Origin of the sequence: Actinoplanes sp. NPDC051470 (assembly GCF_040682035.1) — a bacterium.
GTDB lineage: Bacteria > Actinomycetota > Actinomycetes > Mycobacteriales > Micromonosporaceae > Actinoplanes.
This window is the reverse complement of record NZ_JBFBAA010000006.1, coordinates 172,042-227,478: the sequence shown is the minus strand read 5'-3', so window position 1 is coordinate 227,478 and position 55,437 is coordinate 172,042. Positions and strand designations below refer to the sequence as shown.

The window sequence follows — 55,437 nt, the reverse complement described above, 5'->3', positions numbered from 1 at the left end:
AGGTCTTGTGCTCGGGCATGAGATCACCGGGGAGATCGTCGACGTCGGGCCGGACGTCGAGTTCGCGAAGGTCGGCGACATCTGCTCGGTGCCGTTCAACATCGCGTGTGGACGGTGCCGCAACTGCAAGGAGGGCAAGACCGGGATCTGCCTGAACGTGAACCCGGACCGGCCGGGCTCGGCGTACGGCTACGTCGACATGGGCGGCTGGGTCGGCGGCCAGGCCGAGTACGTGCTGGTCCCGTACGCGGACTGGAACCTGCTCCGGTTCCCCGACCGCGACCAGGCCCTGGAGAAGATCCTCGACCTGGCCATGCTGACCGACATCTTCCCGACCGGCTACCACGGTTGTGTGAGCGCCGGCGTGACCACCGGCTCCACGGTGTACGTGGCCGGCGCGGGCCCGGTGGGCCTGGCCGCGGCGAGCTCGGCCTGGCTGCTCGGCGCGGCGGTGGTGATCGTCGGCGACCTCAACGAGGAGCGGCTGGCGCAGGCCCGGAGCTTCGGGTGCGAGACGGTCGACGTGTCCAAGGGCGACCCGGTCGATCAGGTGCGCCAGATCCTCGGCAAGGCGAGGCCGGCGATCGGCGAGCCGCTGGTCGACTCCGCGGTCGACGCGGTCGGCTTCGAGGCGCGCGGGCACGGCGAGGACGCGGCGACCGAGCAGCCCGCGACGGTGCTGAACTCGCTGATGGAGGTCACCCGGGCCGGCGGCGCGGTCGGCATCCCGGGGCTGTACGTCACCGGCGACCCGGGCGGGGTGGACGACGCGGCCAAGGTCGGCTCGCTGTCGCTGCGGCTGGGCCTGGGCTGGGCCAAGTCGCTGTCGTTCGTCACCGGCCAGTGCCCGGTGATGCGCTACAACCGGAACCTGATGATGGCGATCCTGCACGACCGGGTGCAGATCGCGAAGAACGTCAACGCGACGGCCATCCCCCTGGACCAGGCCCCGCAGGGCTACCAGGACTTCGATCAGGGCGCCGCGAAGAAGTACGTGCTCGACCCGCACGGCATGGTCCGAACCTAGGGCGCGGGCGCGGCGACCCGGGTGCGGTGGCGGCCGTCCCCGGAACGGCGGTCCCGGTTCGAGGTCTTCTCCGCGTACATCTCGCCGACGGCAGCCCGCACAGCGCGGCGAAAGCCGGTACGAGCGGGGCGGGCACGCGTCTCATGTAATGCTGTTCGCCCGCCGCGCGGTAGACCTAAGAACTTTGGGCGCAACAGGCGTCCCGCCCCGAGACAACCCAGTGCGGGTCATGCCACCAGTGCGGGTCGTCGGCTCGCCGCACGGGCGCCGGAACGGATTTTTCGGTCAAAGGGGCGGAAGCGAAGGGCTCGATGAGCGACGGCACGTCGTGCAGCACGCCGTTCGCCACCACCGCGCGAACGTCGGCGGCCGCCTCGATGTCGGTGAGCGGATCACCGTTGAGAATCGTCAGGTCGGCGTAGTAGCCGGGCGCGATCCGGCCGAGCGGCTCGGCCAGGAACTCCCCCGCGGCCCGGGTCGCGGTGGTCAGCGCCTCGTGCGTGGTCATCCCGTAGCGGACCATCGCGCGGAGGTTGAGGTGGGTGCTGATCCCGTTGGACGCGATCGGCGAGTCGGTCCCGTTGACCACGTGACCTCCCGCCCGGATCAGCTCGGTCAGGTGGGCGACCTGGCGGGCCAGGTTCTGCCGGGCCGGCGTCTGGTCGGTGACCCGGCCGGCCGCGATCTGGGCCTGCAGGGCGGCGTACTCCCACGGCGGGTAGAGCGCCCGCACCCGCGGGTCGGTGGCCAGCGCGTCGTCCTCGATCAGCAGGACGGCCGCGTTGAACAGGGTCGGGGTGAGCCGGGCGCCGGCCGCCACGAACAGCTGCCGCACCTCGGGGTAGGCCGCGCCCAGCGTGGTGACGGTCCGCGAGTAGCCGAAGCGGCTCGTCGCGCCCACGTGCTCCATCTGGTCGCCGCCGAAGTTCAGCGCCGGGTAGTGGTAGTGCGAGGTGGCGGGGACGCCGTGCCGGTGGGCCCAGTCGATCACCCGCTTCTGCCAGACCGGTGGGAGCCGTACGTACGCCTTCATCAGGTCGTAGTCCAGGGCGCCGGCGCGTTCCAGCTCGAGCGCGAGCTGCGCCGGGTCGAACGTCGGCCGCATGAAGTTGTAGTAGATGCGGGGCCCGTCGACCGCCTCGCCGGTGCCGAAGTACCGTGGCCCGAGCCGCGCGCCGGACTGGATCGATTCCCGCTCCTCGACCATGTGGTAGGCCGGGCTGCCCGGCGACCGCGTGGTGGTGACGCCCAGCGACAGCCAGAGCCGGCCCTGCCGGGCGCCGTACGAGTAGCCCTGCATCTCCCGGTGGTGGTGCATGTCGATCAGCCCGGGGATGACCACCGCGTCACGGCCGTCGATCAGCCGGCCGTCGAGCCCCTCCCGCCAGGGCGTCACCTCGACGACGCGGTGCCCCTCGACGACCACGGCCACGTCCTGGTCCAGCCGGCGTGACGTACCGTCCCAGAGGCGGCCGGCGCGGATCACCGTACGGCCCCGGGATTGTGAATTGGTCCAGGTCAGCGGCATCGGCACGGGAGCGGGGCGGCCGCCCGACGCGGACACCCGCCGGAACGTGCCGTTGTGCAGGTAGATCAGCCCGCGTGAGTCGGCCGTCCACACCGGCGCGTCGGTGACCTCGCTGGTGATTTGCCGCGCCGGCCCGGCGAAGGTGCCGTCCGGCCGCACCGGTACCACCCAGAGGACGCTGGCCACCACGAACGCCAGATGGGTTCCGTCCGGCGACCACACCGGCCCGTCGTCGCCGCGGGTCTGGATCGACCGGGCGGGCAGCGGGTCGACGTACCGCCCGGCGCCGGTGGCCACGTCGACCAGCAGGATCTTGCTCAGCCCCTCGCGGTACCGGGCCGAGTACGGCACGATCGCGGCCAGCGCGATGGTCCGGCCGTCGGCCGACCAGGTCGGCTTGCCCGGCTCGAAGGTCGCGGTGAACAGCGGCCGCGTCGTGCCGGTGGCCACCTCGACCGTCCACAGCGCGCCGGTCTGGTCGAGGAACGCGAGCCACCGGCTGTCCCGTGACCAGGTGCCGGAGACCGCGGCCGCGTTCGGCCGGCGGGTGAGCTGCCGGTCCTCCCCCGTGGCCAGGTCACGCAGCCAGATGTCGAGCTTGCCGCCGCGGTCGGTGGAGTACGACAGGTATCTCCCGTCCGGCGAGAACGCCGGGTCGCTCTTCCACCACTGGTCGCGGGTCAGCGGCCGGGGCGGCCGGCCGATCGGCATCAGGTAGATGTCGTTCAGCGCGCGGAACGCCAGCGTGGTCCCGTCGGCCGAGAGCGCGGGGCTGCCGATGCCGCGGACGGGCCGGGGCCGGGGCGAGTCGAAGTCGCGCTGCCGGCGGCGGTAGCTGGGCCGGGTGACGCTCAGCGGCGCCACGAAGCCGATGCGGCCACCCGCGGAACGCCGGATCTCGCCGTCGGCCGTGTAGAGGAACTCGGTCGCGGATCTCCAGGACACCCGGAACGGGAAGACGTCCCGCCCGGTCACCACGGGCGTGGTGCCGCGCCACAGCTCGCTGACGCCGAGGCCGCTGACGTTGTGGGTCAGGTCGCGGCCGTCCGGGGTCCATTCCGGGGCGTGGATGATGCGGCCGGTCGGCACGGTCACGGCGGTTTCGCGTACGCCGGAAGCGAGGGTCACCACGTCGATGCGGGTGTTGTCCACCACGAACGCGACCTTCGAGCCGTCCGGCGACCAGGCCGGCTCGTACTCCTGCCCCGGCCCCTCGACCAGTGGCGTGAGCGTGCCGTCGCCCGGGTCGAGCAGGTGCAGCCCGTAGCTGCCGCCGCGGTCGCTGGAGACGACCAGCCGGCGCCCGTCCGGGGCCCAGCGGGGCTCGCGGTAGTCGTACGGCCCCTCGGTGAGCCGGCGCAGCCCACCGCCGTCCGGCCGGATGATCCAGATGCCGAAGGACCCCTCGCGGTACGACTGGAAGGCGATCGTGCGGCTGTCCGGCGACCAGTCGGGCTGTGCGATGTCGAAGAGGTCACCGGTGAGCCGGCGGGCCGGGCCGCCCGACGACGGCAGCACCCAGAGCACCCCGACCAGGTCGATCGCGATCAACCGCCGGTCCGGCGAGAGTCGCGCGCTGAAGTCGGTCCCGGTGCCCGCTTCGATCCGCCGTCCGGCGGAGACGGCCGCGGCCGGATCGGCGACCACCACCCCGGCGGCGGTCGTGGCGGCCACACCGGCCAGAAGGTTCCGTCGGCTGATCGGCATGTATCCGACATTAGTGTGAGCGGGCGGTCTCGGCGGCAGATCGTCGCTTCCACTTTGGATGTTCTCCCGCCTCCGGCCCGCCGCGGCGGCGGCGAGTGAACGCTTGACGACACGAACCAACAACAGCAAACATCGTTGAATGTCGATACTTGGAGGAACCGCGCGGAAGGTCGCCGCCGTCGCGGGAGTGCTCGCCGCCACCATGGCGAGCGCCCCGGCGTCCGCGGCGCTGCCCGACTACACCACCGCCGAGGCGGGCAACCCGTTCGTCGCCGGGTGGTACGCCGACCCGGACGTGGCCATCTACAACAACCGCTACTACGTGTTCCCGACGTCTTCCCGCCCGTACGCGGAACAGACCTATCTCGACGCCTTCTCCTCGACCGACCTGATCACCTGGACCAAGCACCCGAACGTCCTGACCACCGCGAACGTGAGCTGGGCCCGCCGCGCGGTCTGGGCGCCCGCCCCGATCACCCGCAACGGCAAGTACTACCTGTACTTCGGGGCCAACGACATCCAGAGCAACAGCGAGCTCGGCGGCATCGGGGTGGCCGTGGCCGACCGGCCCGAGGGCCCCTACACCGACGCGATCGGGCGGCCGCTGATCGCGCAGTTCGTGAACGGCGCCCAGCCGATCGACCAGGACGTGTTCATCGACGACGACGGGCAGGCGTACATCTACTACGGCGGCTGGGGGCACGCCAACGTGGCCAAGCTGAACGCGGACATGACCAGCCTCGGTACGTTCGCCGACGGCTCCACGTTCAAGGAGATCACGCCGAGCGGGTACGTCGAGGGCCCGCAGATGTTCAAGAAGAACGGCAAGTACTACCTGATGTGGTCGGAGGGCGGCTGGACCGGCCCGAACTACTCGGTGGCGTACGCGATCGCCGACTCACCGACCGGGCCCTTCACCCGCCTGGACCGGGTCCTCGCGCAGGACTCCGCGGTGGCGCGTGGCGCCGGGCACAACTCGGTGCTGAACATCCCGGGCACCGACACCTGGTACATCTTCTACCACCGCCGACCGCTGTCGGAGACCGACGGCAACGCGCGGCAGCTCGCCTACGACCGGATGAACTTCAACCCGGACGGCACCATCCAGCGGGTGACGATGCTGGTCAAGGACAACTTCGCGGACGGCAACGCGGTCGGCTGGCGAACCTTCGGCGGCGCCTGGTCGGTCAGCGGCGGGCAGTACCGCACCACCGCCTCGTACGGCGGGAAGTCCCTGCTCGACGACAACCACGTGAACGCGACCTACGACCTCGACGTCACGGTCACCTCGGGCGTGGGCGACGCCGGGCTGGTGTTCCGGGCGACCGGCCTGGGGACCGGCACCGACGCCTACCGCGGCTACTACGCCGGCATCACCCCGGCCGGCCGGGTCGTGCTGGGCCGGGCCGACAACAACTGGACCCAGCTCGGCGCGGCGGCGCTGCCGGTCGTCGCCGGGCAGCGCTACCACCTGCGCGTGACGGCCACCGGTTCGACGATCAAGGTGTACGTGGACAACCTGACCACGCCCAGGATCACCGTCACCGACGCCACCTTCGCCGCCGGGGCGTCCGGGGTCCGGGTGTTCAACGCGGCCGCCGCCTTCGACAACGTGGCGATCACGAACCAGTAGAACTGGCCCGGGGCCCGGCCGCCGGCGAGGCGGCCGGGCCCGGTCCGGCTCAGATGTTGAGTTCGCTGCCGGCCACCCACATGCCGTCGTACTCGCCGCCGAAGACCTGGTAGTACTGCGTGCCCTTGATCACGCCGTACATGCCGATCTGCACCGGTTCGCCCGTGCCCGGCTCGGCGGTGATGGTGGCGCCCGCGTTGCCATCCTTGTCGAAGGTGCGGTACTTGACCGACGCCGCCTTCGTGGTCGGCTTGAACGGGATGCGGAAGACGAACAGGTCGGACGGCTTGTTGACGTACGCGGTGAAGGCCTTCTGCTGCACGTACAGGCCCTTGAGGACGCCCGCGCCGGCCAGCTGGTAGAAGCCGCTGTAGCCCTTGACCCGGCCACGCCAGCTCATCACGGTCAGCTGGTTGCTCGGCACGGCGACGTTCTTGTGGAACACCGGCTTGCCGTTGACCAGCTTGTACGTCGCCACGGTGCCCTTGGCGATGTACATCGCGTTGTTGGTGATCTCTTCCGGGTAGTCGAGCCACAGCATCAGGGCGGCCCGGTTGAAGCGCTGGTCACCGGTCATCTCGGCCAGGTAGCGCAGCTGCGACGTGTGGGTGAAGTGGTAACCCCGCGAGTCGCCGCGCCGGTAGTCGTCGTAGTACGACCGCCAGTTCACGTTCCGCAACCGGCCGCCGTACGTCAGGGCCGTCGCCAGCGAGGCCTTGAGCAGCTCACGCGCCCGCCGGTCCTGGGTGAGGACCCAGTAGTCGTAGACGCCGAAGGCCGCGAACATGTGCCCGTTGAGGATCCGGTCGCCGGTGGCCGAGGTGAACGTCGTCTCCTCGAACCACATGTAGTCGTACCAGGTCCAGGTGGCCCATGGCTTGCCCGCCTTGGGCGCGATGATCAGCGAGTTCAGCGTCATGTCGGCGGCCTGCTTGAACTCCGCCTGCTTGGTGGTCTCGTACAGCCGGACGAACAGGCTCAGCGACTCACCCTGCGCCATCGCCGAGTACCACGGCTTCTTCAGCACGACGGTCGGCTTGGTCGACGAGGCGGGCAGCGTGTGGTCCCACAGGTAGGGGTAGAACCAGGCCCCGGAATACACCTGCTTGAAGTTGATCAGCCACCGGGCCTGCAGCTTCGCCTTGGTCAGCCAGGCCGGATCATTGGTCAGCCGGTAGTTGTTCCACATCATCTGGCCGCAGTGCGCGGCGGCGACCGGGTGGGGCCGGGGCGGGTTGGTGCGCTTGTCCATGCACACGCCGCCGCTGGTCTCGTTCGGGAACGAGGTGATCACGCTCGCCGACACGTACCGCCGGTTCCACGGCAGGGTGGTCAGGTTGAACGGCTCCTTGACCGTACGGAGCAGGTTCATCTCGTCGGCCGTGCCCGGGCGCTGTTCCTCGGTCGGGATCTGCGGCGCCTTGAGCAGCGGGTCGCTGTCGGACGGGCCGAGGTCGGCGCCGGGCGCGTTCGGCCAGGCCGGGTCCTGGGGCTCCTGGTACTCCTTCGGCTTGAACACCGGTCTCGGCGCCGCGTCGCCCGGGATCACCGGGATCGCGTCGGCGTCCTGGGACACGACGGTCAGATAGCCGCCCCCGCCCAGGACGAGCAGGCCCGCGAACGCGCCCACCACCCATCGCCGAACTCTCTTACCGGTCCATGAACCGACGGCCACGCCGCCACCACCCGATCTACATAGGACACTACGAAATGGATCATCGACGCAGGTGCAAGCCTGCCGAATGGTTATATACGAGACAGTGGAGGTCGTGCTGCCCCGTTCGGTCAGAATTCGATGCCAACCGGATGGGTTCCCGATCTCGTCCAGGTCGCGACGGCTGCCGGAGGGATGGGCGATGCGGGATGGTTCGGACGACGAGTATGTCGAATACGTCACGGCGCGGGTGCCCGCGCTGCGGCGGCTGGCGTACGTCCTGACCGGCGACGGACACCGCGCCGACGACCTGGTCCAGCAGACCATCACCACGCTGTACGTGAAGTGGCAGCGTGCCCGGCGCGCGGACAACCTCGACGCGTACGTGCGCACCATGCTGATCCGCACCTTCATCGACGAGAAGCGGCTGGCCTGGGCGAAGGTCCGGCTGTTCCGGGAGGCGCCGGAACCGGGGCCGGCGCCGGTGAGCGAGAGCGGCACCGAGGACCGCGAGGTGATCCGGGCCGCGCTGCGCCGGCTGCCCCGCCGGCAGCGGGCCGTGCTGGTCCTCCGCTTCTTCTACGACCTGCCCGTCGAGGAGGTCGGCCGGATCCTCGACTGCTCCGCCGGAACCGTCAAGAGCCACACCTCCCGCGGGCTGACCACGCTGCGGGGCCAGCTCGGACTCCGCGAGCTCGCCGGCCGTACCCCGATCATCTAGGAGCAGACAGATGCCTTCCGAAGTGGACCTGCTGCGGTCGCTGAGCGACGAGCCGGACACCCCCTCGACCGTGAACATCCGCAAGGCGATGGACGTCGGTCGCCGGCGCCGGGTACGCCGGAGCGCCGGGTACGCGGGCGCCGCCGCGCTGACCGCGATCGCGGTGACCGGCACCTCGGTCGCGATCAACCTGGCCGCCGGCGACCAGGCGGCACCCCCGGCGCCCGAGGCCGCGGCCGGCGGAAAGCCCAAGCCGTCCGCGTCGGCGCCCGCGGTGGCGCCGACCGCGAAGGCACCCGCCGGCTGCGTGATCCACCGGCTCAAGCCGCCCGACAACGCGCCGATGGCCCTGGTCAGCGGGGCCGACCCGACCGGGAAGTACGTCGTCGGGCGCTCCTACCCGAAGGCCGGCGGCTACCAGGCGGTGATCTGGAACGACGGCAAGGGCAAGAAGGTCATGCTGCCCGGCGACTCGGAGGAGTCGCTCCAGGACGTCAACTCGGCCGGCGACGCGGTCGGCTGGAGCTACCAGGGCGAGGGCGAGGCCGTCGGGCCGGTCCCGTACGCGTACGCGGGTGGCAAGGTGATCAAGATGCGCGGCCCGAAGTACGCGGAACCGCGCGCGATCAACAACGCCGGCGTGGTCGTCGGCGTCGCGAACGGCGCGAACCTGTCGGCCGGCGCCGGGCTGAGGTGGCCGTCGCCGACCGCCGAGCCGGTGCCGCTGCCGGTGCCGGCGGGCACGACGTCGACCCGGCCGATGGACATCGCCGAGGACGGGACGATCGTCGGTGGCCTGAACTTCGAGACGCCGGTGATGTGGACGGCGGACGGCGAGATGCGCGAACTGCCGATGCCCGAGATCGACGGCCGGCCGGCCGCGGTCGCGCAGGCGTTCGACGTCAGTGACGGCTGGGCGACCGGCATGGCGAGCACGGAGAAGATCGCGCCCGGCTCCGGTGGCGGCGCCAAGAGCGCGAGCGCCCCGATCTTCGCCGTGCGGTGGAACCTGCGCACCGGTGAGGCCCAGGTCGTCAAGCAGCTCAAGGATCCCGCCGACGAGGTCAACGCGCTGGGCTGGATGGTCGGCACCGACGCCAAGGGGTACGCCACGCTGGTCGCCGGCGGCACGGCGGTCCGGCTGCCCGACCTCGGCAAGAACCCCGGCGACGGGGTGACCACCATCGCCACCACGATCAGTGACGACGGGCGGTTCATCGCCGGCCAGTCCGGCAACAAGGACGAGGTCATCCAGGCGGTGGTGTGGCGCTGCGAGTGAGCCTCCGGCCCGCTCCTCAAAGCTTTTAAGGCGGGACTGAACAGTCTTGTGGCGCCGGGAACGGAGCAGGGATCGTCCGGCGGATGGAATTCGCCATCATTCCCCGCTCCGTCTGGGCGGAGTTCGTCGTGGAGGGCAAGCGGGCCCACGCGGCGGCGCCGCCGGCGCCGAGCGACAACCCGGCCTGGGATCCGGTCGGTGGGGTGTTCATCCACTACCGTGGCGCGGACTTCCCCCTGCCCGGATCCAACGAGTATTTCGATGAGACCGACTGCAAGCGCGACATCGCCGAGGTCTACGACCGGCACACCCGCAACGACGACTACAACTGGGACATCGGCTACAACTTCCTGATCTGCCCGCACGGCAACATCTACCAGGGCCGCGGCTACGAGCGGGGCGAGGCCAACGCGCCCGGCTACATCCCGGGCAGCGGTTACGGCCGCAACGCCGCCTTCTACTCGATCTGCGGCCTGCTCCGGGCGGGCAACCTCCCCACCGAGGCGATGCTGCGGTCGTACCGGTCGCTCATCGCCCATCTGCGGGACGAGGCGCCGAGGCGGACCGGTGGTCTGATCTTTCCGCACTCGCACGGCTACGCCACCGACTGCCCGGGCCACCTGCACATGTACGCCCAGCCCGGCTCGACCATCGATCCGGCCGTGCCGTGGAGCGGCCCGGCCGACATCTACGTCTACGCCGCGCAGAAGTGGGTCAACGCCACCTACGCCGGCTACGCACCGGGCTATCTCAGCTGCCCCGAGAACGGCCGCACCGGCTGGTCCACCGTGTACGCCCTGACCCAGGGCCTGCAGTACGAGCACGGCATCTCGCCCACTGTGCAGAGTTTCGGGCCGGCCACGTTCACCGCGGTGAAGAACCGCGGCAAGCTGCCCGACGACGAGACCAACACCAATCTGATCCGACTCTACAACGCGGCTCTGTGGTGCAAGGGCTACTGGACGGCGACCGACCTGTCCGAGTGGAACATCGACTCGCGGACCGCACTCGTACGGCTCTACAGTGACGCCGGCTTCGACTACGGGGTCGTCGCCCGGCGGATGTGGCCGCACATCTGCCGCGGCCTGATGCGGATGGACCAGTTCAAGATGGTGCCGGGCGGCGACACCACCATCCGGCGGGTGCAGCAGCACCTCAACCAGCGCTGGGTGGGCGAGGTCGGCGTGCCCGCCATGAGCCTGGTGCCGTGCGACGGCTACTACTCGCGCGACGTCCAGCAGGGCTTCATGATGGCCCTGCAGTACGAGCTCGGCCTGGACCCGGGCGTCATCAACGGCAACTTCGGCCCGGGCACCCAAGCGGCGCTCAGGGGCCGTGGCTCGCAGGCGCTCAGCGGCGAGTTGCGGTTCCTGTTCCGGTCGGCCTGCTATTTCAACTCGCCGACGCTGATGGCGGGCAGCCCCAGCCCGGTCTCGATCTCGTACGCGGCCGGTGACATCGACACCGACGCGCCGACCCCCTCCCACACCGCCTGGCTGCGCGCGTTCCAGGGCTTCTCGCAGATCCCGCCGACCGTGACCAACGACTTCACCACCTGGGCGCAGCTGCTGGTCTCGTGCGGCGACACGGCCAGGCCGGCCGCCGGCTGCGACGGCATCACCGAGATCACGGCGGCTCGCGGTCAGGCGCTGTACGCGGCCGGTTACCGGATCGTGGGGCGCTACCTCGACGAGCACATCGCGCCGGGCGACCCCTCCTACCTCGGCAAGGCGCTGAAGCCCGGGGAACCGCGGACGATCCTGAACGCCGGGCTCCGGCTCCTGCCGATCTTCCAGTGGAACGGCACCCAGCTCGCCAACTTCACCTACGACAAGGGCTACCAGCAGGCGCTGAAGGCCCACGAGAAGTCCGTCGAGCACGGCATCCCGCCCAACACCTGCATCTACTTCGCGGTCGACTACGACGCGCTGGACGTCGACATCGACAGCAGTGTCAAGCCCTACTTCCGGGGCGTGGCCGACGGCCTGGCGGCATCGGGCAACCGGTACGCGTACGGCGTCTACGGCTCGCGCAACGTGTGCACGCGGGTGAGCCGGGAGGTCGGCGCCCGCTGGTCGCTGGTCTCGGGCATGTCCTGGGGCTTCTCCGGCAACCTCGGGTTCCCGCTGCCGGAGAACTGGTCGCTCAATCAGATCCGCGAGTTCGACTTCCAGCCGGGATGGGGCCTCGACCACAACGTGTGGCGCGACGGTGGCGACCCCGGCGTCTCGTTCCTGGTCAGCTGAGGAGATCACCATGGTTACCCGACGTACTCTGCTCGGCGCCGTGGCCGGCGCCGGTGCGGTCAGCCTCGTGCCCTTCACCGGTGCGGAAGCGGCGACCCGCACCTCGGGCAACGGCTGGCCGATCGACCCGGACGCCGTGGCCACGTTCCGCGTGGCCGGCTCGGCCGCCTCCGTCGTGCTGCGCACCGGGGCGGCCGCCGCGGTCCTGCTGCACATCGCCCGCCGCTGGCACTACGAGATCGCCCCGCTCGACACCGGCGAGGGCGGCATCACCGGGCACCGGACCGACCGCGCGTCGGCCGCCGCATTCGAGTCCAACCACCTGTCCGGCACGGCCATCGCGCTGTACCCGCGGGCCTATCCGCTGGGCGGCATCGAGCCCCTCGCACCGCACCACGAGACGGTCGTCCGGGACATCCTGCTCAACTGCGAGGGCACCGTGTCCTGGGGCGGAGATCTCCAGCCGGTCAAGGCGTCGCACTTCCACCTGGCCGTGCCGGCCCACGACGCGACGCTGGCCCGGGTGGCGGCCCGCCTCGACACCAGCCGGCCCACCCGGACCGGGCGGCGCAGGCCGACCGCCGGCGTGGTGGCCGGCCCGGAAGGGGTCCGGCGGCGCTGAGGTCCGCTATCGCTGAGGCCCGGTATCCAGGAAAGCAGGGGCCCCTCCGCTTCGGAGGGGCCCCTGTCATCGGTTCGGTCAGCAGATGCCGTACGGGTCACACGGCAGGCCGGACGGCATGGGCCGGACCTTGAACAGGGTGTTGCCGTTGAGCCCGACCGCGCCGGCGCCGATCCAGCTGTCGGTCTGGCCGGTCACCCAGCCGTAGACCAACGGCGACCACAGGGTCTGCCAGTTGCCGTCGTACTGGCGGATGCGCAGCAGATTTCCGGTCCCGCTGATCGACGTGGCGTCGCCGTACAGCACATCGCCCCAGCCGACCCGCAGGTAGTGACCGGTGGCGTTGAAGTAGATGGCGTAGTCGCCCGCGCTCCAGGCGTTGTCCCGGCACAACAACACCCACGTGTTCCAGGGCTCGGTCTGCGGGTTGCCGTTGGTCCAGACCGGATACGAGTTGGTTTCCGGGTAGTGGCGCGGCACCATCATGCGGCCGGTGTCGCCCCACTGGATCGTGCCCCAGCTCGGGGTGCACTCGGTGCCCGCCGCCCGGGCCGAGGCGGGGGCGCGGGACCGGTCCGCCGCCTTGATCACCGCATCGATCGGCGCCACGCCGTCCGGGCCGGGCCGGGGCGCGACGTAGCCGGGATGGTTGCGGTGGAACAGCGCGATGCCGCGGGCAACCTGCTCGGCCGGCGCGTCACCCGACTTCCGGCGCTCGGCCGCGGCCCGCTGGGCGATGGCTCGTTCGGCATCGGTGTCGCGGGACGCCACGGTGGGGGCCGGCTTGTCCTGGGCCAGCGCCGCGCCCGGTGCGGTGAGCGCCACGGCGACGAAGGCGGCAGCCGCGAGGGCCCGCGAGGCCGTCGCTCGGAGAGTGGTACGTCGAATGGTCATGGATCTCTGTCTAACGGCGTACCGAATGGACCAACAAGACCTTTCAGGCACACCTGAAACGACGGCCCCTAGAGTGACGGTCATCATTGGGACGTCAACGGGGGTCGGCGTGTTGCGGATTCATTTCACACCGGACGACATGGGCCGGGTACGGATGGCCGGTGCGCCCGATCCGATGTGGGAGACCGTGTTCAGCGTGTTCCGGCTGCGTCAGCCGGGACCGGGACTGATCTTCGGGCAGTGGCGGGAGCACGCGCTCCGGGCGGTCCGGCGACCCGATCTCGACCTGTTGCTGCCGCTCGTGCAGCCGAGGTACTACCCCGACTTCCTCACACCGGCCGAGGCCGGCCAGGGCCTGTCGCAGGCCCTCGAGGCGCTGATGACCACGCCGGTGACCCGCCTGCGGGCCGAGATGACCGAACTCGCCGGGCTCGGGAAGCCGACCCCGTCCTGGATGCGAGGCCTCGCCGACGGCGACCCGGAGACCCTGGGCCGGGTCGCGGCGGCGGTCCGTTCGCAGTACGAGGCGGTGGTCGCGCCGTTCTGGCCGAAGGCGCAGGCGCAGATCGATGCCGAACGGGCCCGGCGCGCCCGCATTCTGCTGGACCGGGGCACCGAAGCGCTGCTGGACAGTTTCCGGCCGATGATGCGATGGAGCCGGCCGGTGCTCGAGGTGGACATCCCCTTCGATCAGTCGGTGTGGCTCGACGGCCGTGGGCTGCGGCTGATCCCGTCCTACCTGTCCTGGGGCACGCCCGATGTGCTGCACGACACGACGCTGCCGCCGGTGCTCGTCTATCCGATCGAGCACGACCTGAGCCAGAGCCCGTGGTCCGGCCCGGGCGGCCCGACGGAGGCGCTCATCGGCCGCACCCGGACGGCGGTGCTGGAATCCATCGGTGACGGGCGGACCACGACGGAACTGGCCCGGCGGATCGGGGTGAGCGCGGCCTCCGTCAGTCAGCACACCGCGGTGCTGCGCGAGGCCCGGCTGATCCACACCAGCCGGGCCGGCAAGGCGGTTCTGCACACGATGACCCCACTCGGGTCGGCTCTGCTGACCGGCGGGACACCCGGCTGAACGAGCTGATCCGCTGATCGACATCGATTCAGCAGATCGTGTCGGCGGCTTTTACGATGGGGCCGGCCCGGCCGGGGATAATTTCGGTATCCCCGGCCGGATCTTGACACCTTCGTCGGCGGTGACCAGCGCGAGCACGACGATGCCGGCCATGATCACGGCGGCGCAGAGGGCGGCCGGGACCGGGTGGGCGATGGTCTGGCCGAGCAGGGTCGTGCCGATCACCGCCGCCGTCACCGGGTTGGCCACCGTGTGCAGGGCCAGCGGCGCGGCCAGGCCGCGGCGGTAGCCGAGCTGGGTGAACCAGATGCCGAGCGGCTGGAGCACGGCCAGCGCCGCGATGGCCGGGACCGTGACGTCGAGCACGATCGTCTGGGTGACCGCCGACGTGTGGTTCATCATCATGCTGCTCGGCATCGTCGCGGTCGGCCTGACCGGCCAGGCGGTCCGATGTGCCGGCCACTGGCTGGTGCTGCGCCGGCTGCCGATCGTGACACCGGCGGAGTTCGCCCTCGCCGAGCCCGGAACCGACGTCATCCTGACCGGCCGCACCGCCGCCGGGCCGCTGCTCCGATCGCCGGAGACCCGCCGGGACTGCGTGGCCTACCTGTACGTCAACGTGCGCGTCTACCACTACTCCGGCGAGGGGACGGACACCACCGAGACGATCGGGGCCGGCGGAGGCGACGCCCGGATCCACGGCGACGCCGGGCCCGCGGTGACGATCGACCCGGAGCCCGGGCGACGGAAGCTCTTCGACACGCGCGACCCGATGATGCGTTTCACGGTGACCCTCAACCACGTCAACCAGGAATCCGCCCAGCGCTACGGCGGCGACGAATACTACGACCGCGAGTACATCACCGAGGCGGACCTCCCGATCACGGCCGCGGGCCGGGTCGGCCCCGGCCGCGACCGGCTCGAACCGGGCCGCTGGGTGACCGGCACCGCCACCGCCGAGGTGGCCGCCCTGGGCCGGCACACCCTGATCGAGGTGCTCGCCTTCCTGGGCGGCGCGGCCGCCCTGTCCGGCCTGATCATCCTGCTGCTGTGGCTGCGCTGATCCCGCGGCACGGTTCCGCGGCCGGGCGGTGGCCGGCCGCGAAGGCGCCGCGACGCCACCGCGAGGCGTTCAGCCATTGGTGAGCGGCCGCGAAGCTGAAGATTTCCTGTGAGCCAGCTCACTAGAAGCTGAAACGGGGCAGCGGAGCCCGTACCCCCGGCCCTAAGGTCTGCCGCCTATCCACCGCGTATCCACCTTGGAGTTCTCGTGTCCGACGGCACCTTCTTCGCCTATATCGCCCTTCTCTTCGTCAGCGGCGCGATCCTCGCCGTGCTCGGCCTCGGCGGCTTCGGCCAGTCGAAGGGCGCCCGCATCCTCGACGGCGTGTTCGCGGCCGCGTTCGTGGTCTACGCCGGTTACCTGCTGTTCGTGTTCGACGGCGGCACCGTGATCATCTCGTACTACGCCTTCATCGTGCCGATCCTCGCGATCGTCCAGGTCTTCCGGGCGCGCAAGGCCCAGCGTGAGGCGGCGGCCGCCGAGGCCGTTCCCGCCGCTCAGGCCCCGCCTGCCGGCCAGGCGTGACCGACGCTCCTCGACGCGACCGCGGGCCCCGGCCCGCGGTCGCGTTTTTTGTTGCCCGGCGGCACAACAGATCGGCGCGGCACCGCGTTTGAATAGGGTCGGGACATACGGGGAAGGGGTCCTATTCGATGCGGTTCGAGGAGTTCGCCGCTGCTCGATTGCCCGCGCTGATGCGGTGTGCCACGCTGCTGTGCACCGACCGGGAGGAGGCCCAGGACCTGGTCCAGGAGTCGCTCACGCGGGCCCTCGTCAAGTGGGACCGGATCGTCAAGGTCGAAGAGCCGTACGCGTACGTCCGCAAGATCCTGACGAACCAGTTCCTCAGCTGGCGGCGCCGCCGGAAGTTCCAGACCGTCCCGCTCGGACCGGGCCACGAGCCGGCCCCGCCGCCGGACCCCGACCCCGAGCACGGTGACCGGCTCTGGCACCTGCTCGGCGACCTGCCCCGTCAGCAGCGGGCGGTGCTCGTGCTCCGCTACTACGAGGGCCTGACCGACGACGAGATCGCCGAGACGCTGCGTTGCCGGCCGGGCACGGTCCGCGGGTACGCCAGCCGGGCGCTTGCCACCCTCCGCATCGAGATCACCGACCACCGAGCCGCCGAAGGGGTGAGGTCATGACGAAGCTCGCCGACTTGCTGCGTACGCTGGACGATCGCGCCGCCCAGGCGCCGGACGGCCTCGGCCTGATCGAGGCGGCCCAGCGTGGGGCGACCCGCATCCGCAAGCGCCGCCGGGTCATCCGGCTGGCCGCGGCGGCGGCGGTCGTCGCCGTGGTCGCCGTGGGCGTGCCGACCGGCTTGCGGATGCAGGCCGCCCGGGTGATTCCCGCCGTGCCCGACCGGGCCCGCACCGCCCAGGACATGACGCTGGAGGTGGGCCCGGTCGAGGGCCTGGTCCTGGGCGACTTCGGGACGAGCGCCAGCGGCCAGTTCCAGTCCTTGTCGGTCAAGGCGGCGGGCGCGGAGTACTTCTTCGACGTCTACGCCTATCCACCGGGCAGCCCCGACCGGTACGGCAGCATCGTTGGTTCCCCGAAGCCGGCGATGAGCGTGCGGGGACGCGAGGCGTCCCTCCAGGACGACGGGTTCTTCCAGACCCTGAACTGGCGCTTCACCGACGGAACCCTGATCGCCGTCCGCTTCACGGCGCGCAAGAGTCCGTCCGCCGAGTCAATGGCCAGGCTGCCGCTCAACCCGTTGGCCGAGAACGACCGAGCCTTGTTGCTCAGCGTGGCCGAGGCGATCCAGATCGGTAAGCCCCGCCCGGTGCCGGCGCCGATCCGGTTCGGCTGGCTGCCGCCGGGTCTCACGTTCACCGGCATCACCAGCCGGGGCGAGCCGGGCAAGTTCACGTCCGGCAGCTACATCAACATGACCCTCACGTTCCCGACCAGCGCCGCCCACGACAAGCGCCAGGTCGACGTGAACGTCACGAAGCGGGCGGGCACGAAGATGTTCCGCGAGACCGCCGACATCAACGGGTTCCCCGGCTATTTCGGGCACCCGTCGGTGCGCCGTGATTCCCTCGTCGTCCGCACGCCCACGTGCGACATCGAGTTCCTCACCAGCCCGGGCATGACCGAGGCGGAGATCATCCGGATGGCCGAGGACGCCGAGTTCTACCCGTGCTCGCAACCTACCGACTGGAAGCCGCCGATGGGCTGAGCCGGCGCGACCCGGCCGTGGCCGCCACGATCAGCGGCACCGCCACGGCCGGGTCCAGCCGGGTCCGCAGCGTGGGCCGCCAACCGGCGTCGGGTGCCAGGTCCGGGTCGTACGCCGCGTTGTAGGCCGCGACCAGATCCACCCGCCGCGGCAGCCGGCCGGGCGTCGCGACCAGCGATCCGATCGCGGTGATCCGCGTGCCCTTCCAGTAGTGGATGACGTCGGCGGCGGGAGTCTCCAGGCCGAGCACGAAGAAGTTGTTCTCGGCATAGATGGCCGACTCGACGCCCACCCCCAGCGAGTACTGGTAGTCGTCGTCGGTGGCGACGAACAGGTTGTTGAACACGTCCACCTGTCCGAACCGGACGCGCGGCGCCCGCTGCAGCACGTTGCCGAAGCGGTTGTGGTGCACGGTCACGCGCAGCCGGCCCACGTCCACGCCCGGCGTGTCGGTCGAGCCGATCAGCATCGTCTTGTCGTGGTTGCCGTAGTCGTTGTAGGAGACCGTGACCAGGTCGGATCCGCGGATGATGTCGGTGGCGCCGTCGTGCACCTGGTACGGCCGCCCGAAGCGCTCGGGCTGGTCCGCGTCCGGGTTGTCGCCGTCGCCGAAGGTGTTGTGGTCGATCCAGACGCGCGTGGCGCCGCTGAGCGAGATCAGGTCGTAGAGCGAGTTCCAGTTGCCGCCGGCGCCGTCGGTCGGGTCCCAGGCCGGGAAGCAGTCGGCGGCGTCGGTGAACTCGATGCCCCGCACGATCACGTTGCTGACGTTGGTGAGCGCCAGGCTGCCGTGGTCGATGCGGGCGCCGCGGCCGCCGACGATCGTGGTGTTGGAGCCGACGTTGACCCGGATCTGCTCGCCCTGGGTCCGGGCGGACCGCACGCGGGCGTCCTCGAGCGGGCCGGCCGGCTTGGTCGCCCGGCCCCAGACCGCCGGGTCATAGGCGGCGAGAAAGGCGTCCAGGTCGTATTCCGGATCGGCGTAGGACGCGCAGTTCCGGCCCTCATTCAGGTCGATCCGACCGGCGACGACAACGATCTTCGGGGTGTCGCCGGCGACGGCCGCGAGGAGCTCGGCGCGGTTCCGCACGGTGGTCACATGCGCGGCGTCGGCGGTGGCCCCACCGGTGGTCCCGCCGCCCCAGCCGTCGTCCGGCGCGGCCGTCGCCCGGGCCGTCTGCGGTGCCGGCACGGCGAGGGCGGTTGCGGTCAGGAGGGCCACGACAAAGGACGACATGGGTACGAAGATGCGCCCGATTTTCGACGTACGTCAATGGCTGGGAATGTGCAGGAAATTTGCAATGATCGACTTGTCTGGCCATTGATGTCCTTCGAATCCTACGATTCCCGGTCATGTTCTCCTGGTTGGTGGCGGCCGTTCTGTTCGTGACGGCGCCGGGCACTCCCACGCGGCCGGTGTTGTCGTCCGACGAGGCCGCCCGGTTCACGCCGGCGGCGTACCTGGCCTGGTCCGGCCCCTATGACGCGCCGGTGGCCGACCCGTGGCGGCCGGCGCCGATCCGGATGCGCCAGGCCGACTTCGTGGTCGGGCGGGGCGGTTTCGCCACCGTGCAGGAGGCGGTCGACGCGGCGTTCCGATCCGGCGGCGCCGACCGGCGGTGGATCGCGGTCCGCGCCGGCACGTACACGGGCACGGTTTTCATCCCGGCCGGCTCTCCTCCGCTGACCATCGTCGGCGTCGGCGACGCCCGGCTGGAGTTCACGGTCGACGCCACGCTCACCCCGGCGGCGTGGGCCGCGCTGGTCAATCCGGACGGCCGCCGCTACGCCCTCGGCGACCCGGCGTGGCCGATGTTCCAGTCCTGCGCGACCCGGACCAGCACCACCGCCGGCCTGTGCGCCACGGTCGTCTGGGCGCAGAGCACCGACCTTCAGCTGGCCAACCTGACGATCACCAACACCCTGCTGGACACCGTGGACGTCACCCTCAACCGCCTGTGGGAGTACCGCCTGAGCGCTGCGCGTTGACATTAGGCAGGTGTTTGCCTGCATAATGGCGCGGTGAACGAGATGGAGCAGCTGTTCAAGGCTCTCGCCGATCCGACGAGACTGCTCCTGCTCGACCGCCTGCGTGAACGCAACGGCCAGACGCTGCGCGAGCTCTGCGAGCACCTGGCCATGGCGCGGCAGTCGGCCACGCAGCACCTCGACATCCTCGTGCGGGTCAACCTGGTGACCGTCGTCCGGCGCGGACGCGAGCGGCTGCACTACCTGAATCCGGCGCCCATCCACGAGATCGAGGAGCGCTGGATCTCCGCCTTCGACCGGCCCCGCCTCGGGGCGCTCAGCGCGATCAAGCGCCAGGCAGAAAGGGAAGCCATGACCTCCGTGCCCACGTACGTCTACGTCACCTACATCCAGGCCGGCGCCGAGCAGGTCTGGCGGGCCCTCACCGACGCCGACCTGACGGCGCGGTTCTGGGGCCACGCCAACGTCTCCGACTGGCAGCCCGGCTCCTCATGGGAACACCGCCGCGTCGACGGCTCCGGCATCGCCGACGCGGCCGGCACCGTGATCACCGCCGAGCCGCCGACCCGGCTGGTCATCACCTTCGGGGACAGCGCGCCGGCGGACCGGGAACCGTCGGTCGTCACCTTCCTGATCGAGCCCTACCAGGACATCGTGCGCCTGACCGTGACCCACGAACGGCTGGCCACCATGGACGACTTCCGCGACATCTCGGGCGGCTGGCCGGCCGTGCTCTCCAACCTGAAGTCCCTGCTCGAGACCGGCGCCGAGCTGCCGCAGGCCCCGTGGGAGATGTCCGGGGCTTGACCGGTAGGAAATCTCCTACCTATTGTGGGCGGCATGACGATCACTCACATCGACGTGGTGTCCCTGCCGGTCGGCGACCCGGAGCGGGCCCGCGACTTCTACGTCGGCACGCTCGGCTTCGAGCTGGTGCGCCAGACCCCGATGGGGCCGGCCCAGCAGTGGATCCAGGTCGCGCCCCCGGGCGGTCACACCTCGATCACGCTGGTCACCTGGTTCGACACGATGCCGGCCGGGTCGCTCCAGGGTCTGGTGCTGCGGGCCGACGACATCGACGCCGAGGTCGCGGCGCTGACCGGCAAGGGTGTGGCGATTCCGGAGGGTGTGCAGGACGCGCCGTGGGGGCGGTACGCGGTGTTCGCCGATCCGGACGGCAACCGCCTGGTGCTGCAGGGCGCGCCGCGTGCCTGAGGTCGACGTCTTCACCGCGATCGCCAACCCGGCCCGCCGCGAGGTGCTCCGGGTGCTGCGCGAGGGTGGCCCCCACCCGGTGGCGCGGCTGGCCGAGCGGTTCGAGATGAGCCGGCCGAGCCTGTCGGAACATCTGCGCCTGCTCAAGGACGCCGGCCTGGTCACCGAGCGCCGGGCCGGCCGCCAGCGGCTCTACTCCCTGCGGGCCGAGCCGTTGCACGAGCTCGCCGGGTGGCTGGCGCCGTACGAGCGCTTCTGGCAGGACCGCCTGCGCGACCTGGCCACCTTCCTGGACACCGACGACTTCCTGGACACCGACGACGAGAACGAGGCCGGCGATGACGACTGAACGTACCTCGATCGAGGTCGACCAGTACCTGCCCCATCCGCCGGCCAAGGTGTGGCGGGCGCTGACCGATCCGGAACGGCTGGCCCGGTGGCTGATGCCGAGCGACTTCGCCCCGGTCGTCGGGCACGGCTTCACCTTCCGCACCGAGCCGCGGCCCGGTTTCGACGGCCTCGTGCACTGCCGGGTGCTCGACCTGGAGCCGGAGCGCCTGCTGCGGTGGTCATGGCAGAACGGCGCCCTGGACAGCACCGTGACCTGGACGCTGACCGGCGAGGGGCACGGCACCCGGCTGTTCCTGCGACACGACGGCTTCGACCCGGACGACCCCTTCCAGCAGCAGGCGATGCAGATCATGGGCGGCGGCTGGCGGACGAAGATCATGCGTGCGCTGGAGGCCGAGCTCGCCGCGATGTAGCAAGGCGGCGCCCCGGACGAACCGGGGCGCCGCCGTCGAGCTGGGGATCGTCAGTCGGTCAGGGTTCCGTTGACCACGCTCAGGGGTTCCAGCTCCCCGGTGTCGAAGTTGTAGACCGTGGCCTGCCAGCGGACGTTCTCGGCGCCCTCGGCCGCGTCGTCGCTCACCGTGGGCATGATCAGCTGGGCCGTGGTCGTGCCCGCCTCGACCTCGACGAACGGCTGGAGGCCGGTCGACGAGAGGGCCCGCGACGGCTCATAGCTCTCGCCGCTGTTGCCGGTGAACCATTCCGGGTCGACGTCGGTGCTGGACAGTTCGGCCTCGGTGGGCTGCGGGAGGAAGATCAGGTAGATCGGCACCTCGGCGGCCGCCGACAGGTTGATCGTCCAGGTCAGCGAGCCGCCCTCGGCCGCCGTGACCGACGCCGGCGTCACGGTGATGTCGGGGCGCGGGTCGTCCTCGCGTACGTCGACCCCGCCCTCGTAGTCACCCACCATCGTGTTGCGGACGGCCTTGGCCAGCACATACCAGCGTTCCGAACCGCCGTACGTGTCGTTGCCGGTGACCTCCACCGGGACGTCGATGCGCGACGATCCGGGCCGCACGTCGGCGACCCACGACCGGGCCGAGAAGGTGTCGGGGTCGACCAGGAACAGCCGGACCTTGCCGCCGGCCTTGCCCTTGACCGCGACCGGCACCTGGTAGGTCGCCGTGCCCGAGTCACCCTCGGTGGCCTCGATCTCGCCGACGTCGATGCGGGACAGGGCGGTCGCGGACGGCGCCGGGGTGCCGGGCCGGAAGCCCCAGGCGTCGATCAGCCAGGACGGCCCGGCCTGGCGCGGGGTCACCGACAGCGAGGCCAGCGACGTCAGGCCCTTCGGCCGCTCGACCCGCACCTCGCGGGCCCAGTACGACGAGGTGGACTCGCTGCCCGGGGCCCCTTCCACGGTCACGTCGCCGAGGTCGAAGGTCTTGCCGCCGGGCGACGACGCCGAGAGCCCGAACCGGCCGGTGGTGTTCGGCGGCACGATCAGGCGCACGGCCAGGTCGGACGCGCCGGCCAGGGACGCGGGCTTGGCCGGGCGGACGGTGGCCGGCCCGTCCACGCGTACGGCGTACCGCCCCTCCTCGGGGGAGACCACGAAGAACGGCGTGAAGTGCGGTGACCCGCCGGAGAAGTCCTCGTTGACCAGGCACGCGTCGGCCGGGTCGGCCGCGACCTGGAGGCAGAGCTTGCCGCCGGTCACCGCGGGACGGGCGTCGGGCAGGATCGCGGGGGTACGCCCGGCGCCGACGGCGTGGCTCAGCACGCGCGCCGGGTCGGCCGACGGCGCCCGGACCCCGGTGCCGTCGAGCAGCGGCCGGGCCCGGTCGTCCCCGGCCACGAACAGCCGCGCGGCGGTGGCGATGTAGGTCGCCCCGGCGGTCTGCTGCTGACGCTCGGTGAGCCGGGTCGGCGTGCCGGGCGAACAGAGCGGGTCGGGCGCGCCGGGATCGGTGAAGAAGTCGTCGAAGGACGGCGCCGCCGACTGGCCGGGTGTCCACTCGGTGTTGAAGTAGTTGTGGTTGGCCCCGACGAACAGCAGCGCGCTGTGCAGGGCCTTGCCGTTGCCGACGCCACGGGTGCCGTCGACGAAGATCTGGCCCTGGAGGTCGGACACGTCGCCGTCGCAGCCGGGCAGGATGGTCGCCGACGGGACGTCCGGCACCGGGTCGTGCCCGAAGATCGTCGGCCCGATCAGCAGCGTGCCGCGGATCGTCCAGCCGACCTTGCCGTGGTAACCGTCCACCGCGGCGGGCGGCGGGTTCAGCGTGTCCATGGCGGCCCGGTTGACGCCCTCGCCACCACGCGAGTGGCCGACGAGGAAGACCTTGGACAGGTCGGCCTGGGGCGCGACCCGGGCGATGGCCGGGTTGCGCGCGGCCCACTGCGCGAGGTGCAGCCGGACCAGCGACGACCGGGCCTGGGCGCCGCCGTCGTCGGCCGCGAAGTCCTGCCCGTTGATGCCGTTGGCCGAGATCGACACGGTGACGTAGCCCTGCGAGGCGAGCAGTTGCTGCGACTGGAGGTAGCCGCGGTAGCTGGGCACCTCGGTCAGGCCTTCGGGGCAGGGCCAGTCGCCGGTGATCTTGTCCGGGTCGTCGCCCTGGTAGCAGGTGTAGTGCCGGCCGTGCAGGAACAACGCCAGCGGCCGGGGGCCGGGCGCGTTGGTGGGCGCGACGACGACGCCCCGCATCTCGACGTCGGCCGGGAAGTCGGGCAGCTTCGCCGAGGGCAGGTCGTACTCGCCGGTGGTGGTCGCGTACGGCCCGGGGGCGCCCGGGTCGAGCTCACCGGCCGGCGAGGGCGGGGGCAGGGCGGCGGGTGCGGTCCCCTTCCGGCGCTGCGGCGGGGCGGCGGCGTCGAGGCGCTTCCCCGCGGCGCGTACCGAGAGATCGTCGGTGTCGTCCGGCACCGGCATCCGGAACGTGCGCTGGTCGGCGGCCCCCCGGGCCCGGCCCAGCAGGCGGTCGCCGGACCAGAACTCGACCGCGGCGTCGCCCATGGGAACGGGCCGGGGCGCGGTCCAGACCAGCTTGTCGTCGTCGAGGGACCAGCCCGAGGGCAGGCGGTCCGGAACCGGTGACGTCGGCGGGTCGGCCCACGCCGCACCGCCGGTCCCGATCAGCAGGGCCACCGTGGCGGCGGCAGCCGTCAAAACTCTACGCATCGCCCAGTTCTAATCGATGCGCGCAAATCCCTCGATCGAGGTCTAAGCAGTCATCCGCGGAGGGCGCGCGTGAGGATGTCGAGCAGCACCTCGCGGGTCGGGTCGATCGGGGCGATGGCGAGCAGCCGGGCCGAGCCGAGGGCCAGGTCGGCGATGCGTGGCAGCTGGTCACGCCGTACACCGATGTCGGACAGCGACGCGGGCACGCCGATGGCCCGGTTGATCTCGGCGATCCGGCCGACGGCGTCGTCGGTGCCGAGCGCCACGCCGAACTCGCTCACCCGGTCCGGGTCCAGCAACGGCAGGACGTACGGCAGCAGCAGACCCGTACCCAGGCCGTGCGGGGTCTTGGTCAGGGCGCCGATCGGATATTGCAGGGCGTGGCAGAGGTGCGTGCCGGTGGAGCCGAAGGCCAGGCCGGCCAGCAGGGACCCCTTCGCCACCTCCTCCCGGGCCCGGCGGTCCCCCGGCGCGCGCACGGCCACCGGCAGCCACGGCCCGAGGTGCGCGGCCGCCCGCAGCGCGAGCGGCTCGGCGAGCGCGTTGCGCCCGGTGAAGACCGGCAGCTCGGCCGACCAGTCCAGGTCGAGACGGCGGGCGGTGAAGGATTCGGCCGCGTGGACCAGGGCGTCGATCCCGGAGTACGCGGTGACGGTCGTGGGCGCGCCCATGGTGAGTTCCGGGTCGACGATGGCAACGGCCGGCACCAGGAACGGGCTGGAGATGCCGACCTTGAGCTCACGGTCCGGGTCGGAGACGACCGCGACCGGCGTCACCTCCGAGCCGGTTCCGGCCGTGGTCGGCAGGGCGATGACCGGCACGACCGGGCCGGGCACCAGGTTCTCGCCGTAGTAGCGGCTGAGCGGCCCGTCGTGGGTGGCGAGCAGCGCGATGAGCTTGGCCGCGTCGAGGGCGCTGCCCCCGCCGATGGCCACGATGACGTCCGGAGCGAAGGTCCGCGCGAGCGACCCGGCCTCGTCGAGCGTCCCGACCGGCAGCTCCGGTGTCACGTCGGAGTGGATCCGGGCGTCGCCCAGCAGGTCGAGGACCGGGTGACCCAGCAGGAACGGGTCCACCACGGCGAGGACGCGGCCGCTCAGCAGCACCGGCAGCTGCGACCGGGCGCCGAATCCGAAGTGCACCCTCGGGGCGACCCGGAGCGTGCCGGCGTCACGCAACGAAACCACCGTCGACCGGCAGGATCACGCCGCTGAGGTGGCTCGAGAGGTCGCTGAGCAGGAACGACACCACCTCGCCGACCTCGGCCCCAGTGCCCGCCTTCCGCAGCGGGGTCGCCGCGATCCGCGCCTCCACGCCGCCGGGGATGTTGATCCGGGTCTGGTCGAGCATCGGCGACTCGGTCGGGCCGGGGGCGATCACGTTGACCCGGATGCCGAGCGGGCCGACGTCGTGCGCCGCGGTGCGGGTGAGCCCGATGACCGCGTGCTTGGTGGCCTGGTAGGCGCCCATCCCGGAGCTGCCCCGCAACCCGCCGATGCTGCTCACGTTGACGATCGAGCCCCGGCCGGCCGGCTCCATGGCGCGGATCTCCTCGCGCAGGCAGAGCCAGGTGCCCTTGATGTTGACCTGGAGGATCCGGTCGAAGTCGGCCTCGGGCACCTGGTCGACGCGCCCGCCCTGGGTCATCGCGGCGTTGTTGAAGGCGCCGTCGAGCCGGCCGAACCTCGCCAGGCAGGCGTCCACGAACCGGGCGACGTCCGCGGCCGAGGCGATGTCGCCGGCGCAGTAGGCGGCGTCCAGCTCGGCGGCCAGCTTGGCCAGCGGCTCCTCGCTGCGGGCGACGAGCATGAGCCGGGCGCCGTGGGCGGCGAACACCCGCGCGGCGTCGGCCCCGATCCCGTTGCTCGCCCCGACGACGAGCACCACCTTGTCAGTCAGCATCAGTTTCCTCGGATGACGAAGGGGCCGGATAGTCGGCGGCGTTGAGGACCCAGCCCTGGGCGCTGAAGTCCGCCCGGGGCGGGCCGAAGATGTCGATCAGCTGCTGGTGGTCGCCGACGCCCTGGGTGGTGTGCACGGTCGGCGGCGGGATCACGCAGATCGACGGCGTGGCGATCTCGGCGTGCTCGTCCTCGCGCCAGCGCGTCGAGTCGGGCCCCCACGGGTAGCGGATGTGGTGCTGGAAGCGGCCCTTCACGGCCAGCGAGATCTGCTCGAAGTCGTCGTGGTGGTGCGGCGACAGCTTCAGCGGGTCGCGTGGTCGCGTCTCCTCGGCCAGGAAGTTCACCATCAGGTTGGTCGTGCGGAAGATGCGGCCGAAGCGGCCCTCGGTGATCGGGGTGTCGGCCAGGCGGTAGACGCGCAGGCGGAACCCGCCGACCGGGTCGGGCCAGGGAATCAGGGGCGCGGCTCGTTCGTCGGGCTCCGCGTACGACTCCGCGTTGAGCGCCGCGGCGGTGAGGTCGCCGGCCACGGCCGAGAAGAGCCGGATGAGTACGCCGTCAGCGTCCACTTTCACCGAGCTGTCGCCCGGCGGCACGACCACGAAGGCTTCCTCCGCCACCGTCTCGGTCGTCCCGGAGGCGGTGACCGTGATCGGGGCGCTGCCGGAGTACTGGAGGATCGCGTACTCGTCGGGCTGGCCGGTCCGCTCGAACAGGTCGCCGGCCTTGGCCTCGGTGTAGGCGAGCACCAGGTTGGCCGCGCGGGCGATCCACGTGCGGCTGCCGTGCGTACCCGTCTGGGTCGGCTCGTGAGCGAGGAACTCGATCCACTGCGACTTCCGGATCGGGGTGCCCGGGTCGGGTCTGGTCGCGGGGGCCAGGCGCGAGCGGATGTCGTCGGCCGCGTACGTGGTCATGCCGGTGTGCTCCGATCAGAAGAGGCGCCGCGCAGGGCGAGCATCGCGCGGGCGTCGGCCGGGGTGGCGATCTCCTTGCCCAGGTCCTCGATCACCTCGCGGATCTTGGTGACCTGCTCGGCGTTGGTGGTGGCCAGGCGGCCCTTGCCGAGCCACAGGCTGTCCTCCAGCCCGACCCGCACGTGGCCGCCGAGCCAGGCGCTGTGCGTGCCGAACTGCATCTGGTCGCGCCCGGCGGCGAACGCGGAGAACCGGTAGTCGTCCCCGAACAGCTTGTCGGCGATCCGCACCATGTGTTCGAGGTTCTCGTGATCGGCCCCGATGCCGCCGAGGATCCCGAAGACGCCCTGGATCAGCAGCGGCGTCGGGGCGAGGCCGCGGTCCACGAAATAGGCCAGCGAGTAGAGGTGCCCGATGTCGTAGCACTCGTACTCGAACCGCGTGCCGTGCTCGCCCAGCGCCCGCAAGATGTGCTCGATCTGGTCGAACGAGTTGACGAAGGGATGCGCGTACGTGTTGAGCACGTACTGCTTCTCCCAGTCGTGCTTCCACTCGGTGACCCGGTCGGCGATCCCGGCGTACACGAAGTTCATCGAGCCCATGTTCAGCGAGGCGATCTCGGGCCGGATCCGCAGCGCGCCGGCCAGCCGTTCGTCCATGGTCATGGCCGAGGAGCCGCCGGTGGTGATGTTGACGACCACGTCGTCGGTGCCCGCGGTGACCTTCTCGACGATCTCCTCGAACAGCTCCGGTTCGAAGGCCGGCCGACCGTCCGGATGTCGCGCGTGCAGGTGGACGATCGCCGACCCGGCCGCCACCGCCTCGATCGCCGCCGTGGCCACCTCGTCGACGGTCAACGGCAGATAAGGGCTCTGCGAGGGTACGTTGACCGAGCCGGTGACCGCGGTCGTGATGATGACCTTCTCGGCGCGGCGCATCAGTTGGTCTCTTCCAGCCCGAGCAGGTAGGCGGTGTTGCGGCAGATCATCTGCCGGATGTCGGCCGCCTTGATCCCGTGGTCGAGCAGCTGCTCGACGATCAGCAGGTAGCCGTCGACCGGCAGCGGGTTGCCCTGCTGGCCGAGGTCGGAGTTGATCACCGTGCGCTCGGGCCCGATCCGGGTGATCCAATCGACCAGCCGCTCGATCCTCCAGCCGGTCGCCTTGACGTCCGGGTGGTACATGGCCAGCTCGTGCTCGACGAAGGCGCCGTAGGAGAGCATCTCCTCGATGTCGGTCTCGGCGGCGTTCACGATGTAGTCCGGGTGGTGCAGCAGCAGCCGCTTGACCCCGTTGCCGCTTGCGTTCTTGAACAGCGCCTTCATCGCCTCGCCGTGCAGGTGGCCACCGGTGAGCAGGATGCCGGCCTCGGCGACCAGGCGGGTCACGGTGTCGGTGTCGGCCGAGACGTCGCCGTGCTCGTCGAAGATCGACTCCTCCTTCTCGTACAGGTTGCCGGTGGCGCTCGGGAAGCCGTCGTCGTGGGTGTGCGCGCGGATGTGCTGACCGGCCGAGACCGTCGGTCCCCACACACATCGCCCGCCCATGGTGATGGCGACCGCGACGGCCGACGGGTTGATCCCGCCGACCTCGGAGTTCAGCGCGACGCCCCCGTACATCGGGGTGGGCGCGTCCTTCAGCGGGGTCTTCATGGCCAGCAGGTCCATCACGGTGTTGTGGTGATGCGACTTGACCAGGATCGCGCGCATGTTGATCCGGGCGCCGTCGTAGGACGCCTCCACGTGGTCGATCCGCCGCGGGAACGGGCTCGGGCCGGAGTGGCAGTGGAGGTCCACCGTGCCGTCCAGGACCTTCAGGAGCTCGGGGGTGGTCATCCAGCGCCTCCACTTGTTCGCATGTCGCACGTGTCGTTCACCATATGGACGCGGGATCGCACCTGTCCAGACTCGAAGGCCCGTTTGTTGCCGTCATATGTTCGCGATGTGACCGGCGCGGTTGCAATATGAACTTTCGGCTGCTCTACTTCTGCACCATGGCCCCTCGAAAGCACTGGCTGCTGGTGCTCCCGGCACTGGCGCTGCTGGTCGCCGTCCTGCTGGTGCCGCTGGGCCGGAGCATCGCCATGAGCCTCGGCTCGCCGGACCTGACCCTCGACCACTTCCGCGAGCTGTTCACCGACGGCGTGACGCTGCGGGTGCTCGGGCGCACGGCGGTGACCGCGCTCGCGGTGACCGTGATCGCGTTCCTGCTCGGCTACCCGTACGCGTACCTGATGACCCGGACCGGACCGCGGATGCGCGGGATCCTGCTGGTCGTCGTGCTGGTCCCGTTCTGGACCTCGGTGATGGCCCGCAACTTCGCCTGGATCATCATCCTGCAGCGCGAGGGGCCGGTGAACTCGTTCTTCAAGCTCTTCGGCCTCGACGTGGTGCTCTACCAGTCGACGGCCGGCGTGACCGTGGCCATGAGCCAGGTCCTGCTGCCGTTCATGGTGCTGCCGCTGTACAGCGCGCTCGGCGGCATCGACCGGCGGCTGCTGCTGGCCGCCCGCGGGCTCGGCTCACACCCGGTGGCGGCCTTCTGGAAGATCTACTGGCCGCTGTCCCGGGGCGGCGTGGTCTCCGGGCTGATCCTGGTCTTCACGCTCAGCCTCGGCTTCTACGTCACGCCGGCGCTGCTCGGCTCGCCCCAGCAGAGCCTGGTCGCCCAGCTGCTCGGCCAGCGCACCACCCAGCTGCTCGACTTCGAGAGCGCCGGCGCCCTCGGGCTGCTCGTCCTCGTCATCACGCTGGTGCTGGTGGCCTGGGCCAACCGGGTCGGCGGCACCATCTCGGCGATCGGCGCGGTGGCGGCGACCCCGGAGGAGCGGCCATGACCGCTGTCCTGGAACGACCCGCCAAGGCCAGGGCCAAGGACAAGGTCGACCCGATCCCGTGGTGGCTCAAGCTGATCGGCGCCGTCGTCGCCGTCTACTTCATCCTGCCGACGCTGTTCGTCATCCCGATGAGCTTCAGCGAGGCGACCACCTTCCAGTTCCCGCCCCGCGGCTTCTCGCTGCGGCTGTACCAGAACTTCTTCACCAACCCGGTGTGGCTGGACGCGCTGAAGAACTCGGTGCTGGTCGCGCTGCTGGCGTCGGTGCTGGCCACGGTCGTCGGCACCGCCGCGGCGCTGGGCCTGCACAGTCTGCGCGGGAGGCCGGCGCGCTTCGCCCGTACCCTGCTGATGATCTCGATCGTCACCCCGGCGATCGTCATCGCGGTCGCGATCTACATCTCCTTCCTCCAGTGGCGGCTGGTCGGCACGTTCGGCGGGTTCGTGCTGGCGCACGCGGCGATCGGCGTGCCGTTCGTGCTCGTGTCGGTGACCAGCGCCCTCGGCGGCTTCGACCCCAAACTGCTGCGCGCCTCGGCCTCGCTGGGCGCGCCGCCGCTGCGCACCTTCGTCAACGTCACCGTGCCGCTGATCGCCCGCGGCATCGTGACCGGCGCCGTGTTCGCCTTCGTCACCTCGTTCGACGAGGTCGTCATCGCGCTGTTCCTGCGCTCGCCGACCCTCCAGACGCTGCCGGTGCAGATGTACAACAGCGTCACCGTCGAGATCGACCCGACCATCGCCGCGTCGTCCAGCGTGGTGGTCACCGCGGTCACCACCATCTGCCTCGTTCTGCAGTTCGTCCGCAAAGGCCGTTAGGGGTACGCATGGCAGCCACCGGCACCCAGATCCGGCTCGCCGAGGTCACCAAGGACTACGGGCTGGCCGCCCCGGCCGTCGACGACGTGTCGCTGACCATCGAGCCGGGCGAGTTCATGACCCTGCTGGGCCCGAGCGGCTCCGGCAAGACGACCACGCTCAACCTGATCGCCGGGTTCGAGACGCTGACCGCCGGCACCATCGCGTTCGACGGCCGGGACGTCGGCGCCCTGCCACCGCACAAGCGCAACCTGGGCATGCTGTTCCAGAACTACGCGCTCTTCCCGCACATGACCGTGGCCCAGAACGTCGCCTACCCGCTGCGGGAACGCAGGCTGGCCAAGGCCGAGATCACCCGCAAGGTCGCCTCGGTACTCGAACTGGTGCAGCTCACCGGCCGCGACGACCACTATCCGGCCCAGCTCTCCGGCGGCCAGCAACAGCGGGTCGCGCTGGCCCGGGCCATCGTCTTCGGCCCGACCGCGCTGCTGCTCGACGAGCCGCTGGGAGCGCTCGACCGCAACCTGCGCGGCACCCTCCAGGCCGAGATCCACCGCATCCACTCCGAGGTCGGCACCACGTTCGTCTTCGTGACGCACGACCAGGAGGAGGCGATGAACCTCTCCGACCGGATCGCGCTGTTCAACAACGGCCGGATCGAGCAGATCGGCACCCCGGAGGAGCTCTACCAGAACCCGGCGACCCTGTTCACCGCCCGATTCCTGGGCGACTCCAACGTCTTCGCCCCGATCGCGGTCGACGACGGCAAGGTGATCTGGGACGACCGCATCTGGCCGATCGCCGCGCCCCCGCCCGCGTCCGAGGGCGTCGCCATGGTCGTCCGGCCCGAGGACGTCCACCTCGGCGAACCACCCGCCGGCGCCAACTCGGTGAACGCGACCGTCCGCGCGGTCGAGTACATGGGCGCCTACCGCACCGCCCTGCTCTCCCTCGGCCACGCCGGCGTGCTGGGCCGCGCCCGGCTCGACGCCACCGCAAGCTCCCTCGCCTCCGGGCAGCCGGTCACCGCGTGGTGGCCGGTCGCCCAGCAACGCCTCGTCCTCACGTCGTCGTCGTAAGGAACCCACATGATCAGGAAGCATGTCCTCCCCGCCGTCCTCGCCTTATCCGTGCTCGCCGGCTGTGGCGGTGGCGAGGCCGCCGCCGACGACCCGAACGCCAAGGTCACCCTGACCTTCACCGCGTACGGCGGCGCCGGCCAGCAGGCCATGATCGACTCGTACCAGAAGCCCTACACCGCGGCCCACCCCAACGTCACCTTCGTGAACACCTCGCCGCCGGACGTCTCCCAGGTCAAGGCCCAGGTGATGAGCCGCTCGGTGAAGTGGGACCTGGTGTCGGTCGCCCCCGGCGTCGCCACCCAGCAGTGCGACAAACTCTTCGAACCGGTCGACGCCACCGGCATCGACACGTCGACCCTGGTCGAGGGCACCATCGGCAAGTGCTACATCGGCAACTTCATCAACGCCAATCCGATCGCCTACCGCACCGAGGCCTTCCCCGACCCGGCCAAGGCGCCCAAGAGCGTCGACGACTTCTTCGACCTGAAGAAGTTCCCCGGCCGGCGCGGCATCCTCAGCAACATCCAGAACGGCATCCTCGAGTTCCCGCTGCTCGCCGACGGCGTCGCGCCCAAGGACATGTACCCGCTGGACGTCGACCGGTCGCTGAAGAAGCTCGACACCATCCGCGACAAGACCACCTTCGCGCCCAACGTCGGCGCCCTCCAGCAGGCCGTCGGGGCCAAACAGGTGGACATGTTCATCCTGCCCGACTCGCGGCTGGTGCCCCTGATGAACGACGGCACCGACATCACCGTCGTCTGGGACGTCACCGTGGCCGCCATGAACGGCTTCGCCATCCCCAAGGGCTCGCCGCACAAGGCCGCCGCCCTCGCCTTCGCCAAGACTTTGTGCGGGCCCGAGCAGGTGGCCGGCATCTCCGAGGCGCTGGGCACCCAGCCGGTGAACAAGGCGGCCAAGCCGGCGCTCTCGGCCAACGCCAAGAAGGTCGAGGCGTTCGGACCGGTCAACACCGGCGAGGTGCTGATGCAGGACATCAACTGGTACGCCGAGAACTTCGACGCCGCCAGCACCAAGCTCACCAACTGGCTGGTCGGATGACGCCCCCACTTACCAACTAGTTGGTCGGTAAGCGCCCCGCCGCTTACCGACTAGTTGGTCACTAAGCGCCCCGCCACTTACCAACTAGTTGGTCACTTAGCGCCCGCCACTTACCGACTAGTTGGTAGGTAGTGGCTCCACTTCGGTTGGTGCTCCACCAGGTGAACTAGGATTCCGTCATGGCGAACAATGAGCCCAGCGACGCCCTCACCAGCGACATCCGGGCGGTCGCGCGCGTCGGCCAGATCTGCGAGCTGTTCGGCCCGCGCGTCCTGGAGCTGAGCGCGGCCGACATCGCCGAGCGCACCGGCCTGAACCGCACCACCGCCTACCGGTACTGCGCGTCGATGGTCGCCGCGGGCATCCTCCGGCGCGGCGCCCGCCGCGGCGCGTTCGCCCTTGGCCCGCTCATGCTCGAACTCGGCACGCTCGCCCTGGGCCGGCAGCGGGTCGTCGAGATCGCCGGACCGTACCTTCGCAAGCTGAGCGCCGCCGTCCGCATGACGGCGGTCCTCAGCGTGATGGGCACCCACGGCCCGATCGTCGCCCTGACCGAGGAGGACACCAGCCGGATGGTCGTCGTCACCGTGCACCCCGGCACGAAACTCGACGTCACCGCGGCACAGACGCGGTTCTTCCTGGCGTACGCCGACGACAGCTCGATGATGGCCGAGATGACCGCCGAGCTGTCGCCGGCCGACCGCGCCCAGCTCGAGTCCGACATCGTGACCGCGCGGCAGCGGGGCTTCAGCTTCGTCCGCCCGCACGGCGGCCCGTTCGTGGTCGGCGCGCCGGTCTTCGACGAGGGCGGCCTGGCCGCGACCGTCGGCATCCTGGGCGCCGGCGACGTGCCCGACCTGACCCCGGCCGTCGAGCACCTGCTCGCCACCACCGGCGCCCTGAGCACCGAACTGGGAGGCAGCGTTGTTTGATTCCCTCGCGTCGGCGTCCCCGCCGTACTCCAGCTGGTCGTTCTTCGGCCCCGACGACCGGCGCGGCACGATCAACTTCCTGACCCCGTCGCGGGTGGCGGCGGCCGCGGCCCTCATCCGCACCGGCACGCGGTTCGGGCTGGACTATCCGGTCAACGCGTTCGAGCCCTACCCCACCGGCACCCGCCCGCCGACGCGGCACCACGTGTTCGCCAACAACGAGTTCCACCGCGACGACTGGCTCGACTCGTTCTACCTCCAGTCCACCTCACAGCTCGACTCGCTGCGGCACATCGGCCACCCCACGCACGGCTTCTACAACGGACAGTCCCCCGACTCCGCCGACCTCGGCATCCACCACTGGGCCGCGGACGGGATCGCGGGCCGCGGGGTGCTGCTGGACGTTCGTTCCCACCTCGAGTACGACGTCGAGACCACGGTCGTGCTCGACGCTCCCCTGCTCGACGAGATCGCCGCGGCCCAGGGCGTCGGCTTCCATGGCGGCGACATCCTTCTGCTCCGTACCGGATGGGCCGAGAACTATGTGGCCAAGAGCCCCGCCTCCCGGGCCGAGTTCAACCGGCGCAACCGATCGCCGGGCCTGGCCCAGCGCACGGCCACGCTCCGCTGGCTCTGGGACCACGAGATCGCCCTGGTCGCCGGCGACACTCCCGCGGTCGAGGCCGACCCGGTCATCGACTCCGACTTCCGGACGCCCGGCGAACGCCCGCCCGACCGCGGCGTCGACCACAGCGGCATGCTCCACCGCCCGCTGATCGCCCTGCTGGGCATGGCCATGGGGGAACTGTGGAAGCTCGACGAGCTGGCCGCCCACTGCGCCGCCACCGGCCGCTACGACTTCTTCCTGACCTGCAAGCCGCTGAACATCCCGGGCGGCGTCGGCTCCCCGCCCAACGCCATCGCGATCACTTAGCCAGGTTGGGAAATCCGCAGATCCGCCACTGTTCCTGCTTGTCCTCGTTCACGATGTACGACTCGACGCTGGTCGCGCCGTCCGGGTGCTTGATCTCGACGCTGACCGTGGCCTGCCCCCGCTCGTACTCCATGGCGGCGTCGAGGATCCGGTAGCCGGCCACCGGCTGCGGCGCCGCGACGTCCTGGAGCCGGTACTCCTCCTTCGCCTCGGCGCAGAAGGTGTCGTACTCGGCCTGGTCGATCCCGTTCTTGGCCGCCTCGATGTAGTCGGTGGTGGCCTGCTTCGCCGCGCTCTCCTTGTCGGTCACGCCCTTGACGCCGAGGTAGAGCCGGATCATGCCGAACACACACACCGCGGCGAGCACCAGGGGCACCGCGATGACGACGATGAGCCAGGTCCGGCGTTTGCGGACGGGCTGAGCGGGGTTGGTCACGGCGACCTACCCTAGGTGCTGATGATCTTCTGTGCTGCCCCGCACCACGCCTAGGCCATCCTAGGATCCTGGCCCACTCCTTCGGCCGTCAGACCTCCCGCGGGTCGGCCAGGAGCTGATCGGGGTACCCGCATCTTGGACCAGCGCGCCCTGGCCCGGGGCGAGCTCGTCGGCGCGCTGGACCACCGAGCCCATCGCGCTGCCCACCGCGGCCGGCGTCGACCGCAGGGCGGCGCCGGTCACGTAGGCGGTGGTGCCGACCAGGGCCGGCCCTGAGCCCGGCCGCTACTTGACGGCCGTGGTGGTGTTCACGAACTCGGGGTGGCTCAGCAGGAACTCGTCGATCTTCTCGGCGCGGATCGCCGCGAACAGGTCGTCGGTGGCCGGCACCAGTTGCTCGCCCAGGTATTGACTGCCGCCACCGGAGTAGGTGCCGCCGATCAGCTTGATCGTGGTGATGTTGTCGGGGCGCATGCCCTTGAGGGCGAGGGCGTAGTCGAGCACCGACTTGCCGCGGCCGTTGAAGGTCAGGGACTTTCCGGCCGCGGTGAGCACCTTGTCCAGCTTGACCGGGTTCGTCACCACGTCGCCGCTGGCCGCCTTCTTGGCGATCGCCTTGAGGACCTGCTGCTGGTGCCGCTGGCGGGCGTAGTCGGTGCCCTTGAGGCCGTAGCGCTGCCGGGCGAAGTCGAGCGCCTGCCAGCCGACGAGGTGCTGGTTGCCGACCTCGTAGACCTTCTTCGGACCGACGTACGGGTGCTCGTCGCCCCGGGACGACGGCCGGAACGGGCGGCCCTTGCCGTTGGGCTGGAGGTGTTCGGACTCGGTGCGCTCGTCGACGTAGATGTCGATGCCGCCCATCGCGTCGACGACCTTCTTGAAGCCGTCGAAGTTGATGATCGCGCCGGCGTCGAACTTCTTGATGCCGGTGAGCTTCGACACCGTCTTGCTGAGCAGCTCGAAGCCCTGGGTCGCGCTGGGCAGCGGCTTGCCGGGCACGTGGCTGCCGATCGACATGGCGCCGTTGATCTTGCCGCGCTGCTCGCCGGTGCCGGATTTGGCGAAGGCCGGGATCGTGACGTAGGTGTCTCGTGGGACCGAGAAGATGTACGCCTTGTCGAGCGTCGCCGGGACATGCACGACCATGATCGAGTCGGCCAGCGGCGGGGTCTCCGGCTTCCGCGGGTCGATGCCGACCAGCAGCATGTTCAGCGGGCCCTTGATGTCGCTCTTGGCCTCTTCCTCGCTGACCCCGCCGGCGTCACCGAACAGGTCCTCGGTCTGCACCGCGCCGGCGTACCGCGCGGCCAGCGTCTGGCTCGCGATGGCACCGCCCCCGCCGACCACGGTCAGCAACCCACCGAACACGATGGTGACAACCGCCCAGACCGGCGACTTGCGTGGCTTTTTAGCCATCGATGCGACCCCAGTGAATCGGCGACATGGTCAACAACTCAGCCGCGGAGCGTACAGGGTCGGGTCTGTGTGTGCCCAGCCGCCGCGGCCGGCGGAGAATCGAATCATGTTGGTGATCAGGGAGAAGTTTTTCTCGATCGGTGACGACTTCGACGTTCTCGACGAGAACGGCCAGAAGGTCTACCGGGTCGATGGAAAGGTACTAAGCGTACGCAACAAGGTGGTGATCGAGGATCCGGCCGGCAACGAACTGGCCACGGTGCACCGCCACCTGGTCGCGATGCGGCCGACCTACGAGATCCGGATCGGCGGCGAGAAGGCGGCCGAGGTCCGCAAGAAACTGTTCACCCCGTTCCGGGACAGGTTCACCATCGACGTGCCCGGGCCGGACGACCTGGAGATGAAGGGCGACCTGCTCGACCACGAGTACGTCATCGAGCGCGGCGGGGCCGAGGTGGCCGCGGTCTCCAAGCGGTGGCTGACCATCCGTGACACCTACGCCGTCCAGGTCACCCCGGGCGAGGACCCGCTGCTGATCATCGGCAGCGTGCTCGCCCTCGACGTGGCCCTGGAACGCCAGGAGAAGAAGGAGGAGAAGAAGGACGACGACGACGACGACTGATCGTCAGCGCGACGTCGTCGGTCCAGTCCAGCGCGGCGGCATCCGACTCCGACGGGAACGGGATCGCGCCCTGGCCGGTGCGGATGCTGCGGACCCAGTGGCGATACGGCGAAGCCAGGCGGCGGGCGGTCTCGTCGTCGTCGGCCACCACCACGTCGGCCGAGACCATCACCTTCGGCTCGGCCAGCACGCCGGACGGCTTGAACGCGGCCCGGTAGGCCTCGACCGCCTCCAGCACGGCGGCCGGGGCCACGTGGTAGTTGGCCGCGAACGGCAGGCCGCGCTCCCCCGCCACCTGGGCGCTGAGGCCACCGCTGGAGCCGAGGATCCAGATCTCGACGTCGGCGCCGAGGCCGGGAACGGCCCGTGCCTGGTTGCCCTCGTCGTCGGTGATCGGGCCGGCCAGCAGCGCCTGGATGTCGGCCAGGACCTCGGGCAGGTCGGGCGACTCGGCGCCGGGCTGCTGCAGCAGGCGGGCGAAGAGCGCGAACCGCGCCGAGGCCAGCAGCGGCGCGAACGAGAACGGGGCGGGGATCAGCAGGCCGTCGACGGTCCGCGCCGGCTCCGGCTCGGCCGCCGAAGCCGGCGACGACGACGACGTTCGCCGCTGACCGGACCGCCCCAGACCCAGGTCGAACCGGCCGGGATGAAGGGCGTCGAGCAGCCCGAACTGTTCGACGATGGTCAGCGGCGTCTGATGCCCGGTCTGCACCGCCCCGGACCCGAGCCGGATCCGCGAGGTGTGCGCCGCGATCTGGCCGAGCAGCAGGGCCGGCTGGGACGAGGCCACCCCGGGCGTGAAGTGGTGCTCGGCCACCCAGTAGCGGGCGTGCCCGAAGGCCTCGGCCCGTTGCGCGAGGTCGATGGTCCGGCGCAGCGCGTCACCGGCGGTCCCGCCGGACACCAGCGGGGCCAGATCGAGGATCGACAGGGGTACGGGCCTGCGGGCTGCCGACCAGGATGGACCTGCGGTCGATGGCGTCCTCCAGCGTCGGGAAGACCGGTTCCAGGCCGAGCCGCCGGAACATGGCCAGCCGCTTCTGGCAGATCGGCCGGTACGTCAGGCGCCCGCCCGAGAGGTTGTCCAGGGTGGAGTAGTCCTCGAAGGCGCGCACCGGGTCGAGCAGGCTGAGCGTGGTGACCCCGGTCCACAGTTCGATGCGCGAGGTCCGGGCGGCGATGTGGCTGAGCACGACCGGCCGCGAGGACGAGATGAACGGGCGCTCGTGACGCTCGCCCACGGCGTACCCGTCGAATCCCAGCTCTTCGCCCAGGACCGCGTTGTCGACCACCTCGCGGAACCGCTGTTCCGGCGACTGCGCCGGGTCGGTGTGCGTGATCAGCGTGAGCAGCAGGAACTTCATGACAGCCCCAGGTGTCCGCGCAGGGTCGACGAGGTGTACTCGGTGCGGAAGACGCCGCGCTCCTGGAGCAGCGGCACCACGGTGTCGACGAATTCGTCCAGGCCGGTCGGCGTCAGGTGCGGCACCAGGATGAAGCCGTCGCAGGCGTCGGTCTGCACGTACTCGTTGAGCAGCTCGGCGACCCGGGCGGGGGTGCCGATGAAGTTCTGCCGGCCGGTCACCTCGATGATGTCGAACTGGTCGCCGCGGTGGCGGAACTCGCCGCCGCCGGTGTCCCACAGCTCCTTGGCGGTCCGGATGAACTCGCCGGCCCGCTCGTACCGCTGCTCGTAGGGCAGGAAGCCGCCGCGGCGGAAGTTGGCGCCGAAGAACGGGCCCGACGAGGTGACCACGTTCCAGGCCGCCCGGCCGCCGGAGAGGTGGTCGAGGGTGGCCAGCTGACGGGCCAGCTCGTACGGCTCGTGGAAGGTGGCGTTGAGCGTGCCGGCCAGCCCGAGACGGGTGGTGACGCCGGCCAGCGCGGCCAGCACGGTCAGCGTGTCCGGCCGTCCGACCACGTCCAGATCGTGGATCCGGCCGCGCTGTTCCCGCAGCGCCAGCCCCTCGGCCAGGAAGAAGAAGTCGAACTTCCCGCGCTCGGCGGTGCGGGCCAGGTGTTCGAAGCTGGCGAACTCGATCTGGCTGCCGGCGTCGGGGTCGCTCCACACGGTCGTGTTGTTCACGCCCGGGAAGTGCGCGGCGAGGATCACCCGCTTAGGCAACGTGGGCCCCTGTTCGTAGCGGTTGATCGCGGGTGCGAGACCGAGGCGTTCCCGGAGCGTCCCGGCCTTCGGCTCGAACAGTCCTCGCCGGCGCAGCAGCGGCACCAGCTCGCGGGTGACCGGGTCGAGCTCGCCGCGCAGCCGGAAGCCCGGGACGCCGAGGGCGTGCCAGTCGGCGAGCAGGTCGGCCAGCTCGGTCACCGACCCGGTGTGCACGTACGCGTCGGATTCCACCGGGTTGCCGGGCGAGTAGACCAGGTCGACGTGACCGGGAAGGTCGAACGTGCCCGGCGTCGGTGTCACGAGCACGATGTCGGCGGCCCGGGTGGCGAACTCGTGCGCCTCCCAGGTGGATCCCGCGTCCGTCCGGACATTTTGGCCGGCTGAGCAGGCCGCCAGCATCAGGACCGAGGCCGTTGTCGCGATGCCTTTGCGCAGCATCAGGCGGCTTTCGGGTCGAGCTGGGCGTAGCGGCCGGCGTGGTAGACCAGCGGGGTCGCGTCCTCGTCGACCACGTGGTGACCGGTCTCCGGGGTGGCCAGCACGATCGAGTGGTCGCCGGCCTCGACCCGCTGGACCACGCGGCAGACCATGCGGGCCAGCACGCCGTTGAGCAGCGGCACGCCGTCCGGCCCGGCCTGCCAGTCGCCGTGCGTGGCGAACCGGTCGATGCCGCTGGTCGCGAAGGTCCGGGCGACCTTCTCCTGGTCCTGGCCGAGCACGTGCACGGCGACGGTGCCGGCGGACGCGACGGCCGGCCAGGAGGACGCGTAGTGCGCCAGGCAGAACGACACCAGCGGCGGGTCGAGCGAGACGGACGTGAACGAGGTGGCGGTGAACCCGGCCGGCGGCGTCCCCGGGGCGGTCACGACGACGACAGCGGCGGCGTGGCGGCGCAGCAGCGCGCGGAACAGATCAGCGTCCACAGCGGGGTCCTGACGGATCGGAGCGATGGTCACGATGGCCCTCCTCAGTGCTTCTACCTCGATATCCTATGGGAGAGATGGGGATTTGATCGATGCTAATTGCTGATCGGTCTGATCATGCGTCGGCCGGCTCAGGACGCGGCGCGCAACGGGGTGGCCAGGGTGCCGCGCAGCGCCTTGGCGACCGCGGCGCCCAGGGCCGGATCAGCGCCCCGGCGTGCGCGCAGATGCAGCGACACCGGGGCGATCGGCGGCAGGTCGGGGCGTTCCTCCAGGCCCAGCGGACCGCCGCCCGCGTCGGCCAGCAGGGCGACGCCCAGACCGGCGCGGGCCGCGTCGACCACGCCGGCGACGTACCCGCACTCACAGGCCACGTACGGCTCCAGCCCCCGGGCGTCCAGCGCCGCCAGGGCCCGCTGCCGGAGCAGGCACGGCTCCTCGACGGCGATCAGCGGCCAGCCGCCTGCCTCCGGCGGGGCCCAGCCCGGCGCCGCGAACCAGCGCAGCGGCAACGCGCCCACCGACGACCCGCCCGCGTCGGTCAGCACCACCGCGAGGTCCAGCGACCCGCGTTCCAGGGCGTCGACCAGCCGGGCGGTGCGGTCCACCCGGAACCGCAGCCGCACCCCCGGTGGACCGCCCGTTCGACGAGCAGACCATCAAGAGCGCCTTCGAACTCGACGAGAACGCCACCCTGCCGGCCGGCCGCACCACCCGCCTGCGGGGCCGCTCGTGGTCGGCGCACGCCCCCATCCGCCGCGTCGAGGTCAGCACCGACGGCGGCGTGTCGTGGCGCCACGTCCGCAAGGTCGGCCCGTCCACGGCCTGGCAGCGCTGGGAGTTCGACTGGCGCCCGGCCACCGCCGGTCCCGCCGAGCTACGCGCCCGCGCCACCGACGCCCGCGGCAACACCCAGCCCGAGACCACGGTCCACAACACCCTCGGCTACCTCTTCGACGCCGTCGTCCGCCACCCGGTCCAGATCAGCGCGGCCTGACCAACCCCCGCTTCCGCCGCGCCGTCACACGGGCGCCCGTGTGACGGAATCGACGAGACGATGACCTGCGGGTCCGCTTGACTGAGGGGATGGCGCTGAAGGATCTTCCGCGGGCCATCGAGGCTCGCGGCGTACGGCACAACACGCTTCGTGATCTTGATGTTGACGTGCCGCTGTGGCAGGTCGTCGTGGTGGCGGGGGTGTCCGGGTCGGGCAAGACGTCACTGGCGATGGGCACGCTGTACGCCGAGGGTCTGCACCGGTTCCTGGCCGGCCTCAGCACGTACAGCCGCCGCAGGCTCACCCAGGCCGAACGCCCCGACGCCGACCGCATCGACCACCTGCCGCCGGCGCTCGCGCTGCGGCAGCGCCCGCCGGTCCCGGGGCCGCGCAGCACGGTCGGCACGATGAGCGAGGTCCTGAACGTGCTCCGGCTGATCATGTCGAGGCTCGGGACGCATCGCTGCCCCAACGGCCACGACGTCCCCCCGTCGATCACCACGCAGGCCATGGAGATCGCTTGCCCGGTCTGCGGCGTAGGGTTCGAGATGCCCGGCGCCGAGTCGTTCGCGTTCAACTCGACGGGCGCCTGCCCGGCCTGCAACGGCATCGGCACCCGGTTCGAGGTCGACCCGGACACGCTCGTCCCCGACCCGGACAAGTCGATCGCCGACGGCGCGGTGCTGCCGTGGAACGTCGGCGGCCGGCGACTCAGCATGTACGCCGCCGGTGAGCTCGGTGTCCGCCTCGACGTGCCGTACCGGGAGCTGTCGGCCAAGGAGAAGAAGCTGGTCATGCACGGCAGGCCGGTGAAGCAGCCGGTCACCGTGTCGGGGCGCAACGGGCGGGCGGTCGAGCTGAACGTCACCTACGACAACGCGATCACCGCCGCCGAGAAGTCCGAGAGCGCCAAGTACCTGAACGCGCACACCTGCTCGGTCTGCCACGGGGCCCGGCTGCGCCCGGAGGCGCTCGCCTCCCGGCTGGACGGGCGGAACCTGGCCGAGATCAGCGCGCTCGACCTCGATCGCCTGGCCGCGTTCGCCGACGGCCTGCCGCCGCTGATGCCGGCCGAGCTGGACCGGATGACCAAGGGCCTGATCGGCGAGCTGACCGGGGCGATCGCCCCGCTGCTCGACCTCGGGCTCGGCTACCTGGGCCTGGACCGGGCGGGCGCCACCCTGTCGACCGGCGAGCGGCAGCGGATCGAGCTGACCTCGACCGTACGCGCGAACACCACCGGCATGCTCTACGTGCTCGACGAGCCGTCAGTCGGCCTGCATCCCAGCAATGTCGAGGGACTGCGCCGGACGATCGACGCGCTGGCCGCCAACGGCAACTCGGTGGTGATCGTCGAGCACGACCTGGACGTGATCCGCACCGCCGACTGGATCATCGAGATGGGCCCCGGCGCCGGGCGGCTCGGCGGCACGGTCATCGCCCAGGGCACGCCGGCCCAGATCGCCAAGAACAAGAAATCGATCATCGGGCCCTACCTGGCCGGCCGGCCCGCGGTGGAAAGGGCTTCGACCGGAAGCCCGAACCAGCACGCGACGATTGAGGTGACCAGCCTCTACAACGTGCGCGACGTGACGGCGAGCATCCCGATCAACCGGCTCACCGCGCTGGCCGGCCCGTCCGGCGCCGGCAAGACCGCGCTCGTGCTCGACAGCCTGGTCCCGGCCGCCCGCGCCCGCCTCGCCGGCCGGCCCCTGCCCGGCCACGTCCGGACGCTCGAACTGGGCTCGATCCGCCAGGTGGTCGAGATCGACGCGACCCCGATCGGTCTCAACGCCCGGTCCACGCCCAGCACCTACTCGGGCGCCTTCGACGCGATCCGCGCCCGCTTCGCCGTCGCCTCCGGGATGACGGCCGGCCACTTCTCCTTCAACACCAGGCAGGGCCAGTGCCCGACCTGCCGCGGCCTCGGCTCCGTCGACCTCGACGTGCAATACCTGCCCGACATCAACGTCACCTGCCCCACCTGCCAAGGAGCCAGGTTCAAGGACGAGATTCTCGGCGTACGGGTGGACGGCGCGACCATCGCCGACGTGCTCGGCCTGACCGTACGGGAGGCGCTCGACCGGTTCGCCGACGTGGCCGCGATCGCCCGCCCGCTGCGCCCCATCCTCGACGTCGGGCTCGGCTACCTGCGCCTCGGCGAGCCCACGCCCGCCCTGTCCGGCGGGGAGTCGCAGCGCCTGCGGATCGCCGCCCGCCTCAGGTCCAGCCAGCGGGACGTGCTCTACGTGCTCGACGAGCCGTCGACCGGCCTGCATCCGGTGGACATCCGTACCCTGGTCGAGGTCTTCGATCGGCTGCTGGCCGACGGCGCCACGATCGTCGTGATCGACCACGACCTGGACGTCCTGGCTGCGGCCGACCTGGTGATCGACATGGGCCCGGGCGGCGGCCCGGCCGGCGGTCGCATCGTCGCCCAGGGCACGCCGTCCGAGGTGGCCGCCGACCCGGCCAGCGTCACCGGCCCGTACCTCAGGGCCTAGTCCGGGCCAACCAGCAGAACGCTGTGCGACGGCTGGACCCGGCGGTATTCTCCCGCCATGCGACCGCTCCGCTATTCCATCAACGTCACCCTCGACGGGTGCTGCGATCACCGGGCCGGCACGCCGGACGAGGAACTGCATCGCTACACCGCCGAGATCCTGGGCCGGGCCGATGCTCTCCTGTTCGGCCGGGTGACCTACGAGATGATGGAGGCGGGCTGGCGGCAACCGGCGGAGCCCGGAACCCGGCCCGACTGGATGGAGCCGTTCGCCCGGACGATCAACGCCACCAGGAAGTACGTCGTGTCGAGCACCCTGGACCAGGTCGACTGGAACGCCGAACTGGTGCGCGGCGACCTGGCGACGGCCGTTCAGCGGCTCAAGCAGGAGCCGGGCAAGGGGATCTACGTCGGAGGCGTGACGCTCCCGCTGGCGCTGGCCGAGCTGGGCCTGATCGACGAGTACGAGTTCCTGGTCCAGCCCAGGCTGGCGGGCCACGGACCGACGCCATTCGCGGGCCTGTCCAAGTACGTCGACCTGACGCTGGTGGGCCGCCACGAATTCCGCTCGGGCGCGGTGGCGTTGAGGTACCAGACCAGATGATCACCCGGCGGGTCGGGCAGCCCGGTCCCCGCCGACCTCTCAGGTGATCAGGGTCTTCTTAGGCCGGAGAACGCAGAACTCGTTGCCTTCGGGGTCGGCGAGCACCACCCAGGACTCGTCACCGGTCTGCCCGATCTCGACCCGGCGCGCGCCCAGCCCGACGATCCGGTCAACCTCGGCGTCCCGGCCGTCCGGGCCGGGCGCAAGGTCGAGGTGGAGGCGGTTCTTCACCACCTTGGGGCCGTCCGTCGGCATGAAGCAGATTCCGACCGGCGCGTTCTCCTCGGGCCCGATGACAACTTCGCGCTCGCGCTCGGAGAGGATCGGCCAGTCGAGCACACGCGACCAGAACCGAGCCTGAGCCGGCAGATCAATCGCGTCGATGACGATGTGGTGCAGTGACACGGTCATGCCCGTCAGTCTGCGGGAGACGTCCGACGTTGCGCGTGCGACCCATCCGCTCGACGCCTCGACTCGGCCGACTGTGTGAAGGCCTCGAAAAAGCGACTGGGCCGGCGTCGGCGGTCGCAGGGGCCCGTCCTTACAGGTTCGGGTTGAAGGTGGTCCGAATCTGAGCTACTTTCGATACGCAACAGTAGCGTAGCGGAAGTGGGTCGGCATGGCGGACGCGGCGCAAGCCCCGGAAAGCAGCGACATGATTCGGTACCCGGCGATGGGCCGGCCTCGGGATTCCCGACGTGACCAGGCCATCCTCGACGCGACGCTGTCCCTTCTGACGGAGGTGGGGTACGAGCAGCTATCGATGGAGGCGGTGGCCGGGCGCTCCGAGGTGGCCAAGACGACGATCTACCGCCGGTACCGCGACAAGGCGGCACTGGTCGCCGCCGCGGTGCGGCACCGCTCGCCCGCCACACCGGCCCAGCCCGCAGGCAAGAGTCTGCGGGAGGACCTTCTTTCCCTGGTGAAGTGGCTCGCGCGGAGCATCGCCGAACAGGAGGTCGGTCTGCTCGGGGCCTTGTTCGCCGGCATGCGCAACGACGCGCGGCTCGCCCAGGAGATGCGGCAGATCCTGCGGCGGGACGAGACCGCGATGACTGACGGGCTTCTTCGGCAAGCGGCCGAACCACTGGCGCCCGGGGCGGCAGCGCTGTTCGCCGAGGTCGCCCCGGCGGTGATCCTGCACCGCATCGTCGTAGCGGGCAAGCCCTGCGACGCTGCCTTCGTCGCGCATCTGGTCGACGACATCCTCCTCCCGCTGATGCGCAATACCTGAGCCCGAGGCGAGGAACCACTCACACCAGAGGAGAAGTATGAAAGTAGTACGCTATGACCGTTTTACGGGCATTGACGGCATCTACCTCGCCGACCTACCCGAACCCGTGCCCGGCCCGGGCGAGGTGGTCGTGCGGGTCGAGGCCGGCGCGCTCAACCCCGGGGCGCTGCCGGCGCTGCACGGCAGCTCGTACACGCCGGGCCGCGATCTCGCCGGAGTGATCGTCGCGGCCGGCGCCGACGTGCACGGCTTCACCGCCGGTGACGCCGTCCTCGGGAGGCTTCAGAGCTGGGACGCCCACGCTCAGCTCGTCGCCATCCCCGTGACCCAGCTCATCAGCAAGCCGGCCGCTCTGCCCTGGGACGTGGCCGGTTCGCTCGCCACCACACCCATGGCCGGCCTCGGCGCCATCCGGGCGGTGGAACCCCGGCCGGGCGAGACCGTGGTGATCTCGGGTGCGTCAGGTGGAGTCGGATTCACCGCCGCCCAGCTCGCGGTTCGTGCCGGGGCGACGGTCATCGGCCTGACCAGCGCCGCGCATTTCGACCTGCTCCGGCGCCATGGCATCGAACCCGTCCGGTACGGCGACGGCGAACACGAGCGGATCCGCACCGCCGCCGACCGAGTGGATGCGTTCATCGACGCCGTCGGTGGCGGCTACCTCGACCTCGCCCTCGACCTCGGCGTTCCGAAGGATCGCATCGACACCGTCGTCGACTATCGGGGAGCGAACGAGAAAGGCGTCAAAGCCCTCGGCACGACCGATGCCGGCGGCAACCCGGCCCTGGCCGACCTGGCCGCCCTCGCCGCCGCCGGCGACCTGCACATCCCCATCGCCGCCGCCTACCCGCTCACCGCCGTTCAAGACGCCTACCGTGCCTTGGCCGACCGCAAACTCCACGGGCGCATCGTGCTGCGCCCTCAAGACGCGGCAGGCGGGCTGACTGGCGAGGATGCTGGGGTCGAGTGTCAACGGCCATGACCTGATCGTTCAGGGCCAATTTTCGGAAATCGGCGACCGGCCGGACATCGGCGAGACCGAGTGCGGGCCCGAGCTACCCTGTCGCCGTGTGCGCTCACGTCCTCATCGCCGAAGACCATCCGATGCAGGCCGAGCTGGTGCGCCGTTACCTGGAGCACGACGGTCACACCACGATGCTGGCCCGGGACGGCTGGGCGGCGGTCGACGCCGCCCGCCAGCACCATCCCGATCTGATCGTGCTGGATGTGATGATGCCCGGCCTGGACGGCATGTCGGCGTGTCAGATGCTGCGCCGGGAGTCCGCGGTCCTGGTGCTGATGCTGACGGCCCGGTCGGCGGAGGCCGACCTGCTGCGCGGGCTCGACATGGGTGCCGACGACTACATGACCAAGCCGTACAGCGCTCGGGAACTGACCGCCCGGGTCCGCACGCTGCTACGCCGGGCACGACCCGCGAGCGAGCCGGACGCGGTGCTGACGGCCGGCCCGCTCCGGCTGGACCTGGGCCGCCGGGAGGTGTGGATGGACGGGCAACCCGTCACCTGCACCGGGGCGGAATTCGAGATTCTGGCGGCGCTGGCCGGCCGGCCGGGGCGCGTGTTCACCCGGCAGGAGCTTCTGAATCGGACGAGCGGCGCGGAACGGGAGAGCACCACCCGCACCATCGACGTACATGTACGGAATCTGCGCAAGAAGATCGAGCCGAGGTCCGATCGCCCGGTGCATCTCCTGACGGTGATCGGAGTGGGATACAAGTTGCGAGAGCGGGACAGTGCCGGCTAGGACGGCGCCGGCGCGGATGTCGTGGCGGCACAGCCTGTTCGTCCGTCTGGTGGCCATCTCGGTGTTGATCTCCATCGGGTCGATCGTGGCGGCCACCTGGTTGGCGGTCGGCCGGACCACGACAGCCATCCAGCAGGCGCAGGGCCGGGCGCTGGGGGACGGCGCCACGATCTACGACTCGCTGATGTACTACGCGGCGACGAATCACACCTGGAACGGGGCCGAGAATCTGGTCGCGGAGCTGGCCGGGCGTTCCGGTCGGCAACTGACGGTGACCGACCTGCGCCGCAAGGTCCTCCTTCGCTCCGGTACGGGCGAGAGCATCCTGCCCGCCGAGCCTTCGGTCCGGCTCGACCCGCTGCAGACGGATCCCACCCTGGATCCCGGCCGCTCCGGTATCGACTCCCGCGCCGTCGGCCCCTTCGCCTTGACCGACGCGGAGAAGGAAGTGACCCGCAAACGCGCGCTGGACGTGCAGGCCTGTATCGGTGCCCGAGGATCCGACCCTCCGCCGCTGAACAACGAGCCGAACGGCCGCGTGGTCGCGGCCTGGGCCGATCCGTCGCCGTTCCAAGCCGATCTCGCCAGCCGATGTCGGGCCGACGACAACTCGATCCCCGTGACGCCGACGGAGACCAAGGCCCTGGAAGCGCTGCAGACCATGGTCAACCGGTGCCTCGGCGAGCACGGGGTGACCGAGACGGTCAGGGTTTATCTCGACTTCACCTGGGAGGCCGGCGACCGCCGCAGCTCTGTCGACGGCGCTGCCCAGACCTGTGTCGCGTTGGCCCGGCGTGAACAGCTGCGACCGTACGTCGCTCCCCCGGCTCTCTTGTTCGTGACCGATCCCGACGGCCACAGCACCAGCTCCTTTCGGCTGTCACGAGGCAATGTGGAACGGATCGCCGAGGTGACCGCGGCCGTGCTGGCCGTTTCCATCGCCGTGACGATGCTCCTCGCCGCACGGCTCGTGCGGCCGCTGCGCGCACTGACCGCCGCGGCGAGCAGCCCGAACGGCGACGCTCCCGCCGTCGCGGTTCGAAGGAAGGACGAGATCGGCATCCTCGCCGGGGCGTTCAACGAGCTGTCGCAGCGGCGGCGTCGAGCCGACGAGCAGCGGCAGGCCGTGGTTCGAGATGTGGCCCACGAGCTGCGCACCCCGGTGACCAACATTCGCGGCTGGCTGGAGGCGATCGAGGACGGGCTCGCCAATCCGCTGTCCGATCCGGCGCTCGCCTCCGCCCTGCTGAACGAGACCCGACAACTCCAGCACATCATCGAGGACCTTCGCGACCTGGCCGCCGGGGATGCGGGTGAGCTGATGTTGCGGCCCGAGCCGGTGCCGGTCGCCGCACTTCTCGACCAGGTGGTGACGGCTCACGAGGGAATCGCCGGGGCGGCCGGCGTCACGCTGCGCGTGCGGGTGGTGGGGAGCCCGCTGCTTCCCGTCGACCCGGTGCGGCTGCGGCAGGCACTGGGCAATCTGCTGTCCAACGCGCTGCGGCACACCCCAGCCGGGGGAATTGTCACCCTTCGGGGCGCCGTGACTGGTGACTGGTTGTCGCTGGAGGTGGCCGACACCGGAACCGGCATCGCCGCGGACGACCTGCCTCATGTCTTCGACCGGTTCTGGCGGGCGGACTCCTCGCGCAGCCGGGACACCGGCGGCAGCGGGCTGGGCCTGGCGATCGTGCAGCAGATCGCCCGGCTGCACGGCGGACAGGTCAGCGTGACGAGCACACCGGGCCAGGGCAGCCGCTTCGTTCTGTCTCTGCCCTACCCGCCGGCCGCCGCCCGCGACGTCGAGGGCGGGCGTTAACCCGATCTTGACATCGGCCGAGCACAGTGCCCGGCATGCGAAAACACCTGCTCCTGGGCGCCGCGTTCTCGGTCGCCGTTGCGTTGGCCGTGGGCGGCTGCGGCAAGGACAAGACCGCCGACACGTCGGTGGCCACTCTCGCCAGCGGAAGTCCGACGGTCCAGACGTCGGCCGCGGCGGATGCGGCCGGTGGTCGCCCGCAGCTACGGCTTGACACGAGCGACGCCGAGCGGTGGCGGATAAACCAGGTCTGGTACCACTGCTTGAAAGATGCCGGAGCGCCGATGTACGAGGCGACGAAGGCCAAGGACGAGCCGGGCTGGCAGCCCGGCGACATCCTTCCGGACACTTCCACCCGGGATCACAAACCGGACCCACGTTTCGCCGAGCCGAAGAAGAAGTGCGCCGACAAGGAGCCGCTCGGGCCGCCGGAGGAAGACCCGAAGCGGAATCCGCATTACGCGGACGGCATGAAGGCCTGGGCCGACTGCCTGCGCGATGCCGGGATGAAGGTGACGGTGGAGAATCTGGACGGTGGTGAGATCAATCTGACGGCCAGCCCCGCCGACGGAAAGACCACCGACCAGGCCTTCGACAACACCTACAAGCAGTGCGAAATGAAGGCCTTCGCCAAATGAGCCATCGACGCGGCCGCCGCCTGATCGTGGCGGCGGCCACCGCGACAGTGCTGGTGGCATCGGCCGCGGTGGTCGTGGGGTGGCGGGGACGACACCACTCATCGTCCGGGCCGGTGGCCGTCGTCGCGGCCGCCACCACCAAGGTGACCAAGGCCGACCTGTCGACGAGCGTCGGACAGCACGGCACGGTCGGCTATGCGGCGCCGCACGTGGTGAAAGACCTGAGCGACGGCCGGGTCACCGGGCTGCCCCCGGTGGGCGCCACCATCGGCCGAGGCCAGCAGCTGCTCCGGGTCGGTGACCGGCCGGTCATCCTCCTGTACGGCTCGACCCCGCTGTTCCGCTCCCTGGACCAGGTCGGCCTGGTGGGCGCGGACGTCAAGGTTCTCCGGGACAATCTGTCGGCCCTCGGCTACCGTACGGGCCACCAGCCGGAGGTCGGCACCACGCTGCACCCGCCGGCCGGTGACCCTGCGACCTCGGCGGACGGCTCCGCCGATGCTGTCGACCAGGGCAGCAAGGACGCCGCCGGGTCCAAGGGCAGCGGCCAGGGTGGGCCGCCGGCGAAGTCGAGTGACGCGTCCGGATCTCGGGGCGGCCCCGGGGCAGCCGTGGTCCTCCGGAAAGGCGCCGCCGAGTTGACGTTGGCCCTGGTGCAGGCCGTGAAGCGGTGGCAGCTGGATGTGGGCCTGCCCGCGACCGGAACGGTGGGGCCGGCCGACGTGGTCGTCGAGCCCCGCAAGGTCCGCGTCGCCGCCGTGACGGCCCGCGTCGGCGACCCGGCCAGCGGCAGCCTGCTCACCCTCGCCTCCACCGAGCGCGTGATCAACGTGTCGATCGACCCGGCCGCCGCCGCCGGCGTCAAGGCCGGCCAGAAGGTCAATCTGACCACCTCGGACAGTAGGTCGGCTCGCGGCACGGTACGCACGGTGACCCAGCCACCGCCCCCGGAGGACGGCGCCGATCAGGGCTCCGACGCGAAGGTGACCGTGACCGTCACCGCGGACGACCCGAACGCGGTGAAAGCCGCCGACGGCAGCAGCATCCAGGTCGGATTCACGGCCGAGGTTCGCAAGGGCGTGCTCACCGTCCCCGTCGGCGCGCTACTGGCGCTCCACGAGGGCGGCTACTGCCTGCAACTGCCGGACGGCCGGCTCATCGCCGTCCGGACGGGCCTGTTCGCCGGCGGCGACGTCGAGGTCAGCGGGGCCGGCGTGCGCGAAGGCATGACCGTGGTGACCGCATCATGACGACCGGCCTGGCCGATCCGGTCCTCGTCGTCTCCGACGCGATCATGGCGTACTCCGGTGGCGTCCGCGCGCTCGACGGGGTCTCGGTCACGATCCGGCCCGGCGAACTCATCGCGATCGTCGGCCCGTCCGGCTCCGGGAAGTCGACCCTGCTCAACGTCATGGGCACCCTCGACCGGCCGACCAGCGGCCGGGTGGAGCTCGGTGGTCGCGACGTCACCGCCCTGTCCGACCGGCAGCTCTCCGCCGTACGCAGCCGGTGGCTCGGCTTCATCTTCCAGCAGTTCCACCTCGCCGACGGGCTCACCGCCGCGGAGAACGTGGCCACCGGTCTGATCTACGCCGGCGTCACCCGGCGGGAGCGGCGCCGGCTCGCCGTGGCGGCGCTGGAGCGAGTCGGGCTCGGACACCGGGTCGAACATCGGCCCCACGAACTGTCCGGCGGGGAACGGCAGCGCGTCGCGATCGCCCGGGCTCTCGCCAACGGCCCCGCTCTCGTCCTGGCCGACGAACCGACGGGCGCCCTGGACACCGTCACCGGGCAGGCGGTGCTGGCGTTGCTGCGCCGGCTGAACGAGGAGGGCACCACCATCGCCGTCATCACTCACGACCGTGACATCGCCGCGAGCCTGCCCCGCCGGATCGAACTGCGCGACGGTCGGGTCGTCTCCGACAGCCGGCTCACCGGGGCTGGCGCCGCGAGTCTCGACGAAACGGTCAGGATGCCGAGATGAGCGCTACGACATACCGGACGGTCGATGTGCGGCCGGTGCGGCTGCGCCCGCTGGAGCTGGTGAGCCTCGGGCTGCTCGGCATCCGTACCCGCCCGATGCGCGCGGTGTTGTCCGCGCTCGGCATCGCGCTCGGCATCGCCACGCTGGTCGTCGTCACGGGAATTCCGGCCGCGAGCCAGCGCGCGCTCGATGCTGAGCTGGAAAGGCTGGGCCCGAACCTGCTGGAGGTGAGTGCGACCGCCGCCGATGCCGAGGACGCCTCATTCCCCCCGGAAGCGGTCAGCATGGCGGCCCGGATCAGGCCGGTGGAAGCCGCCGCAGGCGTCGCCAACACCCACAGCACCGTCTCGCGCAACGACCGCAACGGCGACGCCGACTATTCCGGCGTCGCCGTGCTCGCGAGCACCGACAATCTCCTCGACGCCGTCAACGCCGGACTGAGCTCCGGCCGGTTCCTCGACCCCGCCATGGACAAGCAGCCCACCGTGGTCCTCGGCTCGGTCGCCGCGACCCGGCTCGGCATCACCCGCATCGACCGCGGCGCGCCGTCCCCGCTGGTCTATATAGGACGTCACTGGTTCGCCGTCATCGGCGTCCTCAACCCGACGCCGCTGACCCCCGAACTGGATCGGGCCGCGTTCGTCGGCTGGGACGCCGCGCGGGCGAAGCTCGCCTTCGACGGCCGGTCCACCGTCGTCTACGTCCGCGCGCAAGAGTCGGAGATCGACGCCGTACGCGACGTGCTGCCCGCCACGCTGAACCCCCAGTTGCCCGGCCGAGCCCAGGTCAGCCGCCCCTCGGACGCGCTGGCCGCCAAACGCGCCACCCACCAGGTGTTCTCCTCGCTGCTGCTGGGTCTGGCCGCGATCGCCCTGCTGGTCGGCGGCGTCGGAGTCGCGAACACCATGATCGTCTCGGTCCTGGAGCGGCGCCGTGACATCGGCCTGCGCCGCGCCCTCGGCGCCAACCGGGGACAGATCCGTGGTCAGTTCCTCACCGAGTCCGTCGCCCTGTCCGGGCTCGGCGGGGTGGCCGGGACGCTACTGGGTGCCGCGGCGACGGCCGGCTACGCCCTCTACCAGGGGTGGCCGATCGTCGTTCCGCTTCCCACCATGGCGGCGGGCCTCGGCGGGGCGCTCGTGGTCGGCGCGGTCGCCGGGGTCTACCCGGCAGTCCGCGCGGCCCGTCTCACCCCCACCCAAGCCCTCGCGACGACCTAGACGCTGTGCGTCCGGAACGAGAACAGCACCTACCTCGACGTGGTGCGCGCCCGCGCCGTGACGGCCGCCTGGCTCTACGGCAGCCACCCGGTGCCCGGCCCCACCCTCGGGGCGGCCGAGCTAACCGTCCGCGACACGATGTGGACGACCCTCATCGCCTTGCCGGCCGGTGAGCAGGAACGCCGTGTCGCCGGCCCTGCTCAGCGGCGAGGGTGTACAGCCGGACACTTCGGTTGAACCTTCATACCCGATCGTCCAGGCGGTCCGGGCAACGGCCGGCTGACCACTGTTGACTGTCGGCATGCACACCGATCCATCGACCGTCGTCGACCTGGACGGGCCGCGCGGCCTGCCTGGACTGGGCAACCTGCTCGGTTTCGCCCGGGGCGGCACGCCGCACCGGGCGCTGTACCGATGGCACGAGCGGTACGGCCCGACGTACCGGATGCGCCTGCCCGGGGTGACGGCCGTCGTCACGTCCGCGCCGGCGATCATCCGGACGGTGCTGCGGGACCGGCCGGAAATGTTCCGCCGGGGTCAGTTCGTGTCCGACCTGATCGACGAGCTCGGCGGCTACGGCCTGTTCAGCGCCGAGGGCGAGGACTGGCGACGGTTGCGCCGGGTAGCCACCCGTGGCCTGTCCACCCGCTACCTGCGGCAGTCGTTCGGGACGATCCTGCGGTCGGCCGGGCGGCTGACGGACCGGTGGGGCGCCGCTGCCGCTCGCGGCGAACGGATCGATGTCCTCGAGGACCTGACCCGCTACACGCTCGAGGTGGCCGTCGGTGTCACCATGAATCACGACCTCGGCGCCTCCGGCGGAGCCGATGGCGACCTGCGCCTGCCGCTGGTGTTCGAGACACTGCGGCGCCGGTTGAACAGCCCGGTGCCGTACTGGCGGTACGTACGGCTGCCGGCCGACCGCCGGGCCGACGCGGCCATCGCCCAGGCCCGCGCCCTGATCCTGGACCGCTACGCCGAGGCCAGGGACCTGATGGCGGCCGGCGGTGAACCCCACGACTACCTCACCGCCCTCGCCAAGGCCGACGGCGACGGCGAGGACCCGCTCGGCGAGGACGACGTGGTGGGCAGCGTGCTCACCATGATCGTGGCCGGTGAGGAACCCACCGCGGCCGCCGCCGCGTGGGCGCTTCACTACCTTGCTACCCATCCCGAGGCGCAGCAGCGGGTACGTGCCGAAACCGCCGCGGTGTTCGGACCCGACGGCGCCCCCGGCGACTTCTCGATGCTGGCCCGCCTGCCCTTCGCCGAGGCGGTGGTGCATGAGGCGATTCGGCTGCGGCCGCCGTCGCCGTTCGTCATCATGCAACCGCTGGCCGACACCACGGTCGGCGACGGCGACACGCGGTTGCATCTCGAGCGCGGCACCCCGATCTTCGTGCTGCAGACGTACGGCTCGGCCACCGACGCCGCCCGGTACCCTGAACCCGGCGCCTTCCGTCCGCAGCGGTGGCTCGCCCCGAATCCCGAGGCAGAGTCGAACGCCCAGCCGTATGTGCCGTTCGGCAGCGGTCCCCGCTTCTGCCCGGGCCGCCAGCTCGGGCTCCTGGAGGCGACCTTGATCGTGGCGATGACCTGCCACGCGTACACCATCGAGCCCGACTCGTCCGCCGGACCGGTGGGTGAACGCGAGACGTTCGCACTGTTGCCCACCAACCTGGGTGTCCGCCTGCGCCCGGCCCCGCGGGAACCAGCCTCAGCGGGCCCGCTCCCTTCCGGGCCGGCCGCAGGCCCGAGCCCCGACGGGAATCCGTTGTAGAGCCTGCGGTTCGGCACCGGACGCGAGTAAGTCTCGGCGAGCCCGAGCGGGGTACGGACAGAACCTCCCAGCATCAAGGTCCGCGGACGTACCGTCGAACGCATGGACCACCGCAGCGAGACCCGCGACTTCCTCACCACCCGCCGCGCCCGGATCACCCCGGAGCAGGCCGGGCTGCCGTTCTACGGCGGGAACCGTCGCGTCGCCGGGCTGCGCCGCGAGGAAGTCGCCATGCTCGCCGGGGTCAGCGTCGACTACTACACGCGTCTCGAACGCGGCAACCTCGCCGGCGTCTCCGAGAGCGTGCTGGACTCGCTGGCCCGGGCCCTGCGCCTGGACGAGGCCGAACGCGAGCACCTGTACGACCTGGCCCGGCTGGCCTGCTGGCCAGCTGGGCCGCCCCGGCCGCGGACACGCGGCAGGCCCCCGACCGCGCCTGACCTGCGGCGGTTCCTCATCCCCTCGGCCGCGCTCCCGACGCCGGTGCCGCGCGGTCCTCGACCGGCCGGCCGACAAGTGGTCGGCGCCCGGCGGGTCGAGCGGAACATCGACGCGCTCAG

General features: G+C 70.9%; 55 protein-coding genes and 1 pseudogene (2 of these 56 cut by a window edge). 36 read left to right on the top strand and 20 right to left on the bottom strand.

The annotated features are described in order from the left end of the window. Positions 1-1,027, top strand: the 3' portion of a protein-coding gene (fdhA, locus tag AB0M54_RS13955; RefSeq protein ID WP_364471102.1) for a formaldehyde dehydrogenase, glutathione-independent. The gene continues 212 nt to the left of window position 1, outside the view; the window shows 1,027 of its 1,239 coding nt (coding positions 213-1,239); its start codon lies off the left edge, out of view; the stop codon is at positions 1,025-1,027. Positions 1,028-1,202: 175 nt separating this feature from the next. Here the strand turns inward: fdhA and AB0M54_RS13950 are convergent, their stop codons facing one another. Next, complete coding sequence (locus AB0M54_RS13950; protein ID WP_364471100.1) at positions 1,203-4,262, bottom strand: amidohydrolase family protein; 3,060 nt, start codon at positions 4,260-4,262, stop codon at positions 1,203-1,205. A gap of 139 nt (positions 4,263-4,401) precedes the next feature. Here AB0M54_RS13950 and AB0M54_RS13945 point away from each other — a divergent pair, with 139 nt between their 5' ends. Then, complete coding sequence (locus AB0M54_RS13945; protein WP_364317330.1) at positions 4,402-5,895, top strand: family 43 glycosylhydrolase; 1,494 nt, start codon at positions 4,402-4,404, stop codon at positions 5,893-5,895. 49 nt (positions 5,896-5,944) lie between these two features. Here AB0M54_RS13945 and AB0M54_RS13940 read toward each other — a convergent pair whose 3' ends face one another. Further along, positions 5,945-7,525: a D-glucuronyl C5-epimerase family protein gene (locus AB0M54_RS13940; protein WP_364317332.1), complete on the bottom strand. Its 1,581-nt coding sequence runs from the start codon at positions 7,523-7,525 to the stop codon at positions 5,945-5,947. A 226-nt stretch (positions 7,526-7,751) separates the two neighbouring features. On the opposite strand from AB0M54_RS13940, the gene AB0M54_RS13935 reads away from it, so the two are divergent. The 4 genes from AB0M54_RS13935 (at position 7,752) to AB0M54_RS13920 (ending at position 12,417) form a co-directional block, all read left to right on the top strand. Beyond that, a complete protein-coding gene (locus tag AB0M54_RS13935; RefSeq protein ID WP_364471098.1) occupies positions 7,752-8,270 on the top strand; it encodes a SigE family RNA polymerase sigma factor in 519 nt (172 codons plus the stop codon). Between the two features lie 10 nt (positions 8,271-8,280). Further along, a complete protein-coding gene (locus AB0M54_RS13930; protein WP_364471096.1) occupies positions 8,281-9,549 on the top strand; it encodes a hypothetical protein in 1,269 nt (422 codons plus the stop codon). Between the two features lie 83 nt (positions 9,550-9,632). Beyond that, positions 9,633-11,795 carry a glycoside hydrolase domain-containing protein gene (locus AB0M54_RS13925; RefSeq protein WP_364471094.1) on the top strand — a complete coding sequence of 721 codons (2,163 nt, stop codon included), beginning with the start codon at positions 9,633-9,635 and terminating at the stop codon, positions 11,793-11,795. A 10-nt stretch (positions 11,796-11,805) separates the two neighbouring features. Next, entirely contained in the window at positions 11,806-12,417 is a 612-nt protein-coding gene (locus AB0M54_RS13920) for a hypothetical protein (protein ID WP_364471092.1), read from the top strand. A gap of 78 nt (positions 12,418-12,495) precedes the next feature. Here the strand turns inward: AB0M54_RS13920 and AB0M54_RS13915 are convergent, their stop codons facing one another. Further along, entirely contained in the window at positions 12,496-13,311 is an 816-nt protein-coding gene (locus AB0M54_RS13915) for a hypothetical protein (RefSeq protein WP_364317340.1), read from the bottom strand. A gap of 109 nt (positions 13,312-13,420) precedes the next feature. On the opposite strand from AB0M54_RS13915, the gene AB0M54_RS13910 reads away from it, so the two are divergent. After that, on the top strand, positions 13,421-14,392 hold the full coding sequence (locus tag AB0M54_RS13910) for a winged helix-turn-helix domain-containing protein (RefSeq protein WP_364471090.1): 972 nt from the start codon (positions 13,421-13,423) through the stop codon (positions 14,390-14,392). 51 nt (positions 14,393-14,443) lie between these two features. On the opposite strand, the gene AB0M54_RS13905 is transcribed toward AB0M54_RS13910, so the two are convergent. Beyond that, complete coding sequence (locus AB0M54_RS13905; protein WP_364471088.1) at positions 14,444-14,791, bottom strand: hypothetical protein; 348 nt, start codon at positions 14,789-14,791, stop codon at positions 14,444-14,446. On the opposite strand from AB0M54_RS13905, the gene AB0M54_RS13900 reads away from it, so the two are divergent. The 4 genes from AB0M54_RS13900 (at position 14,769) to AB0M54_RS13885 (ending at position 17,646) form a co-directional block, all read left to right on the top strand. Next, on the top strand, positions 14,769-15,455 hold the full coding sequence (locus AB0M54_RS13900; protein WP_364471086.1) for a hypothetical protein: 687 nt from the start codon (positions 14,769-14,771) through the stop codon (positions 15,453-15,455). The genes AB0M54_RS13905 and AB0M54_RS13900 overlap by 23 nt on opposite strands. Before the next feature lie 207 nt (positions 15,456-15,662). Then, positions 15,663-15,980, top strand: coding sequence for a hypothetical protein (locus AB0M54_RS13895; protein WP_364317345.1), 318 nt, complete (start codon positions 15,663-15,665; stop codon positions 15,978-15,980). A 128-nt stretch (positions 15,981-16,108) separates the two neighbouring features. Beyond that, positions 16,109-16,600, top strand: coding sequence for a SigE family RNA polymerase sigma factor (locus AB0M54_RS13890; protein WP_364317347.1), 492 nt, complete (start codon positions 16,109-16,111; stop codon positions 16,598-16,600). Then, complete coding sequence (locus tag AB0M54_RS13885) at positions 16,597-17,646, top strand: hypothetical protein (RefSeq protein ID WP_364471084.1); 1,050 nt, start codon at positions 16,597-16,599, stop codon at positions 17,644-17,646. The genes AB0M54_RS13890 and AB0M54_RS13885 overlap by 4 nt, the downstream gene beginning before the upstream one ends. Here AB0M54_RS13885 and AB0M54_RS13880 read toward each other — a convergent pair. Further along, positions 17,618-18,883: a polysaccharide lyase family 1 protein gene (locus AB0M54_RS13880; protein WP_364471082.1), complete on the bottom strand. Its 1,266-nt coding sequence runs from the start codon at positions 18,881-18,883 to the stop codon at positions 17,618-17,620. The genes AB0M54_RS13885 and AB0M54_RS13880 overlap by 29 nt on opposite strands. Positions 18,884-18,999: 116 nt before the next feature. Here AB0M54_RS13880 and AB0M54_RS13875 point away from each other — a divergent pair, with 116 nt between their 5' ends. The 5 genes from AB0M54_RS13875 to AB0M54_RS13855 are packed head-to-tail and all read left to right on the top strand — an operon-like array spanning position 19,000 to position 21,614. Then, complete coding sequence (locus tag AB0M54_RS13875) at positions 19,000-19,635, top strand: hypothetical protein (RefSeq protein WP_364471080.1); 636 nt, start codon at positions 19,000-19,002, stop codon at positions 19,633-19,635. Positions 19,636-19,677: 42 nt separating this feature from the next. Then, on the top strand, positions 19,678-20,442 hold the full coding sequence (locus tag AB0M54_RS13870) for a metalloregulator ArsR/SmtB family transcription factor (RefSeq protein ID WP_364471359.1): 765 nt from the start codon (positions 19,678-19,680) through the stop codon (positions 20,440-20,442). 33 nt (positions 20,443-20,475) lie between these two features. Next, on the top strand, positions 20,476-20,850 hold the full coding sequence (locus AB0M54_RS13865; protein ID WP_364471079.1) for a VOC family protein: 375 nt from the start codon (positions 20,476-20,478) through the stop codon (positions 20,848-20,850). Next, positions 20,843-21,199, top strand: a complete 357-nt coding sequence (locus AB0M54_RS13860) for a metalloregulator ArsR/SmtB family transcription factor (protein ID WP_364471077.1) — start codon at positions 20,843-20,845, stop codon at positions 21,197-21,199. The genes AB0M54_RS13865 and AB0M54_RS13860 overlap by 8 nt, the downstream gene beginning before the upstream one ends. Continuing rightward, entirely contained in the window at positions 21,189-21,614 is a 426-nt protein-coding gene (locus tag AB0M54_RS13855; RefSeq protein WP_364317357.1) for an SRPBCC domain-containing protein, read from the top strand. The genes AB0M54_RS13860 and AB0M54_RS13855 overlap by 11 nt, the downstream gene beginning before the upstream one ends. Positions 21,615-21,664: 50 nt before the next feature. Here AB0M54_RS13855 and AB0M54_RS13850 read toward each other — a convergent pair whose 3' ends face one another. From AB0M54_RS13850 to AB0M54_RS13825, 6 genes are read right to left on the bottom strand one after another with little or no spacing between them, the layout of a single operon-like run. Further along, positions 21,665-24,325 (bottom strand): hypothetical protein, encoded by a 2,661-nt coding sequence (locus tag AB0M54_RS13850; RefSeq protein WP_364471075.1) that lies wholly within the window; start codon positions 24,323-24,325, stop codon positions 21,665-21,667. A 50-nt stretch (positions 24,326-24,375) separates the two neighbouring features. Further along, positions 24,376-25,503, bottom strand: coding sequence for an iron-containing alcohol dehydrogenase (locus AB0M54_RS13845; RefSeq protein ID WP_364471073.1), 1,128 nt, complete (start codon positions 25,501-25,503; stop codon positions 24,376-24,378). Beyond that, complete coding sequence (locus AB0M54_RS13840; protein ID WP_364471071.1) at positions 25,496-26,227, bottom strand: SDR family NAD(P)-dependent oxidoreductase; 732 nt, start codon at positions 26,225-26,227, stop codon at positions 25,496-25,498. The genes AB0M54_RS13845 and AB0M54_RS13840 overlap by 8 nt, the downstream gene beginning before the upstream one ends. Beyond that, a complete protein-coding gene (locus AB0M54_RS13835; RefSeq protein WP_364471070.1) occupies positions 26,217-27,146 on the bottom strand; it encodes a hypothetical protein in 930 nt (309 codons plus the stop codon). Before AB0M54_RS13835 ends, AB0M54_RS13840 begins: the two co-directional genes overlap by 11 nt. Next, positions 27,143-28,084: a 3-keto-5-aminohexanoate cleavage protein gene (locus AB0M54_RS13830; RefSeq protein ID WP_364471068.1), complete on the bottom strand. Its 942-nt coding sequence runs from the start codon at positions 28,082-28,084 to the stop codon at positions 27,143-27,145. Before AB0M54_RS13830 ends, AB0M54_RS13835 begins: the two co-directional genes overlap by 4 nt. Next, positions 28,084-28,980, bottom strand: coding sequence for a DUF6282 family protein (locus AB0M54_RS13825; RefSeq protein WP_364471066.1), 897 nt, complete (start codon positions 28,978-28,980; stop codon positions 28,084-28,086). The genes AB0M54_RS13830 and AB0M54_RS13825 overlap by 1 nt, the downstream gene beginning before the upstream one ends. 128 nt (positions 28,981-29,108) lie before the next feature. On the opposite strand from AB0M54_RS13825, the gene AB0M54_RS13820 reads away from it, so the two are divergent. The 6 genes from AB0M54_RS13820 to AB0M54_RS13795 all read left to right on the top strand — a co-directional run bounded on the left by AB0M54_RS13820 (position 29,109) and on the right by AB0M54_RS13795 (position 34,809). Beyond that, positions 29,109-29,981: an ABC transporter permease gene (locus AB0M54_RS13820; RefSeq protein ID WP_364317368.1), complete on the top strand. Its 873-nt coding sequence runs from the start codon at positions 29,109-29,111 to the stop codon at positions 29,979-29,981. Next, positions 29,978-30,799 carry an ABC transporter permease gene (locus tag AB0M54_RS13815; protein ID WP_364471064.1) on the top strand — a complete coding sequence of 274 codons (822 nt, stop codon included), beginning with the start codon at positions 29,978-29,980 and terminating at the stop codon, positions 30,797-30,799. The genes AB0M54_RS13820 and AB0M54_RS13815 overlap by 4 nt, the downstream gene beginning before the upstream one ends. A gap of 8 nt (positions 30,800-30,807) precedes the next feature. Next, entirely contained in the window at positions 30,808-31,878 is a 1,071-nt protein-coding gene (locus tag AB0M54_RS13810; protein WP_364471062.1) for an ABC transporter ATP-binding protein, read from the top strand. Between the two features lie 9 nt (positions 31,879-31,887). Then, positions 31,888-32,943 carry an extracellular solute-binding protein gene (locus AB0M54_RS13805; protein WP_364471060.1) on the top strand — a complete coding sequence of 352 codons (1,056 nt, stop codon included), beginning with the start codon at positions 31,888-31,890 and terminating at the stop codon, positions 32,941-32,943. 179 nt (positions 32,944-33,122) lie between these two features. Next, positions 33,123-33,875, top strand: a complete 753-nt coding sequence (locus AB0M54_RS13800) for a helix-turn-helix domain-containing protein (protein ID WP_364317375.1) — start codon at positions 33,123-33,125, stop codon at positions 33,873-33,875. Continuing rightward, a complete protein-coding gene (locus AB0M54_RS13795; RefSeq protein ID WP_364471058.1) occupies positions 33,868-34,809 on the top strand; it encodes a cyclase family protein in 942 nt (313 codons plus the stop codon). Before AB0M54_RS13800 ends, AB0M54_RS13795 begins: the two co-directional genes overlap by 8 nt. Here AB0M54_RS13795 and AB0M54_RS13790 read toward each other — a convergent pair. Together AB0M54_RS13790 and AB0M54_RS13785 are read right to left on the bottom strand one after the other, a co-directional pair. Further along, complete coding sequence (locus tag AB0M54_RS13790) at positions 34,802-35,245, bottom strand: hypothetical protein (protein ID WP_364317379.1); 444 nt, start codon at positions 35,243-35,245, stop codon at positions 34,802-34,804. The two genes, AB0M54_RS13795 and AB0M54_RS13790, sit on opposite strands and share 8 nt — an antisense overlap. Positions 35,246-35,530: 285 nt before the next feature. After that, entirely contained in the window at positions 35,531-36,661 is a 1,131-nt protein-coding gene (locus tag AB0M54_RS13785; protein WP_364317381.1) for an LCP family protein, read from the bottom strand. 106 nt (positions 36,662-36,767) lie between these two features. Between AB0M54_RS13785 and AB0M54_RS13780 the strand changes: the two genes are divergently transcribed. Then, entirely contained in the window at positions 36,768-37,283 is a 516-nt protein-coding gene (locus tag AB0M54_RS13780; RefSeq protein ID WP_364471056.1) for an LURP-one-related family protein, read from the top strand. Here the strand turns inward: AB0M54_RS13780 and AB0M54_RS13775 are convergent. The 5 genes from AB0M54_RS13775 to AB0M54_RS13755 form a co-directional block, all read right to left on the bottom strand. Further along, entirely contained in the window at positions 37,198-38,187 is a 990-nt protein-coding gene (locus AB0M54_RS13775; RefSeq protein WP_364471054.1) for an LLM class flavin-dependent oxidoreductase, read from the bottom strand. The genes AB0M54_RS13780 and AB0M54_RS13775 overlap by 86 nt on opposite strands. Then, positions 38,165-38,647 carry an LLM class flavin-dependent oxidoreductase gene (locus AB0M54_RS13770; protein ID WP_364471052.1) on the bottom strand — a complete coding sequence of 161 codons (483 nt, stop codon included), beginning with the start codon at positions 38,645-38,647 and terminating at the stop codon, positions 38,165-38,167. Before AB0M54_RS13770 ends, AB0M54_RS13775 begins: the two co-directional genes overlap by 23 nt. Continuing rightward, the gene (locus AB0M54_RS13765) at positions 38,644-39,849 is read right to left on the bottom strand and encodes an LLM class flavin-dependent oxidoreductase (protein ID WP_364471050.1); all 1,206 of its coding nucleotides are present in this window, start codon (positions 39,847-39,849) and stop codon (positions 38,644-38,646) included. Before AB0M54_RS13765 ends, AB0M54_RS13770 begins: the two co-directional genes overlap by 4 nt. Next, positions 39,849-40,367: a flavin reductase family protein gene (locus tag AB0M54_RS13760; protein WP_364317388.1), complete on the bottom strand. Its 519-nt coding sequence runs from the start codon at positions 40,365-40,367 to the stop codon at positions 39,849-39,851. Before AB0M54_RS13760 ends, AB0M54_RS13765 begins: the two co-directional genes overlap by 1 nt. 98 nt (positions 40,368-40,465) lie before the next feature. Further along, positions 40,466-40,960 carry a LysR substrate-binding domain-containing protein gene (locus AB0M54_RS13755; RefSeq protein WP_364471048.1) on the bottom strand — a complete coding sequence of 165 codons (495 nt, stop codon included), beginning with the start codon at positions 40,958-40,960 and terminating at the stop codon, positions 40,466-40,468. 5 nt (positions 40,961-40,965) lie between these two features. Here AB0M54_RS13755 and AB0M54_RS13750 point away from each other — a divergent pair, with 5 nt between their 5' ends. From AB0M54_RS13750 to AB0M54_RS13740, 3 genes are all read left to right on the top strand, one after another. Further along, positions 40,966-41,331, top strand: a complete 366-nt coding sequence (locus tag AB0M54_RS13750; protein WP_364471046.1) for a hypothetical protein — start codon at positions 40,966-40,968, stop codon at positions 41,329-41,331. 89 nt (positions 41,332-41,420) lie between these two features. After that, positions 41,421-43,835 (top strand): excinuclease ABC subunit UvrA, encoded by a 2,415-nt coding sequence (locus tag AB0M54_RS13745; RefSeq protein ID WP_364471044.1) that lies wholly within the window; start codon positions 41,421-41,423, stop codon positions 43,833-43,835. Between the two features lie 57 nt (positions 43,836-43,892). Beyond that, entirely contained in the window at positions 43,893-44,438 is a 546-nt protein-coding gene (locus AB0M54_RS13740; RefSeq protein WP_364317395.1) for a dihydrofolate reductase family protein, read from the top strand. A gap of 39 nt (positions 44,439-44,477) precedes the next feature. Here AB0M54_RS13740 and AB0M54_RS13735 read toward each other — a convergent pair whose 3' ends face one another. Then, positions 44,478-44,849 (bottom strand): VOC family protein, encoded by a 372-nt coding sequence (locus tag AB0M54_RS13735; protein WP_364317397.1) that lies wholly within the window; start codon positions 44,847-44,849, stop codon positions 44,478-44,480. Between the two features lie 208 nt (positions 44,850-45,057). Between AB0M54_RS13735 and AB0M54_RS13730 the strand changes: the two genes are divergently transcribed. The 10 genes and pseudogenes from AB0M54_RS13730 to AB0M54_RS13685 all read left to right on the top strand — a co-directional run. Then, positions 45,058-45,672 (top strand): TetR/AcrR family transcriptional regulator, encoded by a 615-nt coding sequence (locus tag AB0M54_RS13730; protein WP_364471042.1) that lies wholly within the window; start codon positions 45,058-45,060, stop codon positions 45,670-45,672. Between the two features lie 37 nt (positions 45,673-45,709). Beyond that, positions 45,710-46,654, top strand: coding sequence for an NADP-dependent oxidoreductase (locus AB0M54_RS13725; RefSeq protein WP_364471040.1), 945 nt, complete (start codon positions 45,710-45,712; stop codon positions 46,652-46,654). Positions 46,655-46,740: 86 nt separating this feature from the next. Next, positions 46,741-47,436, top strand: a complete 696-nt coding sequence (locus tag AB0M54_RS13720) for a response regulator transcription factor (RefSeq protein WP_364317401.1) — start codon at positions 46,741-46,743, stop codon at positions 47,434-47,436. After that, entirely contained in the window at positions 47,426-49,255 is a 1,830-nt protein-coding gene (locus tag AB0M54_RS13715) for a HAMP domain-containing sensor histidine kinase (RefSeq protein WP_364317402.1), read from the top strand. The genes AB0M54_RS13720 and AB0M54_RS13715 overlap by 11 nt, the downstream gene beginning before the upstream one ends. A gap of 35 nt (positions 49,256-49,290) precedes the next feature. After that, entirely contained in the window at positions 49,291-49,893 is a 603-nt protein-coding gene (locus AB0M54_RS13710) for a hypothetical protein (RefSeq protein ID WP_364471038.1), read from the top strand. Next, positions 49,890-51,143 carry an efflux RND transporter periplasmic adaptor subunit gene (locus AB0M54_RS13705; RefSeq protein ID WP_364471036.1) on the top strand — a complete coding sequence of 418 codons (1,254 nt, stop codon included), beginning with the start codon at positions 49,890-49,892 and terminating at the stop codon, positions 51,141-51,143. Before AB0M54_RS13710 ends, AB0M54_RS13705 begins: the two co-directional genes overlap by 4 nt. Then, positions 51,140-51,877: an ABC transporter ATP-binding protein gene (locus AB0M54_RS13700; RefSeq protein WP_364471034.1), complete on the top strand. Its 738-nt coding sequence runs from the start codon at positions 51,140-51,142 to the stop codon at positions 51,875-51,877. The genes AB0M54_RS13705 and AB0M54_RS13700 overlap by 4 nt, the downstream gene beginning before the upstream one ends. Further along, positions 51,874-53,097, top strand: coding sequence for an ABC transporter permease (locus AB0M54_RS13695; RefSeq protein ID WP_364471033.1), 1,224 nt, complete (start codon positions 51,874-51,876; stop codon positions 53,095-53,097). The genes AB0M54_RS13700 and AB0M54_RS13695 overlap by 4 nt, the downstream gene beginning before the upstream one ends. A 301-nt stretch (positions 53,098-53,398) precedes the next feature. Then, a complete protein-coding gene (locus AB0M54_RS13690) occupies positions 53,399-54,877 on the top strand; it encodes a cytochrome P450 (protein WP_364471031.1) in 1,479 nt (492 codons plus the stop codon). Positions 54,878-54,979: 102 nt separating this feature from the next. Continuing rightward, positions 54,980-55,252: pseudogene (locus tag AB0M54_RS13685) on the top strand (helix-turn-helix transcriptional regulator); the annotation flags it as partial. Between the two features lie 181 nt (positions 55,253-55,433). Here the strand turns inward: AB0M54_RS13685 and AB0M54_RS13680 are convergent. Then, positions 55,434-55,437: the 3' portion of a zinc-binding dehydrogenase gene (locus tag AB0M54_RS13680; protein ID WP_364471029.1), read on the bottom strand. It continues 368 nt past the right edge of the window; only the last 4 of its 372 coding nucleotides appear in the window; its start codon lies beyond the right edge, outside the window — the gene reads right to left on this strand; it ends in the stop codon at positions 55,434-55,436.

Coding starts and splice junctions, on each gene's coding strand:
- AB0M54_RS13745 (WP_364471044.1), top strand. CDS start 41,421: ATGGCGCTGAAGGATCTTCCGCGGGCCATCGAGGCTCGCGGCGTACGG.
- AB0M54_RS13875 (WP_364471080.1), top strand. CDS start 19,000: ATGTTCTCCTGGTTGGTGGCGGCCGTTCTGTTCGTGACGGCGCCGGGC.
- AB0M54_RS13740 (WP_364317395.1), top strand. CDS start 43,893: ATGCGACCGCTCCGCTATTCCATCAACGTCACCCTCGACGGGTGCTGC.
- AB0M54_RS13815 (WP_364471064.1), top strand. CDS start 29,978: ATGACCGCTGTCCTGGAACGACCCGCCAAGGCCAGGGCCAAGGACAAG.
- AB0M54_RS13725 (WP_364471040.1), top strand. CDS start 45,710: ATGAAAGTAGTACGCTATGACCGTTTTACGGGCATTGACGGCATCTAC.
- AB0M54_RS13890 (WP_364317347.1), top strand. CDS start 16,109: ATGCGGTTCGAGGAGTTCGCCGCTGCTCGATTGCCCGCGCTGATGCGG.
- AB0M54_RS13855 (WP_364317357.1), top strand. CDS start 21,189: ATGACGACTGAACGTACCTCGATCGAGGTCGACCAGTACCTGCCCCAT.
- AB0M54_RS13770 (WP_364471052.1), bottom strand. CDS start 38,647: ATGAAGTTCCTGCTGCTCACGCTGATCACGCACACCGACCCGGCGCAG.
- AB0M54_RS13885 (WP_364471084.1), top strand. CDS start 16,597: ATGACGAAGCTCGCCGACTTGCTGCGTACGCTGGACGATCGCGCCGCC.
- AB0M54_RS13800 (WP_364317375.1), top strand. CDS start 33,123: ATGGCGAACAATGAGCCCAGCGACGCCCTCACCAGCGACATCCGGGCG.
- AB0M54_RS13705 (WP_364471036.1), top strand. CDS start 49,890: ATGAGCCATCGACGCGGCCGCCGCCTGATCGTGGCGGCGGCCACCGCG.
- AB0M54_RS13945 (WP_364317330.1), top strand. CDS start 4,402: ATGTCGATACTTGGAGGAACCGCGCGGAAGGTCGCCGCCGTCGCGGGA.
- AB0M54_RS13920 (WP_364471092.1), top strand. CDS start 11,806: ATGGTTACCCGACGTACTCTGCTCGGCGCCGTGGCCGGCGCCGGTGCG.
- AB0M54_RS13840 (WP_364471071.1), bottom strand. CDS start 26,227: ATGCTGACTGACAAGGTGGTGCTCGTCGTCGGGGCGAGCAACGGGATC.
- AB0M54_RS13830 (WP_364471068.1), bottom strand. CDS start 28,084: ATGCGCCGCGCCGAGAAGGTCATCATCACGACCGCGGTCACCGGCTCG.
- AB0M54_RS13865 (WP_364471079.1), top strand. CDS start 20,476: ATGACGATCACTCACATCGACGTGGTGTCCCTGCCGGTCGGCGACCCG.
- AB0M54_RS13880 (WP_364471082.1), bottom strand. CDS start 18,883: ATGTCGTCCTTTGTCGTGGCCCTCCTGACCGCAACCGCCCTCGCCGTG.
- AB0M54_RS13950 (WP_364471100.1), bottom strand. CDS start 4,262: ATGCCGATCAGCCGACGGAACCTTCTGGCCGGTGTGGCCGCCACGACC.
- AB0M54_RS13805 (WP_364471060.1), top strand. CDS start 31,888: ATGATCAGGAAGCATGTCCTCCCCGCCGTCCTCGCCTTATCCGTGCTC.
- AB0M54_RS13905 (WP_364471088.1), bottom strand. CDS start 14,791: ATGAACCACACGTCGGCGGTCACCCAGACGATCGTGCTCGACGTCACG.
- AB0M54_RS13785 (WP_364317381.1), bottom strand. CDS start 36,661: ATGGCTAAAAAGCCACGCAAGTCGCCGGTCTGGGCGGTTGTCACCATC.
- AB0M54_RS13850 (WP_364471075.1), bottom strand. CDS start 24,325: ATGCGTAGAGTTTTGACGGCTGCCGCCGCCACGGTGGCCCTGCTGATC.
- AB0M54_RS13735 (WP_364317397.1), bottom strand. CDS start 44,849: ATGACCGTGTCACTGCACCACATCGTCATCGACGCGATTGATCTGCCG.
- AB0M54_RS13810 (WP_364471062.1), top strand. CDS start 30,808: ATGGCAGCCACCGGCACCCAGATCCGGCTCGCCGAGGTCACCAAGGAC.
- AB0M54_RS13765 (WP_364471050.1), bottom strand. CDS start 39,849: ATGCTGCGCAAAGGCATCGCGACAACGGCCTCGGTCCTGATGCTGGCG.
- AB0M54_RS13690 (WP_364471031.1), top strand. CDS start 53,399: ATGCACACCGATCCATCGACCGTCGTCGACCTGGACGGGCCGCGCGGC.
- AB0M54_RS13820 (WP_364317368.1), top strand. CDS start 29,109: ATGAACTTTCGGCTGCTCTACTTCTGCACCATGGCCCCTCGAAAGCAC.
- AB0M54_RS13915 (WP_364317340.1), bottom strand. CDS start 13,311: ATGACCATTCGACGTACCACTCTCCGAGCGACGGCCTCGCGGGCCCTC.
- AB0M54_RS13780 (WP_364471056.1), top strand. CDS start 36,768: ATGTTGGTGATCAGGGAGAAGTTTTTCTCGATCGGTGACGACTTCGAC.
- AB0M54_RS13835 (WP_364471070.1), bottom strand. CDS start 27,146: ATGACCACGTACGCGGCCGACGACATCCGCTCGCGCCTGGCCCCCGCG.
- AB0M54_RS13710 (WP_364471038.1), top strand. CDS start 49,291: ATGCGAAAACACCTGCTCCTGGGCGCCGCGTTCTCGGTCGCCGTTGCG.
- AB0M54_RS13935 (WP_364471098.1), top strand. CDS start 7,752: ATGCGGGATGGTTCGGACGACGAGTATGTCGAATACGTCACGGCGCGG.
- AB0M54_RS13925 (WP_364471094.1), top strand. CDS start 9,633: ATGGAATTCGCCATCATTCCCCGCTCCGTCTGGGCGGAGTTCGTCGTG.
- AB0M54_RS13730 (WP_364471042.1), top strand. CDS start 45,058: ATGGCGGACGCGGCGCAAGCCCCGGAAAGCAGCGACATGATTCGGTAC.
- AB0M54_RS13700 (WP_364471034.1), top strand. CDS start 51,140: ATGACGACCGGCCTGGCCGATCCGGTCCTCGTCGTCTCCGACGCGATC.
- AB0M54_RS13870 (WP_364471359.1), top strand. CDS start 19,678: ATGGAGCAGCTGTTCAAGGCTCTCGCCGATCCGACGAGACTGCTCCTG.
- AB0M54_RS13695 (WP_364471033.1), top strand. CDS start 51,874: ATGAGCGCTACGACATACCGGACGGTCGATGTGCGGCCGGTGCGGCTG.
- AB0M54_RS13825 (WP_364471066.1), bottom strand. CDS start 28,980: ATGACCACCCCCGAGCTCCTGAAGGTCCTGGACGGCACGGTGGACCTC.
- AB0M54_RS13930 (WP_364471096.1), top strand. CDS start 8,281: ATGCCTTCCGAAGTGGACCTGCTGCGGTCGCTGAGCGACGAGCCGGAC.